Origin of the sequence: Bartonella sp. AA56HLJMS (genome assembly GCF_042197145.1) — a bacterium.
Taxonomy (GTDB): domain Bacteria; phylum Pseudomonadota; class Alphaproteobacteria; order Rhizobiales; family Rhizobiaceae; genus Bartonella.
Genome location: NZ_JBHIRL010000008.1, coordinates 1 through 57,671 on the forward strand (window position 1 = coordinate 1; position 57,671 = coordinate 57,671).

The following is a 57,671-nucleotide window of genomic DNA, read 5'->3' on the forward strand; positions in this document are numbered from 1 at the left end:
TTCGCAATAATTGAAGAAAATCATAAAAAGATTTGTTAGAATCAGAAGAAAATATTTCTTCTCTAATAGGACTTTTTTTGATGCTTACACCATTTGGTAAAACCTTACGCAAACTTCGCATTGATCATTCAGAACGCCTTTAGATATGGCTAAAAAATTAGACATATCTGTAGCATTTTTATCTTCTGTCGAGATTGGCAAAAAATCTGTTCCTGTAGGACTGGAGAAAAGGATCATAGAGCTTTATGGTTTAGATAAAGAGAAGGCTTCTCTCTTAAGGAAAGCAGCTTATGCTTGTCGCAAAAGTTTTACAATCAAGACTTCTGATCCGTTGAGGCGTGAAGCTGTTGGTGAGTTTGTTAGAAATTTAGAGAATTTTTCACAACAAACCTTAGCAGAATTAAAAGGCCTTCTTGAGAAAGTTTGCAAAAAAAGAGGCGTCCTATAGAGATAGGTTAAAAAATCCTATTCCCTAACTTTTATTTACGCGTCCCTCACTGTAAAAAATATATGGAAAATCAATAAATCATTTTGGATAAAAAAGAGCATGGTGCCCCCAGAGAGACTCGAACTCCCGACCCCCTGATTACAAATCAGGTGCTCTACCAACTGAGCTATAAGGGCGTAACCATGTAGGAGTTAGCACAAACTAACAAAAAGGAAAACAGAAAATTATTAAATTTTATGTATATTAAAAGAAAACTATATAAAAAATAACCAATTTATTTCCTTTTTCCACTTTTTACAGCAAGGTTGGAACTATCCTTATGTTGATATCTTATAGAATCTTTTATAAGAATGCACCGTTTTGCTATCGAATTACGAATCTGAAGACTTTGATTGATTAGCAAGGTAATTTTCTAGCCAGTGAATATTATAATTACCATCAGCAACATCTTGATTATTAATAAGATCGCGAAAAAGAGGTAGTGTAGTTTTTATCCCATCGACGACAAATTCATCTAAAGCACGCCGTAAACGCATCATACATTCTAAACGGGTACGTCCATGAACAATCAGCTTTCCAATCATGCTATCATAGTAAGGAGGAATACGATAACCTGAATAAGCGCCTGAATCAACACGAATCCCTAAACCTCCAGGTGTATGAAAATGTGTAATGGTTCCAGGTGATGGCGTAAAGTTAATGGGATCTTCTGCATTAATACGGCATTCAATGGCATGACCAGAAAAACAGACTTCATCTTGTGTTACTGAAAGTTTACAGCCTGATGCAATATGGATTTGTTCGTGGACTAAATCTATACCTGTAATTGCTTCAGTTACAGGATGCTCGACTTGTAAACGTGTATTCATTTCAATAAAATAAAATTCGCCATTTTCATAAAGAAATTCAATAGTACCAGCTCCACGATATCCAAGTTGGGCACAGGCATTTGCAACAATATTTCCAATTTTTTTCCGTTCAGTTTCATTAAGTGCAGGTGACGTAGCTTCTTCCCATACTTTTTGATGCCGTCGTTGAAGAGAACAATCGCGTTCTCCTAAATGAATAGCATTTCCCGCACCATCACCTATGACTTGAATTTCAATATGACGGGGTTTTTCTAAATATTTTTCTATGTAAACAGCGTCATCACCAAAAGCAGCTTTCGCTTCTGAACGCGTTGTTTTGAGAGCTATAGAAAATTCTTGTTCAGAATGAACGACTTTCATACCACGTCCGCCACCACCAGCAGAAGCTTTTATAATAACCGGATAACCAATTTCACGAGCAGTGCGTAAAGCATCTGATTCTTCAGTGACTGCTCCATCTGAACCTGGAACTACAGGAATACCAAGTTTTTTGGCGGTTTTCTTTGCTTCGATTTTATCGCCCATGATGCGGATATGAGTAGCTGTTGGACCGATGAATGTAATATCATGGGCTTCTAGAACATCTGCAAATTTTGCATTTTCAGAAAGAAAGCCATAACCTGGATGAACAGCATCCGCTCCTGTAATTTCACAAGCAGCAATAATTTGCTGAATACTCAAATAAGAATCACGAGCGGGAGGAGGGCCAATACAAACACTTTCGTCAGCAAGACGAACATGCATTGCATCTGCATCAGCGGTAGAGTGAACAGCCACGGTTTTTATGCCAAGTTCTTTACATGCACGTAAAACGCGAAGAGCAATTTCTCCTCGATTAGCAATGAGGATTTTTCGAATCATGGTTGCCCCTCGCTTTATTCAACAATAATAAGTGGTTCACCAAATTCAACAGGTTGACCATCTTTGACAAGAACAGTGGTTACCGTACCGGAGCGCGGTGATGAAATTTGATTCATTGTTTTCATGGCTTCAATAATAAGTAATGTTTCCCCTTCAGAAACATTTTGTCCTACTTCTACAAAAGGTTGTGCGCCTGGTGAGGGTGCAAGATAAGCTGTTCCAACCATTGGAGAGGTTATTGTGTTTTTTGATTTATCTTCTTGGATAGATTGTATAGGAGATTCAGCTGTTGGAACTGGAGAAGATGTTACAGAAAAAGTAGGAGTAGAAACAGGGGCATAGATTACTTGCTCAGAAGAAGTTAAGGTATTTTGGCGTGAGACACAAATACGAAGCTCCCCTTGTTCAACTTCAATGTTCGTTAAATTTGTATCATTCAAAATTTCAGCAAGATCACGAATAATTTTCGTATCAATTGCGGTTTTTGCCGAATCCATTTTTTTTGTTGCCATTTTATTTCTAACTCCTTGATCAATGAAGATCGTCATTATCTCATTTTATGACCGAATATCTCTAGATTAGGGATGACATCTTTTGAGGCTTTAAAGATTTTTATTTCCTTTAAATCATTATACTTTGCAATTTAAAACTTGTATCTGCTTTACGTAAAATTGCACTTATAAGCCTGTTATCAAAAAAGAGAAAGCATAAAATTACCTCATTTACAGTATTCTTCCTAAAACGGATCAGGTATTCACTGTGTATTATCTATCGCTTGTTTTAGAATATCTTGTCTGGCTGCGCCGATGAATATTTTATCACCAATGATGTAAGAAGGTGTTCCCGTAATATGAAGTGCAGAGGCAATTTGAATGTTTTCTTTAAAAGCGTTTTGCAGAGTGGGATCTTTTATTGCATTATGTAGTTTTTTTTCATCTGCTCCTAATGAAACAGCTATTTTTATAGCTTTAGCTTCATTTGCACGCCCTTGATGCATTAAAAGCTTTTTATGAAACTGAGGATATTTTTCTGGAAATTGTTTTCGAAATGCATAGGCAACGGTATGAGCCGCCATAGAATCAGATCCCAAAATCGGTAAATCCTTGATAATAACCCGTAGATCTGGATATTCTTTTATCAAGCTTTCTATATCTGAATAGGCACTTTTACAAAATCTGCAATTGTAATCAAAAAAATCAACAAGTATTTTTTTACCATTTGGATTCCCCAAAACAGCGTCATGAGGAGAGTGAAAAATTTCCTTTTCTAATGAATGAATGACAGAAGTTTGTTTTTGGTTTTCGTATTCATTCTGTTTTTCCAGCTTATCTTGAAGAATAAGCTGCATTTCAATCATAATTTCTGGATGAGTAAGAAGATACTCTCTGACGATTTGTTGAATATGATGAGAATCAGTATGTGGTATCATTTTTTCTTTAAGCTTAGATAAAAAGCTAGAATCTTCCAAAAGTTGTGATTTAAGCTTTTCTAAGCTTAAATCATTTGCTGTTTTTGAGTGTGATGTTGCGTTTGATAAAGAAGGTAAAAAGATTAAAATACTCGACATAACTATGACTAAAATTTTTGAAAAAAGTATTATTTTCGAGTTTTGAGAGTGATAATTCATTTGTATACCTTCACATTTTTTAGGGTGTCATTGAGTGAACTATATGAAAAGCGCTATCTATGTGCAATGAAGCATTTAGTTATAGTGTATCTTTAAGAATGAGAAAAAACATCAATTTTTCTCTAAAAAGATTTCATATGATAAACCTTGGCTTGGTAAGGATTATGTTTTGTAAAAGATAAAAAAATTCTCTTTAATTTGTCAAATGTTGTTTTGATGTATAAGGGTATCAAAAGCTTTTTGTGCGTGTTTATTTTAGGAAAAAGTACGTTGATAATACAATGAAGAACATTTGTATTATTTTTTCCTGTTGCTTTATTGAGTACTGAGAAACAAAATTAAATAATGAAAAGTGAAATTATGAAAACCACAACACATTATGATCTGTTTATCATTGGAGGAGGGATAAACGGCTGTGGATTGGCAAGAGATGCAGCAGGACGCGGATTTAAAGTGGGATTGGCTGAAATGAACGATCTTGCATCTGGGACCTCAAGTGCGTCAACAAAGCTTATTCATGGTGGGCTTCGTTATCTTGAACACTATGAGTTCAAACTTGTTCGTGAAGCATTGAAAGAACGCGAGATTATTTTACGTATGGCTCCACATATTGTGCGTCCTTTGCGTTTTCTCCTTCCTTATCATAAAGAATTGCGCCCTGCTTGGATGTTGCGTTTTGGACTTTTTATTTATGATTATTTAGGGAATTGGAATCAGAAATTGTGGCGCAGTAAAACGATTAATTTTTCACAAAAATTTTGCTCTACACTGAAGAAAGAATATCAGAGAGGTTTTGAATATTCTGATGCAAGAGTAGATGATGCGCGTTTAGTTATTGGCAATGCTCGTGATGCAGAAAAGTGGGGAGCTGATATAAAAGTACGAACAGAAGTTCTCTCTTTAAAAAAAGAAGACAATAAATGGCGTATCTTTCTTCAAGACAAGTTAAGTAGCAAAGAATATAGTGTCACTGCTTCTTATGTTGCGAATATGACAGGACCTTGGATTGATCATGTTTTGGCAAGCGTATTAGACTGTAAAGAACATACACCAATACGGCTTGTTAGAGGTTCTCATATTTTGGTTCCCAAACTTTATACTCATGATCGTGCTTATATTTTTCAAAATGGTGATGAGCGTATTATATTTGCTATTCCATATCAAGAAGAGTTTACCTTGCTTGGAACAACAGATTGTAATTATCAAGGAGATCCGGCTGACGTTCATATTACTGATACAGAAATTGATTATATTTGTGCAGCAGCCAGTGAATATTTCATACAACCAGTGTTGCCTGAAACGATTGTCTGGTCTTACTCTGGAGTTCGTCCACTCTATGATGATGGAGCTTCAAAAGCACAAGAAATTACGCGCGATTATGTTTTAAAAGAAATGGGAACAGGAACAACACCAAAGATTCTTAATCTTTATGGTGGAAAGATTACAACTTATCGTAAGTTGGCTGAAGATGCGATGAAATTTGTTGAAAAAGAGCTTGGTAAAAAGGGAGCATCATGGACGGCTAAGGCAGTACTTCCAGGGGGTGATTTTCCCTATAACAAATTAGATACAATCGAAAATAGGATTGCTCTTTTAATGCCAGATTTAGATGCTTTTACACATCGCAGGCTTGCACGCTCCTACGGTACGGAAGCATTGGTGATCTTTGCACATGGTAAGGCAAATAAAGGAAAAAATTTTGGACATGGGCTTTATGAAGTAGAAGTAAAATGGTTGATGGAAAAAGAATGGGCTAAAGTATGTGAAGATGTGTTATGGCGTCGTTCAAAACTGGGGCTCCTATTTAATGAACAAGAGGTTGATACTCTTTCTTCCTATATGCAAAGCCAACAAGAGATTGAACAACGTTTATGATCATTTCATTTTACAGATTGTATCTGCAATATTGTAAAATATTTTCCTTCGAGAGATACTGATATTAGTTATAGATATTAAAAAGGCAATGGTTGTCTATACCCTGATTTTAGTTTTTTTTTGCAAGAATCACAAAATGGCAAAATTAGATAGAATATTTAAGATGAAATTTGTCTATCTTATAAAGTGAAATCTAAGAATATTACCAAAAAGAACTCATTGATAAAAAATAATTTATAATTAGATTCGTGTGAAATAAGGTTTTTTTCTTCTTTAAGAGAAGATAAAAGCTACTTTCTGTATCGTTTATTTGCACAATGAGTTAAAAAAATCTAAAGAAAATTAAATCGATCATGAAAAATTCTATAATGTGTTAGTTTAGCATTTATTATCTTAAACGCTGTACTAAATCATGTAAGGGAAGAGGCTTGAAGAGCGTAATAAGAAGAACTTATAAATGAGTTTTTTATATTATAGTAAAAATCTTCTTTTTTCATGTTTATATACCTGAACACTAATCTATGAGAAATGCGATATTGTGTTGTGGCATGATTGATTGTAGTAAACCTTGATATCAATTGAAAATAATGAGCTGTTATTATACTCATGATAGTATAAGAGAATAAAATTTTCCGTAAACTAAAAGTAAGTATTTTTTTTATGTATAAAGAGAGAGCTATAGGGACATGAGAGTAATACCCTCATGATATTTTACAACCTTCCATCGCCTATAAAATTTGCAGTAGCACCAATGTTGGACTGGACAGACCGACATTGCAGATTTTTTTATCGTCTTTTAACGAAAAAAGCTCTCCTTTATACGGAAATGATGGTAGCAGATGCTGTCATTCATGGTGTTCGCGAACAATTGTTGGCTTTTAGCGACAAAGAATGTCCAGTTGCATTACAATTAGGGGGCGCAGATCCGAAAAAGTTAGCAGAAGCTGCACGAATTGCTGAGGATTTTGGCTACAACGAAATAAATCTCAATGTTGGTTGCCCATCAAATCGTGTTCAAGCAGGTGTCTTTGGAGCTTGTTTGATGCTACATCCAGACATTGTGGCAAATGCCGTAGAAGCAATGAAACGAGAGGTTACTATACCTGTAACTGTCAAATGTCGGATTGGAGTGGACGAACAAGATGAAGAGTTAGCGTTAGATCTTTTGGCTAATCAGGTTTGGAATGCTGGATGTGATGCGCTTTGGATACATGCACGCAAGGCATGGCTACAAGGATTGAGTCCGAAAGAAAATCGCAATATTCCGCCCCTTAATTATGAAAGGGTTTACAAATTAAAACGTCAATATCCTCATAAATTCATTGGGATAAATGGTGGAATTAAATCGATTGATGAGATCAAAGAACACTTAACTTTCTGTGATGCTGTCATGGTTGGTCGCCAAGTTTATCATGATCCAACTTTGTTAAAACATATTGATTTTGAACTCTATGGTGAGTCGCAGAATAGTCTAAGTGAGAGTGATCTTATTGAGGTTATGTGTGATTATGCGGCTCGACATATTGCATCGGGGGGGCGGCTTTCTCATGTGACGCGTCACATGATTGGTTTATTTCATGGGCGGGGTGGGGCACGTCGATGGCGGCAAATACTATCAAATGATGCGACAAAACCAAACGCAGATATATGTACTTTAAAAGAAGCTTTTTATGCTCTCATTTAATAACAGTCAGACAATTAACATATATTAAAGTTGAGATCCTTTGCGTTTGGATGTCTTTGCGATAATTTTGATCCTTTTAATTTTATAAGTTTTTGAAAGTTTATAACTTTTATTATGAATAAGAATGTTAGAATTTATATATTAAACGGCATGCTGATTATACCTATTAAATAAAAAATAACTTAAGGGTATCACTGTAAAGGTAGTCATAAGATATTAATAACATTTTGAATCTTGCACATTTGTTATTGGGGTAGAAAATAGAATATAGAAATTATTGCCTTCATAGTATTTAACTTTTTTAAAGCACTGTTAAAAAAACAATAAATTATTTATATCCTGTATATATGACGTGATTTTCATAAACATTGTAGATTTTAAAAGGTATCCTTATGATCGCTAGTCCATTTGATGATTTTCGTGCTTTGCTTACAAATTTACCTGTTGCTGATGAGTTTTCTATAATTTTGGCAAAAAAACGGCAAAAAAACTTAACAAAAGAGCAAGGAACATTGGGAAAACTAGGAGATATTGCTGTTTGGTATGCGGGGTGGAGGGGTACAGAAAAACCTATCGTAACGCGACCTTTGGTTGCTATTTTTTCTGGAAACCATGGTATTGTAGAGGAGAATATTACACCATTTCCACAATCTATGACACAAAAAATGGTAGAAAATTTTGCATCTGGTGGAGCTGCTATCAATCAAATTTGTATTGCTTATGATCTTGGATTAAAAATTTTTGATTTAGCATTGGAATATCCAACAATGAATATTACGAAGGATGCCGCAATGGATGAGCGGAGTGCGGCTGCTACAATGGCATTTGGAATGGAATCCATTGCGGGTGGAACAGATCTTTTATGTATTGGAGAAATGGGAATTGGAAACACAACAATAGCTTCAGCTTTATGCTTAGCATTGTTTGGAGGGGAAGTGGAAGAATGGACAGGAAATGGTATGGAATCAGAAGGTGATTTTTATCAGCGTAAAATTGCAGCGGTTAAGACAGCCATTTCTTTGCATAAGGATTATTTTAATGATCCTTTTGAGATAATGCGTCGCTTAGGAGGACGTGAGATTGCTGCTATGGTTGGTGCTATTTTAGCAGCAAGAATAGAAAAAATACCCGTTATTTTAGATGGTTTTGTGGCAACAGTAGCTGCAGCGGTTCTTTATAAAATGCATCCAAAAGCTCTTGATCATACCCTTGTTGGACATGTTTCTTCTGAGACAGCTCATCGTAAACTTTTAAAAAAAATTGGCAAAGAACCACTTCTAGATTTGGGGATGCGTCTTGGTGAAGGGACAGGAGCAGCTATGGCAGCTGGTATCGTCAAAGCCGCTGTTTTAACACATGCACAAATGGCAGTTTTGGAACAAGAAAGTTTGAATGCCTAAAAGATCATAAGACGGATATAAAAAATCTTAAGAGCTTTGTTCATGCGTCTTGTCGTGTAATTTAATATAATTCAGCGGAAGTTCCGTTGTATATTTAATCTGTTCCATTGCGAAAGAAGATGAGACATCACGGATATCAATTTTAGAAATTAATTTTTTATAAAAAAGATCATAAGCTTCAATGTTGGGCACAACAACACGCAATAAATAGTCAATATCTCCACTCATTCGATAAAATTCAATGACTTCACGGAATTCTTGCACAATTTTTGAAAAACGCTTAAACCATTCATGACTATGTGTATTTGTGCGAATAGACACAAAAACAGTGACGTGTGCGTTTACTTTTTCTGGAGAAAGAACAGCAACACGACGCTGAATGACGCCATCTTCTTCAAGTTTTTGAATTCTACGCCAGCAAGGAGTGGTCGAAAGTCCCACTTTTTTAGCAATATCAGCAACAGAAAGTGTCGCATTTTCTTGCAAAAGATGTAAAATTTTTCGGTCAAGACGATCCATATTTTTTCTCAATATTTTAATTTATAAAAATTTACGCACTAAACGACGCAGATATACAATAAGCTCATCGTTAAACCATGGGTTTTTCTGTAACCAAAAAGTATTTCGCCATGACGGATGAGGCAAAGGCATAACATTATAGCCTCGAGGTTGAGGAATGGAAAGAATATTTCTCCAATCACCAACAGTTGCAGAAACGGTTTTATGTTTTAATTCTGTAATGTGCCACTTTTGCGCATAACTGCCAATAGCAAGAACAAGCTTTATTTGAGGCATTGCCTGAAATATCTTTTCATGCCATATTTCTCGACATTCACGTCTTGGTGGTAAATCAGCTTTATTTTTGTCATAACCTGGAAAACAAAATCCCATAGGAACAATAGCAAAGAGAGATTTATTATAAAATTCTTCTTTCGTGACACCCAGCCAATTACGCAATTTTTCACCAGAGCGATCATTAAAAGGGATAGACGTTTCATGGACACGCAACCCTGGTGCTTGGCCTGCAATTGCAATCGAAGCAGTATCGGATAAATAAACGACAGGGTTTGGTTCATGAGGAAGAGGAGGAAAATAATGGGGTTGTTGGACGCAAACACGACAGGAATAGATCTCTTTTTCAAGTTTGATAATTGGGCTACATTGTTTCATTAGTAAATAAAATTAAAAAATATTTTTTTTATTCTGTGCGAGGATTTGCTTTGCGCCATTCTTTTGGTCGTTGAAAACTTGATGCCCATATTCCTTTCTTTTTCTTTCTAGCTTCTTGCTCTTCTTTGGGGTATTCATAATAATTTACAGCCCAACCATTATGTACAAGTGTTGCGTTGATATTGCTAACTTGTTTTGTTTTACATGTTGCAAGAATACGGCGATATTTATCTGTTTTTTGCCAGTGACATGTAACAGTTTGATTTTTTAATAATTGTTCTAAATATTTCTTTGCCTCAAGCCCACAAGGGTAGCGAGCTTCTTTTTTTCCACAAAATTGGTGGAGTTCAGGAGCATCAATTCCAGCTAGTCGAATCTTAATTGAAGAAATCATAATGGTATCGCCATCAATGATTAATGCATTTCCTTCAACAGAGTTTTGAGAAGAAAATTTTTCTTTTTGAGGCAACCGCTGAGTTTTCTTAAAATAAGTTGACATAATGATAAGAATGCTAGCAGCGACAAAAATACTGAAACCGATTACTTTTAGATTAAAGCTCCTTAGATTAAAATGAGAAAAAGATTTTTTCATGAAATAAAGAAACTGCTAACATTATTATAACTCTATTTTAGTATTGTTTATAATTCACCCGAGAAACTTTATTCATATGACGAAACAATGTCTCGTTTTAATGACAAAATTTTCGTTAGATATCACAATAATCAAATACTCATGCAGAATATATGTAAGCAACTTAAATAATAATTCAACTTATCCAAATCCGTACAAAAACAAATTTTAAAGTAAACTTTTTAAACTTAAGGAAATAAAAAACAGCCCTCAAAAAATAACTTTGAAGAGCAATACTCCCACATTTCTTTTGGAGTATAAAATCTATCAATTCAATGATAATTTTATTTATTTAATTTTTGTTTCTTTAAATTCAACGTGCTTTTTTACAACTGGATCATATTTACGCTTGCTCATTTTATCTGTCATTGTACGGCTGTTTTTCTTTGTTACATAGAAAAAACCAGTATCTGCAGTTGATAAAAGCTTGATCTTAATGGTTGCTGCTTTAGCCATAATGTAAATACCCTATTTATACTGAAAAAATATTATTTCTGTCAAAATTTATTTCCGACATCATCAGATTTTCCGGCAACACTACGGATGTTCTCAAAAAAGTCAAGAGCTGATTAATTTTCTCATAAGTTGGACAAACACCAAAATGACATATAAACCGAAAAAAACAGCCATAGCTATTGAAAAACCAAAAGGATTAAAAATATCCATGGATTTTCCAATAAAGGTTGGCCCGATGAGCATACCAATTCCATAGCAAAAAATAAAGGCAGAATTAGCAGCAGCAAGTTCTTGGCCCTTAAGACGTGCTCCTAGATGTGCCAGAGCAATTGTATAAAGGCTAGCTGATACACCACCAAGAAGGAACAGATCAAGCATTAGAACCCATGGATATTGAGTGATCCATGGTACCATAAAAGTTCCCACAAGACCTAGGATAGCACAACTTATTAGTGGATAACGTCGATCTTTGGCATAGTCGCTTATAATGCTGATAGGAATTAAGAGCAAAACATTCCCAAGTGCAAGCGTTGCCATAAAGTGTGCTGCTTCATGCTCATTATAGCCAATGGATAAACTAAAGGGTATTATAAGAGTTAATACGCCCATTTGAATGGCTCCGTAAACAAGGACCGCCATCATTGCACTTGGAACGTGAAAAAGATAACGAAAAAATGGCATATATTGATTTTTTTGAAATTCTGGACTTAATTTCCAAGCGGTAAGAATTGGTATAGTAGCAAGTATAATAAGGCTATATCCAACAGCAAAAGGAATAAATCCTTGTGTTCCCACTTTTGCTAGCAGCGTTAGACCTATTATAAACCCTAATCCTAAGACAATAGCATAAATAGAAAGGATCAAACCGCGTTTTTTTGGGGGAGCATAACTGTTGATCCAAAACTCTGACAGGATAAACATAACTGTCATGCTGAAATGTAATATAAACTTTAAAATAAACCAAACCCATATGGGATCAAAAAAATAGAATCCTAAAAAACTTAAAGATCCTATCGCCATCATAAGCAATATTGTTTGAGCGATTCCTAAGTATAAGGCAATTCGAGACGTAAAAATAGCTGCAATAATTGTGGCGATTCCACCAACTGTTCCACTATAGCCGATTGTACTGTTGGAAAGTCCTTTCTCTGCCATAAGAAGAGAGACAAGTTGTGTTCCCATTGCCAATGCTGTTCCAACAGTGCCAATGGTTGCAATAGCGGCAATAATTGCACGCAAAGAATTATTTTGAGAGTCAAAAGGTTTTTTTTTCATGAGAATGGCTTAAGGTACTCTTGTTTATTTAAACAATGAAAAGATGAGCTGAAATGAAAGGGAGTCAAAACTATCCTTTGCAGTTTCTCTCATTTTCTAAGTATAAAAAACTGCAAGATTTTTATATGGTTATTATAGACTTAACAATAAAATTTATCCTCTTGTATACTAAAGAAATAAGATTGTATATATAAATATTATATAATATAAGTCATTTCTTAAATTGAATTTATTATTCATATATATTCAATGGAGGGCAAGAAGATTAATTTTTTCTTTTCCCATAAAAAGTATACTTTTGTTTTTTTAATTTGTTTTTATGGTAGGATGTCGGTGAAAATTTTATTGGACGAGGTTTTGTTAACAGTTCAAAGCATAAAGCGCCAGCAAAAGGTTGTACCGTTATAAGTTTTACTTCTACAACATCACTGAGCTGATAGCCTTTATGGCTACGCTGTCCTACAAGAACATGTTGTGCTTCATCAAAATGATAATAATCATTTTTAAGTGTAGAAATATGGATAAAACCATCTGTATTGAGTTTATCAAGTGAGATAAAAAGACCTGCTTTTGTAACTCCGGAAATGCGGCCTGTAAAAATACGACCGATTTTATTCGTTAAATAGTGAGCAACAAGCCGATCAATCGTTTCTCTTTCAGCCATCATTGCACGGCGTTCGTATAAAGAAACTTGCGTAGCAATTTCTGCAAGATTTTGTTCTTGTGTATCTGTTAATTGATCATTTCCTAATTTGAGAGCTTTAATGAGTGCTCGATGAATAATGAGATCAGCATAACGACGGATTGGTGATGTAAAATGTGTATAGTTCTGCAAATTTAAACCAAAATGGCCACTATTTTTAGGGTTGTACTCTGCTTGTGATTGTGAACGCAAAATAACTTGATTGACTAGTTCTTGTTGTTGAGTATGAGCGACCTTTTCTAAAATTCTATTAAGGCGCGCTGAGGTAAGTTCGCTTCCGCGGGAGAGTGGTATCCCCAAACTTTGAAGAAAGCTCCGAAGTATTTCTTGCTTAGCAAGAGAAGGTTTTTCATGAATACGATAAATGAGCGGCTGGTGATGTTGTTTTAATGTTTCAGAAGCTGCAATATTAGCTTGTATCATAAACTCTTCAATTAAACGATGCGCTTCTAGTTGTGGTTCACTCACAACATCTTTTATGCATCCATTTTGATCAAGAATAATCTTTTTTTCTGCAATTTCTAATTCTAGTGGTTGGCGACGATTTCGCGCAGCTTTAAGGCATGCATAGGCTTCCCATAAGGGGTGCAAAATGCTCTCAAAAAGAGGGGTTATTTTTTCATTTATATTACCTTCAATTGCCAATTGTACTTCTTGATAAGAAAGTTTGGCTCTTACACGAATCATAGTACGATGAAAACTATGTTTTCGTTTATTACCGTTTGCATCAAAAATCATACGAACGGCTAAAGCTGGTCTTTCTTTTCCTTCACGCAGAGAACATAAATCATGAGAAAGGCGTTCAGGTAACATTGGCACAACGGTATCGGGAAAATAAACAGAATTTCCACGTTTCAATGCTTCTTTATCTAAAGCACTTCCTGTTTTGATATAATAAGAAACATCTGCAATGGCTACAATAATAATCCAACCATCATTATTTGCTGGATCCTTATCCTTGGTTGCATAAACTGCATCATCATGGTCTTTTGCATCTGGTGGATCAATTGTAATAAAGGGTAATTGTCGCCAATCTTCACGATTATCCATATTGGCAGCTTTGATATGTTTGGCTTGCTCAAGAACACTTTCAGGAAAAATATAAGGAATTCCTTTCGAAAGAAGCGCTATCCTTGAGAGTGTTTTCTCACTCTTAATGTGCCCTAAAACATTCTTTATTTTTGCGCTCTTTAATCCGTAACCAGTATTTTTTTTTATTTCGACTTCAACGAGATCACCAATTTGCATCTTCATTTCTGGAGACATTTCAACAATGAGTTCATTGGTTTTGCGGTCTATAGGATCAAGGCGCCATTGATTATTTTCCAATTTTCGTACAATAGCAAATGCGCTTTTGGGAGATACATCAATTTTACGAATAATTCGTCCCGTATAAGGATGGCTTGAGCTTTCAGAATTTTTATTTCGAAAAACTTTTACAAGAATATGATCTCCAACACCAATATTACTTCCTGTTATGTGATGAAAAGAGTGTATTTCAATATTGGGCTTTGGAGAATCTCCCCATTCAAGAGGTTGTGCAATAAAACTTCCATCTTTATCACGTCCGCTAATTTTTACTAAAGAAACAGGGGGTAATTTTCCTTTGTTTATTGCTCTTTTGTGGTGTTTAGATATAAGATTTTGATCCTTTAACGCACGTAATATATCTTTAAGCCAGATACGAGAATTACCTTTTAAGTTAAAAGCTTTGGCTATTTCTCGTTTATTTGATCGATCAGGATTCTCATTAATAAAGGAAATAATTTCTTCCTTATTGGGCAATTTTTCTCCCTTGAATGAGGAGAGATATTTGATGTTTTTTTCATCTTTAGCCAAAATTTATGTCTCTTTTGTCTTTGCTTTTGTCTTGGAAGAAGCTCTTTTTGAAGTTGTCTTTTTGCTCGATTCTTTGGCCAATATAAGTTCTAATGCCTCTGGAAGTGTTACACTAATGGGATCTTTCTCTTTTGGCAATGTTGCATTAATTTTACCCCAATTGACATAAGGACCGTAACGTCCATTGCGTACGGTGACTGTTCCGCCTTCTGGATGCTCTCCTAATGTTGCCAATGCTGCAGATGTTGCTCTGCTTTGCTTGGTTTTATTTTCTTGTTGTTCTGCCAATACTGTAACAGCGCGATTAATACCAATATCAAAAACTTCATCTGCATGAAGAAGGCGCGCAGATTTTCCGTTATGGCTAAGATAGGGACCATATCGTCCAATTGTCGCGGTAATCATTTTGCCAGTTTCAGGATGAAGGCCAATTTCACGGGGAAGGGATAGTAAAGCCAAGGCTTTTTCGAGGGTTATGTTTTCTGCCTGCCATTCCTTTGGTAGTCCTGCGCGCTTAACTTCTTTGCTTTCACCTCGTTGAATATAGGGACCAAAACGGCCATTGCGAAGAGAGATATCTTTTCCTGTTTCAGGATCAATCCCAAGTATAACAGGTTCGTCATTGTGCGCAACTTCATTATCTTCTTTTGTATCTGTACCAAGTTGGCGTGTGTATTTGCATTCAGGATAATTGGAACAGCCAACAAAAGCGCCATAACGGCCGAGTTTTAATGATAATTGACCATTTTTACAAAGAGGGCAGGAACGCACATCACTTCCATCTTCGCGTTCAGGAAAAGCAAGAGGCGCTAATGTTACATTTAAAACATCAAGGACATTGGTGATACGGAGTTCTTGGATATTGCTAATAGAGGCATTAAATCCATCCCAAAAATCGCGTAATACATCTTTCCAAGAAAGTTTGCCATCAGAGATAAGATCCAGTTTTTCTTCAAGATCTGCTGTAAAACTATATTCTACATAGCGATTAAAGAAATTTTCAAGAAAGGCTGTAACAATACGCCCCTTAGCATCAGGAATAAGTTTTCGCTTATCAATGATAATATATCCACGATCACACAATGTCGCCAATGTGGAGGCATAAGTTGAAGGACGACCAATTCCTAATTCTTCAAGCTTTTTAATTAATGAGGCTTCAGAATAACGGGGAGGGGGCTCTGTGGTATGTTGTACAGATTCAACTTTTTCTTTTGTAAGTGCTTCACCAGTGTTTATTTGTGGTAAACGTGTTGTTTCATTTTCTTCATTATTTTCTTCGTCTCGTTGATCCGTGTAGACGGAAATAAAGCCATCAAAGCGAATAACAGATCCTGTTGCCCGTAGATTTGCACAGTTTTCTCCTTGCTGTGCTTCAATTTCAACGGTTGTACGTTCAATGTCAGCAGAGCGCATTTGGCTGGCAATGGCACGCTTCCATATCAGATCATAGAGCTTTGCTTGATCGCTATCGAGAAAATTACGGACTTGACTAGGATTGCGTTGAAAATCTGTTGGGCGGATCGCTTCATGTGCTTCCTGTGCATTTTTTGCCTTTGTTGAATAAAAACGTGGCTTTTCAGGAATATAGTCTTTTCCGAAAGTTTCATGAATAACTTTTCTTGCTGAATCAATAGCCTCAGGTGCTATCTGCACACCATCGGTACGCATATAAGTAATAAGCCCTGCCGTTTCACCATTAATTTCAATGCCTTCATAAAGCTTTTGGGCAATTTGCATAGTGCGAGAAGCTGAAAATCCTAATTTTGAAGAAGCTGCTTGTTGTAGTGTAGAGGTTGTAAATGGAGGAAAAGGATTTCTCTTTGTAGGTTTTGCTTCAACACTGAGTGTATGATATTGAGCTTTCTCCAGCATAAAGCGAATTTGGTCTGCTTGTTCTTGAGATTGAATATCAAGCTTGCCTATTTTTCTTTGATTAAACATTGTCAATCTTGCTTGGAAACTATCATTTTGGATGGTTTTTAACTGTGTTGTAATGGACCAATAATCTTCTTTGATAAAATGTTCTATTTCTGATTCACGATCACAAATAATACGCAAAGCAACCGATTGAACGCGTCCTGCTGAACGCGCACCAGGGAGTTTACGCCATAAAACAGGTGAAAGTGTAAAACCAACGAGATAATCGAGAGCACGACGTGCAAGATAAGCATCGACAAGGGATGTATCAATATCACGTGGATTATTCATAGCATCAAGCACAGACTTTTTGGTGATGGCATTGAAGACAACTCTTTTAATAGGTTTATCTTTTAAAACTTTTTTTTGACGAAGAACATCCAGAATATGCCATGAAATAGCTTCCCCTTCACGATCAGGGTCTGTTGCTAATATAAGGCTATCAGCTTCTTTAACGGCTTTTGCTATTTCATTTAAACGTTTAGCGGCAGCAGAATCTATATCCCATTTCATAGAAAAATCTTGATCCGGTAAAACAGAACCATCTTTTGCAGGCAAATCACGAACATGTCCAAATGATGCGACAACTTTGTATTGAGACCCAAGATATTTATTAATTGTTTTTGCTTTTGCTGGAGATTCAACGATAACGATATTCATAATTTTACCCAAATATTGAAATAAAAATTTTTTTATAAACGCCTTTTACGCGAATAGCTAATGCCAATTGCTTAAGAGCACATAAAAAAATATTAGCCATATAAAAAACATGAATATTGTACAACTTATGATTGTCATTATTAGAGTACACCCTATATAGAATTACACGATTTATTTTCCACTGTTATTACAAAAACATACGGCGAAATACTAAGATAACGTCTATTGAGAGGTAGGAGGGGAAATGCTCAAGGATAGAGGATTATGTTTATAAATCATTTAAAAGTTATCCAATATATTACAGACATGTCAAAGCAAATGAATCAGATGGCGCGTCAGGCGCACAGTCCGCTTTTAGCATTGCTTTTGGATATGGTTGCCAAAGAAGGGCAAAGCATTATTAATAGTGCTGAGGCTCTTGGGGAAGATCAAGATTCGACAATGACACACAACCACCAGAGTGTCGAATAAGCTTTCCAGCAAGCTCGAGTTCTACCAACAAGAGGTAGAGAGTTGGGAGTGAAATACCTGAGTGGATACTGAGTGTGTCTAAGTCGATTGGCGTTGTTGAAAGAGCGGAGAGAACTGCTGCACGTGCTGCATCATCATCTGCTAAAGAGAGATCGCTGTTTTTTTCATCTGCTAAATTAAAATTCTCCTTTTCAAGTTGTAAGGAGGATGGTTCCTCAAAAAAATTGAGTTGCGAATTTGGAAGCGGTGAAATTAATGGCGTAAGTGTTTCTATAATGTCAGAAGGATGTGTGGTGAGTAGAGCACCGTCTTTGATAAGATTGTTTGTACCAACAGATCTTGGATCAAGTGGAGAACCGGGAATGGCAAAAATTAGCCGTCCCATTTCAGCTGCTTGACGTGCGGTAATTAAGGACCCTGAGCGCAGGGCTGCCTCTACAACCAAGAGACCAAGTGATAGAGCTGCAATAATACGGTTTCTTCTTGGAAAATCGATAGCACGCGGCTTCCAAGAAATGGGCATTTCGCTGATGATGGCTCCACCGTTAGCAATAATATCTTCATGCAACTTTTTATTTTCAGGAGGATAGATATGATCAATTCCTCCCGCCATGACTGCAACAGTTCCTGTTTTTAAACTTGCTTGATGCGCAACGCTATCAATTCCACGAGCGAGTCCAGAAATTGTTACAAAGTCTGCTTCTCCGAGAAAACGCGCAAATTGAGCCGTAAGCTTTTTTCCCGCAGCTGAAGCATTTCGAGAACCTATAATTCCAATAGAAGTTTTTTGAAAAATTGAAACATTACCTTTGATAGCAATAAGCGGCGGAGGGGCTTCTGTAACCTTAAGAAAAGCTGGATAATCTGGTTCTCCCATACCGATAAACCGAACACCTAATCTTTCAGCTTCTTGCATTTCTTTTTCTGCATCTTCTAAGCTTGCTATTTTAATAGATACAGAACCACCATCTTTTCTACTAAGCTCTGGCAGTGCTGCCAGAGCATTTTCTGCTGTTTTATAATGATCAATGAGATTGCGAAAACTAACAGCTCCAATATTTTCACTGCGCAATAACCGTAACCAGCTTAGACGTTGATGATCAGTAAGTAGGATTCCTTTATTTATCTCCGCTTTGCGTACCAATCTTATTTTCTTCCCCAATTAATAATCTACCGATATTTGTATAATGTTTTATGAACACAAATATGCTCATCGCAATCAGCATACAACAGAAATAAGAATCGGAAAAATAAAAAACAAATATCGGCGTGATCGTAACAGCAACGAGTGCGGATAATGAAGAATAGCGTGTGAGGAGAAAAATCGCACTCCATACAATAATAAAAATAATTGCTGCGGGCCAGTAGGTCCCTAAGCAGACCCCTAGATAGGTAGCAACACCTTTGCCACCTTTAAATTTAAGCCATACGGGGAAAAGATGTCCTAAGAAAACAAAAAAGCCTGCTAGAGAAACAAGGATACTATTGTCTAGCGGATCACTAAAAAACTTTATAACGAAAACAACGATAGTTCCTTTCAACATATCACAAAGAAGTGTTAGAGCAGCAAGCTTTTTATTTCCTGTTCGTAAAACATTTGTTGCTCCAATATTGCCGGAACCGATTGTTCTTATATCACCAATTTTGAACAATTTCGTAAAAAGAAGCCCAAATGGAATCGAGCCAATGAGATAAGATACGAGGAAAATAAACCATGGAGTGGATTGAAAAAATATTTCTGCTTCATTCATTAAGAATCTCATTAAGTTTGTTGATCAAGTTTAAAAACGTTTTTCCCTTTCACAAAAGTCTGGATCACGCGTCCTTGAAAACGTGCATTCTCAAAAGGGGTATTTTTTGAACGTGAATAGAGCTTCTCTTTCGAAACAATCCATGGTTCTTCAAGATCAACCACAATAAGGTCTGCATGAGCCCCTTTTTTGAGTGTTCCTGCATTGAGTCCAAAGAGCTTTGCAGGCGCCGTTGACAAAAGTTCCGTTATCCGTAGAAGAGATAGGCTCTCATCATGATAAAGGCGTAAAGCTGCGCTCAATAAGGTCTCCATACCAATAGCGCCAACTGCCGCGTCATTAAATGGTAAATGTTTTTTGTCGATACTCTGAGGATCATGAGAAGAGACAATAACATCTATAGTCCCATCCTTTATTGCTTCAATCATTGCTATACGGTCTTCTTCTGTACGCAATGGGGGCATTAAGCGAAAAGAGGTGCGATATTGTCCAATGTCATTTTCATTGAAAGATAAATGATTAATAGATACACCCGCTGAAATCTTCTCACTGCGTTTTTTACCTAAACGGAGTGCATCAACAGAGAGTGCTGTTGATATTTGAGCGGCGTGATAACGTGTTTGCGTTAATACTGCTAATCGCAGATCTTTTTCAAGTGGGATAACTTCTGCTTCGCGAGGGATGCCAGAAAGACCAAGCCAACTGGCAAGCAGTCCTTCATTCATCACACCTTGCCCTGTAAGATCTTTATCTTGCGTTTCATGTATCAATGGAACATCAAAATCACGTGCATAAGTCATTGCACGCCGTATAACAGATGAATTTTGAAGTGTTTTTTTTCCTTCACTAAAAGCAACGGCTCCTGCATCTTTGAGCAAACCAAATTCGGTTATTTCTTGTCCGTTGAAACCTTGTGTGATTGAAGCAACGGGATAAATATTAACCGATGATATTTCCTGTGCTGTATGCGTAATAAATTTAACGAGTGCTACATTATCAATAACTGGATGCGTGTTTGGCATCATAAGAAAAGAAGTAATACCACCTGCTGCGGCCGCGTAACTTTCTGATGCAATTGTTTCACAATGTTCATTCCCTAATTCTCCAACAAAAACGCGTGCATCAACAAGACCAGGGAGAATTGCTTTGTTTTGTGCGTTAATAATTTCTGCTTCTTCAGGAGCTCCCTGATTCAGAGCTTCTTTTCCAGCGGCTATAATTCGTCCATTTTTAACAATAACTGTACCAATTTCATCGATTGCGCGCGAAGGATCAATAATACGAGCATTCTGAAAAACAATTGGTTTTATCATTTTTTTTCTCCACTGATCTTTGCGCGTGAATCTAATAAAGCCTCCATGACAGCCATACGCACTGCAATTCCCATTTCTACTTGTGTCTGAATCATACTTTGTGGTCCATCTGCTATATCGGATGCAATCTCTACGCCACGGTTTATTGGTCCAGGGTGCAGAATAATAGAATCATTTTTGGCATAGGCTAAATTTTCTTTATGTAAGCCAAAATAATGGAAATATTCACGCGTAGAAGGAATAAAAGAGCCTGTCATCCGTTCATGCTGTAAGCGCAACATCATGATAACGTCAGCATTTTTAAGACCCTCTTTCATCGTGTTAAAAACCTCAACACTCATATGAGCGATTTCTGCGGGTAAGAGTGTTGAGGGAGCAACAGCACGAACACGAGCACCCAAAGCATTGAGACACAGGATATTGGAACGGGCAACACGTGAGTGTAAGATATCTCCGCAAATCGCAACAGTTAATCCTTCAATACGACCTTTTGCCCTTTTAATGGTTAGAGCATCTAATAAAGCTTGGGTTGGATGTTCATGAGCACCATCACCTGCATTAATAACACAACAATCAACTTTTTGTGCTAATAAAGCCGCTGCTCCCGCACTGTTATGGCGAAAAACCAGTATATCTGGCTTCATCGCATTGAGAGTTATAGCTGTATCAAGTAATGTTTCTCCTTTTTTTACAGATGAGTTGCCGATCGCAAGACTCATCACGTGTGCACCTAGCCTTTTACCCGCTAATTCAAAAGAAGATTGTGTTCGCGTAGAGGCTTCAAAAAAGAGATTAATTTGAGTCCGTCCATGCAAAGTAGATTTTATTTTATCAATTTTGTTAGAAAGGATAACATTTGCTTCTGCACGATCAAGCAATGTATTAAGATCTTGTACACTTAGATCTTTAATAGCTAAAAGATGTTGATGAGGGAAAAGTGGAAAAAAATTATCTTGCATCATAGCATTCTTCTTTATCTCTCTCTAAACAGGTTAAACAAGCATTTGTTTGAATATGATAAATGTTTCTTAACTCTAAAAAGACAAATAGTCTATGATATGAATGATTTGAATGTAGGAATATACCTATGAGTGCTGTATCTGCGCAAAATACTCGTCGAAAAAATACTTTTCTTAGCGATACGCTTATGTTTCGTATTGCTTCTACTTTGCCTAAGTTTTTGTTAGCAAGTTTTGAAGAAATAGGGGATTTTGCCGCGAGTCGAGAAGCATGGAAACTTTCTTGCTTAGCGAATCATTATAAGCCTTTACTATGCTATAATGATGAATGGGGGCAACCAACAGAAAGATTAGAGATCCATTCTTCCTATCAAGCTCTTCAACAATATTCTAGACAAGCAGGTTTGGTTACCTCGCTTTGGGAAAATACGAGCTCAGAAAATGGAGTACGCTATCAAGCGCGTGCGATTCGTTTAGCTTTATCTGCTGGTTTAGAAACAGGACATTTGAATGAAGTTATCATAACGAGTGCAGCTATTGCTGTTTTAATTAGTGATATTGAGCTCTTCAAAAAATGGCAAAATGTACTTTTATCACGCCAATATGATTCCTCATCACAGCCTATTCATCATAAAAAGGCTGCTTCTCTAACTTGTGCATTTGACGATATTGAAAAATACGCTTTCAATTTTCCAAGTGTTAAGAAAATTTCTTTCGATGAAAGTATGGAACGTGATCTATATCGTTTAAATGTTGTAAAAACCAACGTTATTAATCCTACCGCTGACGGATATCTTGTTAGTGCAGATTTAGATGGTCATTTAAGTTGTTTTTTTATTCCACGCATACAAGAAAATGGCGCATTAAATGGATCTATATCGATTCGTCATTTAATTCAGCGTTCTGGAGAACTGTTAACGCCAGAAGGGGTTGTTGATTTTCAAGGCAGTTATGGCTGGCTTTTGGGAAATGCTGGAGAAGGGCTTAAAGTTATTAAAGATATCGAGACAATGATGCGTTTTGATCAATCTGTCATATCGGCAGGTGTTTTGCGAGCGGCTCTTCAATTTGGTATGGATTTTTTCCGGAAAAAAATGCCCAATCAGCCTTTACCACCACTGACAGAACGTATTTTTGCAGATATTGCATTAGATATAGCTGCCTCACAAGCATTGGTTTTGCGTTTAGCAAGAGCATTTGACAATGCAGCAAATGACCGTTCTGAAGCAGCTTTTGCCCGCATTATGACACCTATTATTGCTTATCATGTAAGTCAATTGGTTGTGCCTATTATTGGTGAAATTATTGCACAACTTGGTATTGAAAGTTTTATAGAGAATAATCCATTATCACAAATGTTGCATAATGGGCCTGCGCGGATTGTGAGAAATAGTTTTGCTAATCAGTTGGTAAAGGATGCCATTCTTATTGCTGAAAAAGCTCCGGGATTGTTTCAGAAATTGTTGGAAAAAATTGCTCTTGATATTGGACCAGCAGGACCCCGAGCAATTGAAATTATTAAGTCAGCAGGTGATATGGCATCAGCAAATGAGGGAGCAGGAAGGTTTTTTGTTGAACAGGTAGCCTATGCAGCAGCTGCAGCAGCATTACGTTCTACAGACATAGAACATGTTGCAAATGCCTATATGGAAAGCCGCCTTGGAGGGCAATGGAGATCTTCCTACGGGATGCTTATTGCACGATATAATGCAGGGCATTTGCTCAATGTCCTCTATCCTTCCATGTGATTAAAGTTTTGAATTCTATTGAGAGCACCTTGCAATATAAAAGCGGCGGCTGCCGAATCAATACGGCTTGCTCTTTTAGCACGCGATACATTCATTTCTAAAAGAGACCGTTCTGCCGCAATTGTTGATAAACGTTCGTCCCAAAAAACAAATGGAATTTTTGTATAAGCTTTCATATTGCTCACAAAAGCTCTGGTTGCTTGAACACGAGAGCCACTGCTTCCATTCATGTTAAGAGGTAAGCCAATGATAATAACGCCTACATTTTCACGGTCAAAAATTTTAATAAGTCTGTAAGCATCTTCTGTAAATTTTTTTCGCTGTAGTACAGGACGCGGATTTGAGACAGTCAGCCCCCTATCAGAAATCGCAATTCCGATAGTTTTTGTCCCTAAATCTAAGCCTGCTATTGTTTGTCTAGGCAAAAGATGTTTTATAACTTCATCTATATTAATAACAGTCATAAAGGTATAATACGTTTTTTAATGTTTCAGATCTATAGTTATATTCTTTATTCATGTTATCTAATATTCTTGCACTTACAAGTGCAGCCTTGTATAGCCAGAATAAAGATCAAATAAATAAACAAAAAAGCAGAAAGGCGTAAAGAGTATGTCTGTTGATCAAGAGACAGTCAAGCGGATAGCACATTTAGCAAGGATTGCCCTCCACGATGATGAGATAGAACCTGTGACAAAAAAATTCAATGCTATTTTAGGTTTTGTAGAGCAATTGAATGAAGTTGATGTCAGTGGAGTTGAGCCATTAACATCTGTGATGCCGATGACTCTACGAATGCGTGAAGATACTGTTACAGATGGCGATAAAGCAGAAGATATTGTAGCCAATGCCCCTGTTACAGAAGAAAATTTTTTTCTTGTCTCAAAAATTGTTGAGTAACTTTTTATATTTTTGAAATTTGAGAACCAATATGACTGATTTAACAACTCTCACAATTGCGCAAGCTCGTGATGCTTTAATAAAGAAAAATCTCAAAGCAACAGAATTAACGGAAGCTTATTTACAAGCAATAGAATCAGCTAATCCAGTTTTGAATGCTTATGTAACAATAACAGCAGAACAGGCAATGAAAATGGCTGCTGAATCAGACAGTCGCTTAGCGAAAGGGCAGGGAGGGCTTTTGGAAGGAATTCCCTTGGGGATTAAAGATCTTTTTGCAACCTATGGTGTTCATACTCAAGCCTGTTCAAATATCCTTGATGGTTTTAAACCGCACTATGAATCAACTGTCACGGCTAATTTATGGCAAGATGGTGCTGTGATGTTAGGAAAACTTAATATGGATGAGTTTGCTATGGGCTCATCCAACGAAACATCATATTATGGTCCCGTTATTAGTCCATGGAGAAAAAAAGGCTCAAATGAAAAACTCGTACCCGGTGGTTCTTCGGGAGGATCCGCAGCCGCTGTTGCTGCACAAATTTGTGCTGGTGCAACTGCAACCGATACAGGTGGCTCAATACGTCAACCAGCAGCTTTTACTGGAACTGTGGGAATAAAGCCAACTTATGGACGTTGTTCGCGATGGGGCGTTGTCGCGTTTGCTTCATCTCTTGATCAAGCTGGACCTGTTGCTAGAGATGTTCGTGATTGTGCTATCTTACTCAGATCAATGGCCTCTTTTGATGAAAAAGATTCTACTTCCGTCAATTTACCAGTTCCTGATTATGAAAGTTATCTTGGTCAATCAATCAAAGGAATGAAAATCGGTATTCCAAAAGAATATCATGTGGATGGAATGTCTCCAGAAATTATTGAGCTTTGGCAAAAAGGAATAAATTGGTTAAAAGAAGCAGGTGCTGAGATTAAAGATATTTCTTTGCCCCATACAAAATATGCTCTACCTTCTTATTACATTATAGCTCCTGCAGAAGCCTCTTCTAATTTAGCGCGTTATGATGGTGTGCGTTTTGGTTTGCGCATGCCTGGGAAAGACATCATTGAGATGTATGAAAATACGCGTTCTGTTGGTTTTGGTGATGAAGTCAAGCGGCGTATTTTGGTGGGAACTTATGTCCTTTCATCTGGTTATTATGATGCCTGTTATCTAAGAGCTCAAAAAGTAAGAACACTCGTAAAACGTGATTTTGATCAATGTTTTGCTTCAGGCATTGATGCTATTTTGACACCAGCAACACCAACACCTGCTTTTGGTATTGCTGATGAAAAAATAAAAACTGATGCTGTAGCAATGTATCTTAATGATATTTTTACGGTACCAGTCAATATGGCTGGTTTACCAGGAATTTCTGTTCCTGCTGGTCTGTCATCAAATGGTTTACCTCTAGGATTGCAATTGATTGGTAAACCTTTTTCTGAAGAAGTCATTTTTCAGATAGCGCATATTATTGAACAAGAAGCAGGAATATTCAGTGCAGAAAAATGGTGGATGTAATAGTCAAAATTCACAAAGGAGCATTTCTCATCCTTAATGAGAAATGCTTTTTTTAAAGGTGGAGGGAATGAGCTCTATTTCCTTAATTCGTAGTCTTTATCCACCAAGATAGGCTTCTTTAACACGCGAATCAGAGAGCATAGTTTTTCCTTCACCGTGAAATAAAATATGTCCTACCTCTAAAATATAAGCATAGTCAGCTATGGAAAGTGCAGCAAATGCATTTTGTTCAATAAGAAGAACAGTTTTTCCCATATCATTAATTTTTCGAATAATAGAAAAAATTTCTCGAACGAGAAGTGGTGCTAACCCCAACGAGGGTTCATCTAATATGACCATATCAGGATTGCTCATGAGTGCACGGCCCACAGCAACCATCTGTTGTTCACCACCTGACATTGTTCCTCCCAACTGTTTTGCTCTTTCACGTAGGCGCGGAAAAAGGTCAAATATCCATTCAATATCACGGGAAATTCCCTGCTTATCGTGACGAATATAAGCACCTAGATGAAGATTCTCTAAAACAGTGAGATGGGGCATGATACGTCGTCCTTCAGGGCTTAGAGCAATCCCTAATCGCAAAATCTCTTCTGGTGATTTTTTTATAATAGATTTGCCATTATAGGTAATTTCTCCATAAACAGAGCGATTAAGCCCTGTAATAGAACGTACAATACTGCTTTTTCCTGCACCATTGGCTCCAATTAAAGTGACAATACTGCCCCGCTTTATGGACATAGAAAGATTTTGGACAGCTTTAATGGCGCCATAATGAACATAAAGATTTTTTATTTTAAGAATATCCATAAACATCTCCGCCAAGATAAGCTTCAATAACTTTAGGGTTATTACGAATTTCATCTGGTGTACCACTGGCAATGCAACAGCCATATTCCATAACCAAAATATGTTGGCAAAGCCCCATAACCACTTTCATATCGTGCTCAATAAGAAGAATTGTAAGATCAAAGTCTTTTTGCACTTTTGCTATGAATTTTCTAAGATCTTCACTTTCTTGTGGATTCATGCCAGCAACAGGTTCATCAAGAAGAAGCAATTTGGGCTTTGTGGCTAACGCACGCGCAATTTCTAGACGTCGTTGCACACCATAAGGTAAAGCTGTTGCCGATTGATTGGCAAGATGATCAAGTTGTAGCTGTTCAAGGAGCTCCAAGGAATTTTTATAAACTTCCTTCTTTTCTTTTATTGCTTTTGGAAAAAAGAGAGCTGAAGAAAACCAAGGATATTTTTGTCGAACATGCGCTCCTACCATAACATTCTGCAAAACCGTTAACCCTGAGAAAAGACGAATATTTTGAAATGTTCTGGCAATATGGCTTCTACAGATAATATAAGGAGACGCTCCAGAAATTTTTTTCTCATCAAAAAGAATGATGCCGCTTGTAGGAGCATAAAATCCAGAAATCATATTGAAAACTGTTGTTTTTCCAGCACCATTGGGACCAATTAATCCAGTAATACTTCCTCGTTTAATTGCCATATTAACATTATTTACAGCAACTAATCCGCCAAAACGCATTACAATATTATTGAGTGAAAGGATATTGTCGTTCATAGCTTTCCCTCAGTATTAGAAAGCTTTTTGCGTGTCAAAAAGCTATAAATTCCATTCCATGAAAATTCTCGTTGTCCCATTAACCCTTTTCTCCAAAACAAGATAATTACCAGCAATAAAAGAGAAAAAACAACCATACGAAGCCCTGGGGTTTCTGGAATATGTATAAAACCTAAGTCAAATGGACTTTCAATAATACGAAGCCATTCAAGCATGACTGTAATAATAATGCTGCCAATAATACTCCCTGTAATTGAACCGAGACCACCAGCAACAACAATCATTAAAATATTAAAAGTCAGAAGAAAATTAAACATTTTGGGATCAATGGTTGAAATAAGAGCCGCCATTAATGCGCCACCTATACCTGCAAAAAATGCTCCAACAGTAAAGGAAAAACTACGGTAGAAAAAAGCATTTATTCCCATAGTTTTCGCAGCTATTTCATCATCACGAATAGCACGTAATACGTTACCAGTATTACTTTGCAGTAAGAGGACAATAAAGAGAACTGTAAATGCTAGCCAACCATAGTTCCACCATAATGTTGCATTTTGAGGTATTCCTTTGATTCCCAAAGAGCCATTTGTGAGCGATGTTGCGTTCGTAATGACAATGCGAATAATTTCCGCAAAACCTAATGTTGCAATTCCAAGATAATCGCCACCAAGACGCAATATTGGTAAAGCAATTAATAAACCTACAACAGCAGCACACAAACCACTTACAACAACAGCGATAAAAAAAGGTAACTGTAAATGATATAATGGTTCAGCAATAGGCTCAAGAATCCACATCATTTCTTTTTGTTCAGGGGAAAGAAGTAAAATTGCGCAAACATAAGCACCAATAGCCATAAATCCAGCATGTCCAAGAGAAAACATACCTGTGAAACCATAAATCAAATTAAGCGAAATTGCCAATATCGCATTAATAGCAATCAGATTGATGATACGAAGCGTATAGTCATTAAAATGGCTATCAGCATAAAATAAAAAACCTATGAGAACTAAAACACTTATACACGATAAAACAGTTGTCGCTGACTTTGCCATTAGATTTTCTCCTGATTTCTTTTACCCATTAATCCTGTGGGCAATATCAATAGAATCAGAATCAATAAAATGAAAGCGAAGGCATCTCGATATCCAGATAGCGCGGGGAAAAATGCGATAATCATAATTTCAATAAACCCTAATAATAATCCTCCCAACATTGCACCTGGTATCGAACCAATACCTCCGATAACAGCAGCGATAAATGCTTTAAGACCAGGAAGAACACCCATATAAGGCTGAATTTGAGGATAACGTAAAGACCACATAATGCCAGCTATGGCGGCAAGAGCTGAGCCTATTCCAAATGTAAGCGCAATAACTTTATTGACAGACACACCCATCAAACGTGTTGTTTCAATATCATGGGAGATTGCGCGCATAGCAAGACCCGGTTTTGTTTTATGGATAATCCATAACAGTAATAAAATAAGAATTAATGACACAAAGGGAACGATCAGAGACATGGGAGCAATTCTGATGATACCATCTGCTCCTGATCCTAGATGCCATAAAAATGGTGTTACAAGAAAGTCTGGCTGTTGTACACCTTTCGGAACACCACTAAAGAGTACAGTAGCAAGATTTTCAATAAAAAAAGAAACACCAATTGCACCGATAAGTGCCGAAATACGCGGAGCATGGCGTAGAGGTTTATAAGCAAATTGATCAACAGCAACACCCACAGCACTTGTAATAAAAATGGAAAAACAAAGAGCTAAAACCCAAATCGGTGTAAAGTCTTGCGGGGAAATTTTAAAATAATAAACAAATCCTAGCGCAAGAATTAAAAAAGCAGCAATCCAATAAATTGGAGGACGCCTTTTAAAGCCTATAAAGACCGAATAATAAACAAGAGCAGCAAGGAACAAAAGAAGAAAAGCTGCCCACGCAGGCATAAAGCCAATTGTGGAAAAGAAAACAAAGTATGCTCCCAGCATAAAGATATCACCGTGAGCAAAATTAATGAGTCTCAGTATACCGTAGACCATGGTGTAGCCAATAGCAATAAGCCCATAAAGAGATCCCAATGCCAGTGCATTAAAAAAGTACTGGATGAACATTTCAGTGCTCATCTCTCATCCTTCCACATTTGTTAATTTACATAGGACAATAAGAAATTTCTAAGTTTTTGGTTGAGAAAAAAATCCTCAACCAATTCTTGCATTTTAGTAAGTAAAACTTTTTAATTAAAAAGCAGGTTTAACTTCTTCTAAATAAACACGTTTTCCATCCTGTATTTTAATGATACCAATAGGAATTTTAGGATTATGATTTTCATCCATTGACATATCCCCAAAGGGGGTAGGAAAATCTTTTAATTGGCTAAGTGCGATAGTAATTTTTTCACGATCAGTGCTACCAGCATTTTCAATAGCCTTCATGAACATCATATAACTCGTGTATCCCAAAACAGAATTGATATTTGGCTCTTTGTCTGGGTAAGCTTTTTTCCATTCTTTTGTGAATTCTTGCGCAGCTACTGACATATTTGGCATATCCTCACTATAGGGAAGTGTCGTATGTAAGAAACCTTCTGCAGCTTTTCCTGCAATCGTAATGGTTTCTGGATTATCCATAGCATCTCCACCCATAATTTGAAACTTCGCCCCTAATTCTCGTGCTTGTTTCATGATGATAGCACCTTCAGAAAAGTAAGATGGAATGAATAAGATATCAGGTTTCTGGGCGATAATTTGCGTGAGAACAGCTGAAAAGTCCTGATCTCCAGAATTATAATTTAAATTTGAGATAACTTCACCACCTAATTTTTTGAAAGCACGCGTAAAATAACTTGCAAGACCAATGGCATAATCGCTTGAAATATCTTTAAGGATAGCAGCCTTTTTTGCGTGTAAAGTTTGGCTTACATAAGTTGCGATTCCTACTCCTTGATAGGAATCAATAAAGCAAGCACGAAAGTAATATTTTTTACCCTGTGTAACAAGGGGACTTGTTGAGGACGTTGCAATGGTTGGAGTCTTTGCCTTTTCAGATATTTCACCACCTGCTAACGAAAGTGAAGAACCATAGCTACCAATGATTCCACTCACTTTTTCACTTGCTGTTAAACGCATAACAGCATTAGCCGCTTCTACTTTATCAGATTTATTATCAATAATAACAAGTTCCACTTTACGTCCTAAAATTTCTGGAACTTTTTTATGGGCTAATTCTATACCTCTAATTTCAAGCTGCCCTCCAAATGCATTTTGACCACTTAATGGAAGATAAACACCAATCTTAATAGGTTCACTCGCATAAACATTTGCTGTAAATGCCATAAATGCTGTGATTATCGTAAGGATTTTCTTCAATTGCATTGCGCATTTTCCTTAATTGAATTGTCGTTTTTTCACCTTATATTGAACTTCTTCATCATGCAAGTTACACATTAATCAAAATATCATTATGTAAAAAAACTTTGTATATGACCTCTTTTGTAGGGCACTCCTTGTAAGGTATGTAAAGTGTACAATCAAATAGTTTTATAAATATTCATGTTGATATTCTCTGACATTAACATAGAAGATACGACAATGTGGGGAAATCTTATCTTGGGGCTTGCGTGTTGATACAAGAGCAATGTTTACTTAAACCTAGAGAATCAATATCGTACAATTTATAAGCTACAGGATCACGTTATTATGACGAGTAAGGATGCATTAAAGGATTGTTCCCCATCTGAGGATAGTATAGGTGCTTGTGGGGAGATTATCGAAATCAGTGGTGTCATTAAGTGGTTTGATGGTAGTAAGGGGTATGGATTTATTGTACCTGATTTACCTCATTTTCCAGATATATTATTGCATGTTACGGTAATGCGAAGGGATGGTTTTCAAACAGCTTTAGAGGGAGCTAAAGTCATTTGTGCTGTGGAAAAAACTGAACGAGGGTTAAAGTGCGTTCAGGTGAAATCCATAGATTGTTCTTCAGCAATTCATCCATCAGAAGTTCCTGCCCGTACCCATGTTGTTGTTACTCCAGAAAGTGGACTAGAACGAGCAATTGTTAAATGGTTTAATCGTGACAAAGGATACGGTTTTCTTAGCCGAGGGCAAGGAACAGAAGATATTTTTATTCATATGGAAACATTGCGCCGTTTTGGTTTAGCAGAGCTTCGTTCCGGCCAAGTTGTTCTTGTACGTTTTGGTAAAGGAGAAAAAGGTTTAATGACAGCAGAGATTTATCCGGACATAGGCATTCCTTTAGCTACGCATTGAATTTCACGAGTGAAATCAGTGTGTTTTCTATATTTTTAAAGATGGTTATTCCGTAAATTGCTATAGAGGTAGATTTTTAAAGAAAATATGGCTCTCGTTAATCCATAAACCAAATGAAGAAAATTTCGCATATTACGTTGAAAAAAACTAGAAAATAACAAGGAAGCAATCCTCTTGTTTTTTGACTTTTAAACTCTGGTACTTTTTATTTTAGAAACAAAATTTAAAATTTTTCTGTGGTGGAGACAAGAATGTTAAAGCCTTTTAAAAAGGGGCATATTGTTTTATTGGTGATGCTTTTTATGTTAGATATGCGTGTTGTTGTAGCAAAGGAGCCCATAGAGATTCCTGTGCATCCGGTTCCTTTAGAAATACATACAAAGCAAGGTCCGGTTTTTTATAAGGTAGAGATTGCTTTTACGCCATCTCAAGCAGCAGCTGGTTTAATGTATCGAACTGATTTTCCACGCGATCGTGCAATGCTCTTTAAGCAGCTAAAAAGTTCTCGATCGGGAGATGAGCAGAAAATTTTTATGTGGATGGCAAATACGCCTTTACCTTTAGATATGATTTTCTTAAACTCTGAGGGAATTATTGTATCGATTATTGAAAATACTTCTCCACTTTCAACAAATACCATTTCATCAGAAGTTCCTGCAGCTTTTGCACTTGAAATTAACGCTGGTGAAGTTTCTAAAAAAAAGATACAAAAAGGACAACGTGTTATTCATCCTGTACTTTGTGGAAAGTGCAATAAAAAATGACCGCTGAAGATATTCGTTTTTTTGAATATAATGGTTTGCGATTTGCTTATCGAGAAGAAGGGCAGGGCGCGCCTATTTTGTTGATCCATGGTTTTGGATCTTCTGCACGGGTGAATTGGTATGCAACGGGTTGGTTTCGTATTCTCACTGAAGCAGGATATCGTGTTATTGCTCTTGATAATCGCGGTCACGGAGATTCAGTTAAAAGTTATGATCCTATCTTTTATACACCTCAAGCTATGGCTGGCGACGCAGTAAAGTTACTGCAGCATTTAGAGTTATCTAAAGCCCATGTTATGGGATATTCTATGGGGGCTCGTATTAGTGCTTTCATGGCTCTTTTGCATCCAACATATGTACACAGTGTTATTTTTGGTGGTTTAGGTATTGGTATGGTGACGGGAGCAGGAAATTGGGAGCCTGTTGCTGAGGCCCTTTTAGCAGAAGATATTTCCACTATTACCAATACGCGCGGTTTAATGTTCCGTAAATTTGCAGATCAAACGAAAAGCGATAGGCGTGCTCTTGCTGCTTGTATCATTACATCAAAACAGGAGTTAACGGCGTCTGAAGTTTACAAAATCAAACAACCAGCACTTGTTGCCGTTGGTTCATTAGATGAAATTGGCGGTGATGCAGAGCCATTGGCAGCCTTGTTGCCTTGTGGTGAAGCTTTATCAATTCCTGATCGAGATCATATGCTTGCTGTAGGCGATAAAGTTTATAAAAAAGGCGTTATCGATTTTCTTTCTCGTTATCCTATAAAATAAGAACTCTTCATAGCTTTTAGAATTTACAGAAATACCCAATATTTTTATTTCGTATAAATTGAAAAAAGCTTATTAAAAAATCTTTCTGTTATGACGTAAGTTTTTATAAAAAATGAAAAGAAAAATAAACTCTTATTAGCTTATTTTGTATATTTTCCAGAGAGGTAATTCTTCTAAGATTAGATAATTATACTTTAAAGGTTATTAAAAAGAATTATTTTCGAATGATGTAATAAATATTTTTATTTGTATTTTTTATAAAATAAACAAACTTATAAATTATTGATCAATTTATTCTTACGAATATGCATTTTAAATACAGATGCTAAAATTGGAGATAAAGTAAAATTATTAAAAATATACAGTTTTTTTGCCATTTTTTAATCTATACGGGTATATTTAATAATGATAGACTCCTTTTGTAAACGTTCTTTATGAATGTATAAAGAACGTTGTGAATATATGTAATATTAAGTAAATATTCAGATTATGCTTTTTTACTGACTTTACAGAATCATAAGAGTGTCTTATTTGCACGACACGCAATTATTTTAATCGTTTCAAAAAAACAGGAGAGCATAGTGAATGCTGATGAAATAAAAAAACTTGATAATTATTTTAAAAATATATTCCAAAACTCAGCATTGCAAGTCAGAGCACGGCCTAAAAAGAGTGATTCTTGTGAGGTTTATATGGGAGATGAGTTTTTAGGCATTATCTATCGAGATGAAGATGAAGATGAGCTCTCCTATAATTTCTCAATGGCTATATTAGATATTGATTTAGAAAATTGATTCGTTATTCATAGTTGAATGAAGTCTTTTTTATCCCATAAGATTTATATAAGTTTTAACGCTTTAAAACTCGTATGGTTATTTCGTGCAATAATAAGATGGTCATGGATAATAATGCCTAATGCATTTGCTGCATCTTTTAATCTATATGTCATTGTTATATCTGCATTAGAGGGGGTGGAATCGCCAGAAGGGTGATTGTGGACTAAGATAAGTCCTGATGCGGATAACTCTAAAGCTCGAGAAATAACTTCACGAGGATAAACAGGGGTATGATCAATGGTTCCAGTTTGTTGCACCTCATCAGCAAGTAAGCCGTTTTTTTTATCAAGAAACAAAATACGAAACTGTTCACGTGTTTCGTGAGCCATAACAGCTTTACAATACGCTAACACTTTATCCCATGATGAAAAAATATCGCGCTTAAACAATTGCGCACGAGCAAGACGTCCAGCAACATCTGAAATAATTTTTAAATCAACTGCAGTGGCGGGACCACATCCTGGAATTTCTTGAAGTCGGTGAATATCCGCTCCCAACACATCAGCTAATGAACCAAAACGCGCTATCAAATTTTTAGCTATGGGTTTTGTGTTTGCACGGGGTATTGTGCGAAAAAGCAATAATTCAAGATATTCATAATCTTCAATTGCATTTCCTTTTGACTTTAAATAGCGCTTCCGAAGACGTTCACGATGGCCTTGATAATGTTTATGAAGCTGTGCGTTTTTCTGAGGCTCTTCACTTTTTCTTTCTGATACTGGGGTGAGTGGAGAACTCGATGTTAATGCAAAGTGATTACTTTGAGTATCTTCCTTTTGATTTAATTTTTTAGCCATAACATCTCTACATTGCGTTAGGTATGGGAATTTGGAATATAAAAAATATTTTTAGGAGATTGTGTAAATATTTCATACCCTTCATTTGTAACACCAATTGTATGTTCATATTGTGCTGTCAGAGAGCGGTCACGGGTAACAGCAGTCCAACCGTCAGATAAAATCTTAACTTGTGGTTTACCAAGGTTAATCATAGGCTCAATTGTAAACATCATACCTTGTTTTAATTCAACTCCTTCTCCAGGATTTCCATAATGGAGAATATTGGGAGCATCATGAAAAAGCTGGCCGATACCATGTCCGCAGAAATCTCTCACAATTGAACAGCGTTCAGATTCTGCATACTGTTGAATGGCTGCCCCAATATCACCTGTCGTTGCTCCAGGCTTAACGACAGCGATTCCTTGCATAAGACTTTCATAGGTTATTTTTAGCAAGCGTTCTGCTGCACGCCTAATTTTTCCAACAGGATACATTCGGCTTGAATCCCCATGCCAACCATCAAGGATAAAGGTTACATCAACATTTACAATATCACCTTCTTGCAAAGGTCTTTTATTGGGAATGCCATGGCAGACAACGTGATTGATAGATGTACAGCATGAATGGCTGTATCCATGATAATTTAGATCAGCAGGAAGTGCTCCTCGCTTAGCTCCAAAAATAAATACAAAATCATCTATTTCTTGCGTAGTAACGCCCGGCTTAATAATATCTGTAAGCGCATCAAGGCATTCTGCAGCAATACGACCAACTTCACGCATTTTAGCAAAAGCATAATCATCGAAAATGCGGATTTTTCCATTAAATTTTAAAGGGATTTTATTATATTCGATATACTCAGTCATTGTTTCTTCTATTTTCTATTTTTACTCTCTGAATCGGAAAAATGCCTTCTACACTTACATGACACTTTACAGCATAACATTCTACTCCTGATTTTAATGCTAAATCAAACTTACGTCCATAGAGTGGATCAAGATCATGACAAATTGTAAAAGCTGAGCAATCTTCTCGTTGAATAATATAAAGCATAGCAGCTCGTTTTCCTTGTTGTACAACTTCTATGAGCTCATCAAGGTGACGTGCACCACGTTTTGTTTCGCTATCAGGAAATTCTGCTAATCCTTTCTGACGAATAAAATGAACATTTTTGACTTCTAGGTAACAATCAGGAAGAATGTCATCACGTAAAAGAAAGTCAATTCGTGATTGTGTCCCATAGCGTTGTTCTTTTAAAATTGTTTTATATCCATTTAATTCTGGTAGTAATCCGTTTTGAATTGCTTCTAACGCAAGTTTATTGGGTAAAGACGTATTAATGCCAACCAAAGTATTATCGGCTTCAATAATTTCTAATTGATAGGCATATTTTCGTTTGATGTTGTTATGATAAGAAAGCCAAATATTGGTGTTGAAAGCTGTTAATCCAAGCATTGATCCTGTATTAGGTACAGACACGGTGAGGACATGCTGATCATCTTGTTGAACATCCGCAAGGAAACGTTTATAACGACGGATAAGCTTTGCAGGAAAAAGTTTGGGAATAAAGTGCATATCCCTTTTTTAGGATTTATGATTTCATAATTCAACTGAGATTATGATTTATAGGGGCTGTTCCCTATTAAAAAAGGTAAAATTGATGTAAAAAACGCTACGATATCTTATATAAATTGTTATAAATTCCATCGTTTACTTTAATGGCTTTTAAAATTTATTATTAGGTTTAGAAACTATTATCTTTGAATGAAAAGATAGATTATCTATAATTTATTATTAAACAGCATTAGAGTATTGTGAAAAAGGTTTCGTAAAAATAGTGGAGAGGGAGATAGTTTAAGTGAAACTAGGTAAAATTGATGGCAGGAACGAATAGGAATCGTGAAAATTTAACAAATGGTCCCATTATTATTTTAGTTGAACCGCAGCTTCCTGAAAACATTGGTATGGTCGCAAGGGCAATGGCAAATTTTGGGCTTTCTAAGCTTCGATTAGTCAATCCTCGAGAAATGTTTCCAAATGAAAAAGCTAGAGCTGCTGCAAGTAAAGCTGATCATGTCATTAACAATGCTGTGATTTTTAACACATTGCGTGATTCAATTGCAGATTTACACTATGTTTTTGCCACAACAGCACGTGAAAGATGTGGATTTAAAACTGTAAAAAGTGCTGTCGAAGCAGCAAGCGTATTACGTCAGCGTGAAAGTATCGGACATAAGACCGGGATTGTCTTTGGAAGAGAGAGATGGGGACTAGAAAATGATGAAATCAGCCTTGTTGATGAAATTATTACTTTTCCAGTTAATCCTGCTTTTGCGTCACTTAATATTGCGCAAGCGGTTCTTTTAATGTCTTACGAATGGATGAAAACTGGTTTAGAGAATGTCAGCGATACGGCATTTCGTGCCGCAGAGATGGAACCTGCAAATAAAATAATATTCCATGGTTTTTTATCTCAGTTAGAAGAGGCTTTGAATATCCGTGGGTATTTTAGACCACCAGAACGTAAAGAAGTAATGCTTGCAAATTTGCGCTCTGTTTTTACGCGCGCTAACTTTAGTGAACCTGAGGTTCGTTTATTGCGAGGCATTATATCTTCTTTGGATCATTTTTCGCCACAATATCCACGAGGGAGTAGAGCACCGGAAGAGCGTGATCGTAAAAAAATTAAAAATAAGTGTGAAAACTAATGGATGAACGACCTGTTCTTTTTTTTGATAGCGGTATTGGTGGTTTAACAGTATTCAGGGAAGCGCGTATTCTTATCCCTGACATGCAATTTATCTATGTTGCTGATGATGCAGGATTTCCTTATGGAAATTGGAAAGAAAATATTTTGAAAGAGCGTATTTTGAAGATTTTTAAAAATCTTTTAACACGTTACAATCCAGCTTTATGTGTGATTGCTTGCAACACTGTTTCTACACTGATGATAGCAGATTTACGACAAAATTTTCCTCATGTCCCTTTTGTAGGAACGGTTCCTGCAATTAAATCAGCTGCTGAACAAACAAAATCTGGTTTTATTTCCGTATTAGCGACTCCTGGAACAGTTAAACGTGCTTATACAAATGAATTAATTAACTCTTTTGCTGGACAGTGTCATGTTCAGCTTGTGGGAAGTAAAAAGCTAGCTGGACTTGCTGAAGATTATTTACGGGGAAAATCTATCGATTCAGAAGAGTTAAGAAAAGAAATCCTGCCATGTTTTGTGGAAAAAAATGGACAATATACGGATGTTATTGTTTTAGCCTGCACACATTATCCTTTTTTGATTAATTTCTTTCGTGATCATGCTTTATGGTCCGTTGAGTGGATTGATCCGGCGAAAGCGATCGCCAAACATATCAGATCTTTATTACCATTGTCGGGAAAGATACACCATCAATATATAAAGAAATATCAAGATTTTGCGTTATTGACATCGAAAAATATCACTTCTTTAACGGAGAATTTGTTTAAAGGATTTGGCTTAAAACTCATGAAAGGAGTTGACTTTGGGTTACGAGACCAATAATGATGATCTAGCTATTTTTTCAAGAAAATAGCATTAATTGACGTGTCCCGTGGATAACTTTGCATATTGATATGTTAAGGTATTCTGTCAGTCTTTAGTATTTAAAGGCAGAGGAGGGCGCGTTTCCTTGGGGTCTTAAGATCTCGTGTTTTATTTTATAAGGAAATGCGATGAGTAAACGCGAAACAACAAAGTATAAAATTGACCGTCGTATGGGAGAAAATATTTGGGGGCGTCCAAAATCTCCTGTCAATCGTCGTGATTATGGTCCAGGTCAGCATGGACAGCGTCGTAAAGGAAAACTTTCTGACTATGGGGTTCAGTTGCGCGCTAAACAGAAATTGAAAGGGTTTTATGGAGATATTTCAGAAAAACAATTTCATAAAACCTACGAAGAGGCAGCTCGTCGACGGGGCGATACTGGCGAAAATCTTATCGGTCTGTTAGAATCACGTTTGGATGCTGTTGTTTATCGTGCAAAATTCGTACCTACGATTTTTGCTTCTCGCCAATTTATCAATCACGGTCATGTTAATGTCAATGGGCGGCGTACAAACATTCAATCTTATCGTTGTAAACCAGGTGATGTTATTGAGGTTCGGGAAAAATCGAAACAACTTGTTTTAGTGTTAGAATCAGTGCAATTGGCAGAACGTGATGTCCCTGATTATATTGAAGCAGATCATAAACAGATGAAAGCAACCTTTACACGTATTCCTGCTTTTGCAGATGTTCCTTATGCTGTGCAAATGGAACCTAATCTGGTTGTTGAATTTTATTCTCGATAATTTTTCTGTAAGAGAAATTGTTTCTCTCTTCTATTATGATAACTTCAAAATATTGTGTTATTCTTACAATATTTGAAGTTAATAAGTTCTTTTTGTAAATGGTTCTATATTAAGTTTATTGCTATGTTTTATAGTCATAAATTTGTATAGTTCCATTTCTTTTTTGTGTATCTAATTTATAAATTCAAAAAACATAAATGTAAGCTTGCTTTAATATTTGTTTTTATCTTTGCAAAACGAGCCGTTTATTGTGCAGGATATGGTATTATGAATGATGTTTCAGTTGAATATCAGGCAATAGAAGAAAACAAAGGGAGAGATGATCCTTTAATAAGCGAAGCAGATAATTGTCATCCAATGTTTCGTGTTGCTCCTTCAAGCGTAGAATTTAATAAATTGCGCAAACGACTTTTACGTCATATGCGACAAGCTTTGGATGATTTTTCTATGCTCTCTACAGGGAAAAAATGGCTTGTTGCTTTATCGGGTGGAAAAGACTCTTATGGTTTATTAGCGCTTCTTTTAGACTTAAAGTGGCGAGGTCTTTTATCCGTTGAAATTCTAGCCTGTAATCTTGATCAAGGGCAACCAGGATTTCCTAAGCATATTCTTCCAGACTTTTTAAGTTCTTATAAAATTCCATATCGTATTGAATATCAGGATACTTATTCCATTGTTACAGATAAATTGGCAGAGTCGCAGACATATTGTTCACTTTGTTCTCGATTACGACGTGGTAATCTCTATCGTATTGCACGTGAAGAGGGATGTTCTGCATTAGTTTTAGGTCATCATCGTGATGATGTTTTAGAAACATTTTTTATGAATTTGTTTCACGGTGGCCGATTAGCTGCCATGCCTGGAAAACTTAAAAATGATGAAGGAGATCTTTTTGTATTACGTCCTCTTGTTTATGCTGCTGAGGAAGATATGGAAAAATTTTCTCAAGAAATGCAATTTCCAATTATTCCTTGTAATCTTTGCGGTAGTCAAGATGGATTACAACGTAATGCAATGAAAGAAATGCTGAAAAATATAGAAAGACAAATGCCAGGACGTAAAGATACGATGATTCGCGCTTTAACAAATGTACGCCCAAGTCATTTGCTTGATAAGAAATTCTTTGATTTTAAAACGTGTTAATAAAAATTAGATATTTTAAAAATAAGTTTAAAGAGTTTAAGATAAGAGACTTATTTATAATGATAATTTATTTTTTTCATTTAAATATCGTCAGATTGTTTTGTTTCAAATTCTCTTATATTGCAACCATAAAAAACATCCGTTTGCATATCACAAAGGAAGTTCTTGTGTGCATAAAACACTCTTGAAAAAAGTTTCCTTTCACTAACCAATGACTGTCGTAATATGAAAAATGGGAAAATAGTACGGTTGTCGATTTGCTCTTTTGTTAATTAAAAATGGTGAGCCTTGTGGATTTTATTCTTTTGCGCCGCCGTCACCGCCATTTAAAGCTCATTTTAAGGCATTAAATTAAGAGAATATATAACTGCTTGGTATTTTGGGAGTGTATAGCAAACATTCAGAGTAAGGATTGCTCATAAATTCTCATGAAGTAAGTCACATGATCGGTTCTTGTTATGAAAAGTCGCTTTTTTATAAACTAATGCTGATAGAAATCTTCATCATTGAGGACAGGGAAGGAGTTAAATTTTTAAACGGCTATACCATAAAGGTCATAGGCATCCGATTGTTCGATTTTAACGGTGACAAATTCACCAACACGCAGTGGGCGTCGTGATGATATATGGACAACACCATCTATTTCTGGAGCATCGTACTGACTACGTCCTTTGGCAACTTTTCCTTGACTTTCATCGATAAGCACTCGGAGTCTTTTTCCAATTTTTTTCTTTAAAAGATGTGTAGAAATTTGTTGTTGTTTTGCCATAAAACGATGCCAGCGGTTTTCTTTCACCTCTTCAGGAATATTTTCTAATCCCAAATCATTTGCGGCAGCTCCTTTTACTTCTTCATATTTAAAGCACCCCGCGCGTTCAATTTTTGCTTCTTCTAGCCATTCTAGAAGTATATTAAAATCTTCATTCGTTTCACCAGGAAAACCAACGATAAATGTTGATCGCAAAGTAAGATCTGGACATATTTTCCGCCATTTTTCAATTCTACGGTTTGTTTTTTCCATAAGTGCGGGACGCTTCATGTGACGCAAAACAGTTGGTGATGCATGCTGAAAAGGTATATCCAGATAAGGAAGAATTTTTTTTGCAGCCATAAGTTCGATAACTTCATCAACATGGGGATAAGGATAAACGTAATGCATACGTACCCAAATACCCATATCGCCTAGTTCGCGACAAAGATCAAAGAATTTAGTTTTGATTGTACGATCTTTCCAAGAATTTTCGAGATATTTAAGATCAACACCATAAGCACTCGTATCCTGTGAAATAACCAAAAGTTCTTTTACACCCGCTTGCACGAGTTTTTCAGCTTCACGAAGAACATCGCTGATGGGACGTGAAGTGAGATCACCACGCAGTGTAGGGATGATACAAAAACTACACCGATTAGAGCATCCTTCAGAAATCTTTAAGTAGGCGTAATGGCGAGGTGTTAAACGAATACCTTGGGGAGGAACTAAATCAAGAAAAGGATCATGAACAGGAGGAATTGCTGTATGAACAGCTTCTATAACGCTTTCATAAGCTTGCGGTTTTGTAATAGCCAATACATTAGGATATGTTTGGCGAATAGCATCAGGATCAGCACCAAGACACCCTGTTACAATAACTTTTCCATTTTTTTTAAGAGCTTCATCAATATTGGCTAACGATTCTCTCCTTGCCGAGTCAAGAAAACCACAGGTATTCACAATAACGACATCAGCTCCTTGATGTTGACGTGAAATCTCATACCCTTCAGAGCGAAGGCGTGTAATAATTCGCTCAGAATCTACGAGTGCTTTTGGGCATCCGAGGGAGACAAAACTAATACGAGGTGCTACCATGATGATCCTACAATTACTATGAATGATTGAGTTACGCTTTTATTAATTTAAAAATAATGTTCTTTGTTTTTATACCTATGCAATACAATCTGTTACAAAGTTATTTGATTTTTTTCTACAAAATTTTATGTGTTTGTATGCATGCATACAATTTTGTCTTATTATATCGTAAAATTCCGTTATTGAGGATGATGATATAAGAAAGCTTCCTTCAAAGCATTTAAGTTCTTTTCAAAGTACGTGGTGAATATTTTAAAACTTACTTGTCAAGCCTTGCATTAAGTGAAGAACATGGAGGGAAGGGAAAATTAAACCCGCTCGATAAGGATCTGGATTGTTTATAAACCGAATTGGGGGCATCCTTTGGCTGTGGAGAAGAAGTCAATTGCGTGTGGCACAATAAAAAAATACTCAACAGCTTCTTACTGCGATATCTATCGCGTACTATAAGGTTTATTTTTTAATATTTGCGAATAAGTCCGGTAAGTTTTCCTTGTATTTCTATACGCTCGGATTCGTATGTCCGTACTTCATAATGAGGATTTGCGGCTTCTAATGCAATAGAAGCTCCTTTGCGTCGATAACGTTTTAATGTGGCTTCTTTTTTATCAATAAACGCAACAATAATTTCACCAGTTATTGCTGTATTTTGACGTTTCACAATGATCGTATCTTTATCAAGGATACCAGCCTCCATCATAGAATCATCTTTAACTTCTAATGCGTAGTGCTCACCTGTATTAACCATATCAAGTGGAAGAGAAAGGCTGTTTATTTGTTGCAGTATAGCAGAGGCGGGTACGCTCGCAGAAATACGTCCCATAATAGGAATGGTGATATTTTTTTTTTCTTCTTCATCAAAGGGACTCAAGCTTTTTGATATTTCCCTTTTCTTTCTTTCTATCATACTGGGAGAAATTTTACGTGCTAAAGAAAGGCTAAATGTTATTTTCTCAGGAAGTCGAATCACCTCCACAGCACGAGCACGATTGGGCAAGCGACGTATAAAACCTCGTTGTTCTAAGGCTATAATGAGCTTATGAATACCAGACTTTGAAGAAAGTTCTAATGCATTTTTCATTTCTTCAAAAGAAGGAGGAACACCAGTTTCTTTTATATGGTTATGAATAAATAAGAGTAGCTCATACTGTTTACATGTTAGCATTCAACATTCCAATCAAAATAATAAAAATTAGTAAAGTAAAAATACATGTATATATAACACTTTTACAATTTTTTATCGCCAAATCAAAATTATTTTATTTGTTTTTGATATTATCGTTTAATAAATAAATATGTTTATTTATAGATATATTTAAATTATTATTTATATACTGTATATATACATTAATATTAAATAATGTATAAATATACTTTATAGTTCTGACTGAATTATCCAACACTAAATTTTGTGACTAGTATTATCCTTTTCTTCTAAAAATATATCTACGTATTTTATAATTTTTGATATAAAAAAGTTAACTAGAAGGCATTCTATATATTCAAAACACTTAAAATAATTTTGCATACTGCATATTATTTCTGCTTTTTTATTCTTAGTAAAATTATCTACAGCTCTAATAGTGAGCATAATTTATAGTCATTCGGGATATTTTCAATGAGACTAAATTTTTGCTTCATATCTACTTGATTCTATAGGATAAATTGGCTTTCGTTATATATTCATTATACATGAATAAAAATCATACTCTCAAAGCCATTGTTGCTCATTGTTCCATTTTCAAGTCTAACGTGTCAACCGCTATATACTATTTCCATGAACCCTAATGTTGCGATAATTTTTGGTTATTGAAAGGAAGCATAAAAGGTATTTTCATTTCTTTTTTATAGTTTTATTCTCTCGCTTATATCGGTCAAGAAAATGCTTTTTATTGTTTCAATATAAAAAAGATTTGAAATGAGAAAAACTTACAGTATTTGAGAATTTTCACTCAAGTAAAAAGTAATAAATTATTATAAATCAATATATTATCTTATAAAGCTGTATTCATATTTGAGAATTGAACACTAAAATATAAAGATATAAAAATAATATTATAATAAAAGGTATTTTTTCTTCTCTACCCATTATGCTCAACAACCCATGTGAGGGGAAGGGGGTATTTCTCATAATTTTAACGCTTCGAATCTATGCAATATTTTGCAGTGAAATTTTTCCTTTATTGAAACTTCAAAAAGAAGATTAAAGAGTACTTATACAATGATGAAGTAAAGGGGCGAAAACGGAAAATTATTGATAACTGAAGAAAATAATAATATTTTTTTCCAAAAGGTGTTGACCAAATGGAAAGTCAACCGTATGTTCCCTTCACTTTCTACAAATTAGATAGTGTGCAAACTAGATAGCTTGTGTGAGAGCGCGTAGCTCAGCTGGTAGAGCAACTGACTTTTAATCAGTAGGTCCAGGGTTCGAATCCCTGCGCGCTCACCAAATTTAAGTAATATCAATAGGCTATAAAAAATTTAAGAATCTTTTTTGTTTTGATTCTTTTTCAAGTTTTTATTGATTCTATAGCCTGTCATTTTCTATCAGCTGTTTTGGAATAGAGCGGTGCTATGCTGTCTCTTGTCCAACAAAAAAGAGCTTTAAGATTACGATAGGATTGTACCTGCGTTGGCAGCACATGTGGTTTCTAATTTTCTCAATCTATAGGTTGATTTTTTAATACCCACTGCATTACATGATTCGCAAAACAGTTGCTAAAATCACCACTTATTCACACTTAATATTATGAAATGAATTTTCTATAAGATGTTGATTTATTTAATTTTTACTCTTTTTAACATCTACTATAGTACATTTATTTCTTATGAAGATCATAAAAAGGTTAACAATACGTTAATTTCTTGATAGAAGGGGCCAATTCAAGAGTGGTATATGCGCGAGGGGAATCATTTAAAAACGTAAATTCTTCCGTTGCGTACAAAAAGCGTGACGTGGTTTTTACAGTAGTACTTAACAGAAATAAGTGGACTGAATAGATGCCTTCAAATAGAAAAAAGAAATTTACTTTTATGATTAAACCAACACTTCAATTGTTTTCTATGATCGTCATTTCTCAGTCACTGGTATCTTGTTGCGCAAGCCAAACTATGAATTTTTCAATAAAAGATTCCTATCATAATAAACCAATTAACGTAAACACTTCTGTACTACCTCAACAAGTATCCAATAAGAAGAATCAATCGGAAGAAAAAAAGCGTGGACGAGCGATTGTTGGTAAACCTTATCAAATAAAAGGAAAGTGGTATTATCCTCAAAGTGATCCAACTTATAAACGTGTTGGCGAAGCATCATGGTATGGTTCAGATTTTCATGGACGTTTAACTGCCAACGGTGAAATTTATGACATGAATCTTTTGACTGCTGCTCATCCTACAATGCCTTTACCTAGTTATGCTCGTGTTACTAATTTGAAAAATGGATCTTCAATCGTTGTTAGAGTGAATGATCGCGGACCTTTTATGAAAGACAGAATCATTGATTTATCAAGGCAAGCTGCGGCAATATTGGGGTATGTAGATAGGGGGGTCGCAGATGTTAAAGTAGAATATATTGCTGAAGCACCTGTTGGCTATTATGATGCTGCATATTTAATGTCCTCTTATACTCCTGGAAATGCTGCCCCATATTCATTAGCGTCAGAAAATGTTGCGAAAAAAAGAGAAACTGTTTTGTTAAAAGAGCAGCGCAATACAAGAAACAAAAAAGAATTAGCTAAAGCAGCTGCTGTTGAACACGAACAACGTAATAAAACTGTTGTAGTTAAATTGCCAGAAATTGGTCCTATCATGGTTGATAAGCCGATACCATTCGATCAAGTTGCTTCTATAAATAAGCTAAACAAAAAAACAAAGGTTAATTGGCTACAACTGTTTTAAGAAAAAATGCATTGATTTTTTATCTATATAATTTTCTAGTAAAAAAGGTAAGAAATTACGGATTTAGTGTAGGATTTTTATCTTAAAGCGCTTTGTCCTTTTCAAAAAGCTTGGTTGGGTTCTATTATTATAAATTCAGTACGGCCTTTCCACTCCATTGCTGGTCTATTCGTCGTTTTATGATATTGCTTGCTTAATAAAGCGTGTACTTTTCTTGCTGTAATAGCTTTTGCTAGACGAAGGTAAATTATTGTGTCAGTCTGTTTGTGTAATCTCTAAAACAACTTGTACAATCGATTTGAGATGAATAAAAAGCTTAACAAGTAAAAAAATATTTTCTTTTGATTCGGCCTTGCATCTTTCTAAAGTATCTACGGTAATATCTTATGAAAAGATTATGCATTATCTTATGCTTTTGTTTATCATGTTCTTTAATGGAGTAAGTTCCCTCACGAAAAACAGAGCGTCTCAAACAAAATACACTTACATTGCCAATTCATGGACTTATTTAAAAGAGACATACTTTAACACGCTACAAGCCTATTTTGCGACAGCGCCTGTGAATGGTATAACTGTTAACGCCTTTAGACATCAGCATCTTTACTCTTATGAAGATATAAATCGACACCATCATACACTTTGCAAGTCCCCAATGTTTTGTGCGATAATTCTTAACACTTGAGAGGTTTATAAGAAGTATTTTTACTCTCTTTTTTAATAATTTTTATCCATATACGAACCCTACTTATGACCCGTAAGTAAGCGATTTTTAATGAATTCAATATGAGAAGAGGGGATGAGAGAATCTTACAGTATTTTGAGTTAGCTTCAATTTTAAAATGATAATTTATCATAACAAATCAAAATACTATCAATAAAAATAGGAAAAAATCTTTTGTCTCTCATACATTTAAAATGTTAAACTGAACCTACATGGAAGATAAAAAACGTGTCATATTATTTTTTCTAAAGCTAAATGAAAATAAAATCTTTTTATGAGTTGTAAATAATTCCTCAATTTTCAGAAATCAAAAAGTTTTTTCCTATATAAGATTCTTTATGTTGATCTTTGGGATGGGAGGAGCAGCTATGTATACAGCATTAAGGATCTTATTGATATTATGGGGAGTATTGGCATTTGATACGTGGGGGAGAGCACAAGATTTTCAAACTCCCGCATCACAACTGTTATTACTCGATGATGATACAGAGACAATACTTTATGAAAAACAAAGTGATATTCCTTTTTTTCCTGCTTCATTAGTAAAATTGATGACAGCAGAAGTTGTATTTCATCAATTAAAAAAAGGATTATTAAAAAGTACGCAGAAATTCAAGGTCAGTGAAAATGCTTGGCGCAAAGGTGGAGCACCTTCCGGTACAACCACTATGTTTGCAAAGATAAAGACAGAAATCAGTGTTTCTGATCTTTTACGTGGTTTAATTATTGTGAATGGAAATGATGCTGCTATTATTCTTGCTGAAGGAATATCAGGACATGAAGATCATTTTGTAAAACTGATGAATCAGCGCGCAAAAATAATCGGATTATCTCAGAGTCATTTTGTTAATGCTACAGGGCTACCGGAAGAGGGACAATTTGTAACTGTGCGTGATATGATTATATTAGCACGTCATATTGTTCAGGAATATCCGGATTATTATGCACTTTATTGTGAGCCTCATTTTACATGGAATAATATTTTTCAACGTAATAAAAACCCTCTTATTTCTAAGGAAATTGGTGTAGAAGGATTTGGTTTTGGCTACAGTGAAAAAGAAGGTTTTTCAATGGTTGCCACCATTTCTAAAAATCATCGACGGCTTTTTTTAGCAATCAATGGTTTGCAAGATGGTAAAAAATATACAAAAGAAATAGAACGCATTCTTCAATGGGGGATGACGGCATTTGATCTCAAAACAATTTTCACAAAAGAAGAAACGGTTGGTCGTGCTTCTGTTTACGGTGGTAAGAAAAATTTTGTTCCACTCATTGTTAAAACACCAATAAGTTTTATGCTTTCGAATGAAAAAAAAGTAAATGTTAAAACAAAAATTAAATATCATGGTCCATTGAAAGCCCCCATCGTTTCTGGGCAATCAGTTGGTGTTATTCAAATTTTAGAAGATAAAAAGGTTCTTCTGGAAAAACCAGTTTTTGCCGGAATGAATATTCAGGAAGGAAGTTTCTTTGCAAAAGTAAAAAATGCATTCTATGAAATAACAATTGGATGGTTACGGAAATATTTGTAGTTACGCGCTAATAAGGTTAAGGTCATACGTGTCAGGTTATTTTATTACATTCGAAGGAGGGGAGGGGGTAGGAAAAACGGTGCAGATTTCTTTACTTGCTGAGTCTCTCTCTCACCAAGGTTATGATGTTGTTACAACACGAGAACCAGGAGGAACGCCAGGAGCAGAAGCAATCCGGCATATTTTGTTGTCGGGGCAGGCGCGACAGTATGGACCGTTGATTGAAGCTGTTTTGTTTACAGCTGCACGTGTCGACCATTTTCATGAAGTTATTGCACCTTCTTTGCAAAAAGGTAAAATCGTTTTATGTGACCGCTTTATTGATTCTACACGCGTTTATCAAGGACTCAATAATAGAGTCAGTTCTTCTCTTCTTTCTGTTTTAGAGTGTATTGCGCTCAATGGTATTTTGCCTCATTTAACATTTTTATTAGATATGCCAGCAATGTGTAGTATGAAGCGTGCAAATTTGCGAAGAAAAAAAACAGAAGAAATTGATTATTTTGAAAAAGATCAGTTGGAAATTCAAGAACAAAGACGTCAGGCTTTTCTTCAATTGGCCAAACAAGAACCCCATAGATTTCGAGTCATTGATGCCACTGGCTCAGTGGAAGCTATTGCTCATCAAATAAAAAATATTTGTCATCAGGTATTGTTGGATCAGCTTTCATGAGTAATTTAAATACCTTACGCCAATATGATGATATTGATACAATTTTATCACCATCCCAGAACAATGTTATCTTTGGTCATGAGGATGTGCGTCATTTTTTGACACAAATGCTTAAAGAAGAGCGTTTGCATCATGCATTATTATTTGAAGGAGAATACGGGATTGGAAAGGCTACATTAGCCTTTCATCTTGCTTGGAACATTTTAAGTTTTCAACAGAGTTCTTTCTTCAAACCCGATCCTTATTCTACCCCATGGCGCCAAATTACACAAGGAAGTCACCCTGGTCTTTTGTATATTTCACGTCGATTTGATGTGAAAACGCAAAAGTTTAAAACAGGAATACTCGTTGATGATATCCGTGATATTATGCATTTTTTAAGTCGAACATCGCAAGATAATGGATGGCGTATTGTTATTATTGATTCTGCAGATGATATGAATAGAAATGCAGCAAATGCAATTCTCAAAATACTTGAAGAACCACCTACAAAAACGTTATTTGTTATTATCGCACATTCTTCAGGCAAATTGCTTCCAACAATCCATTCACGGTGTCAAAAAATTTCTTTTCGTCCGTTGAATAACGATGAAATGAAAAAAGTTATTATACATATTTTCGCCGATCAGGATTTACCTGATGAAAAAACAATTGAAATGATTATTAAAAAATCTAAAGGAAGCCCTCGAAAAGCCGCTTTACTTATTTGCCATGGCGGTCTTGAAATTATTAAAACAATTGATGCTCTCCTAGAGAAACCTGTTTGTAACGCAACAATTGTACATACTCTTGCACAAACATTTTCATCTGCTTCTTCTACATTCCAATTTCAACAATTTTGTGATGAAATTCTTAATAAAATTCAAAAAAAAGCTATCATGCTCGTTGAAAAGGGAGACTTATTTCTCTCAAAAAAATATGCGGAAAAATGGCAGGAGATTCATCAAGAAATAGAGGAAATACAACTGTTTAATCTCGATAAAAAGCAGTTTGTTATTAACTTATTTTTTAAAGTTCATAAGATCATTCATGAGAATTAGTTTTTCCGTGACAATGCGATGAACAAGCGTTATGTCATAATATCTTCTATTTATAGCGTTTTACAACGAGTATGACATGCGTGACACATATTACATAACAACTCCCATTTTTTATCCTAATGGTGCTCCACATATTGGACATGCTTATAGTGCCATTGCAAGTGATGTTTTAGCCCGCTTTCAACGGTTAAACGGAAAAAATGTATTTTTTCTTTCTGGTACAGATGAGCATGGTCTCAAGATGCAACAAACCGCAGCTGCATTAGGCATGACACCTCAGCAACTTGCAGATCGTAATAGTGCAGTGTTTCAAAAAATGCTTGCAGTATTAAATTGTTCTAACGATGATTTTATCCGTACGACAGAAGAACGCCATTATCAAGCTTGTCAAGAAATTTGGAAAAAGATGGAAGCAAATGGCGATATTTATCTCGGTCGTTATACGGGGTGGTATTCGGTTCGCCAAGAAGCCTATTATGAAGAAAAAGATACGGAAATTGGAGCAGACAACATCCGTCGTGAGAAAGAATTAGGCTCTCCAGTTGAATGGAATGAAGAAGAAAGTTATTTTTTTAGACTTTCTCATTATGAAAAGGCTCTTCTTGAATATTATGAAAAACATCCTGATTTTATTGCTCCATTTGAGCGGCGTAATGAAATTATAAGTTTTATCAAATCAGGTTTAAAAGATATCTCTATTTCACGCGCAAGTTTTAACTGGGGAATTGCTGTTCCTGAGAATCCAAAGCACGTGATGTATGTCTGGGTTGATGCGCTTACAAATTATCTATCAGCAATAGGTTTTTTCAATGAAAATTCAAAAAAACGTGATTTTTGGCCTGCAAATACGCATATTATTGGTAAGGATATTATTCGTTTTCATGCAGTCTATTGGCCGGCATTTTTAATGTCTGCTGGAATTGAATTGCCTAAAAATATTTTTGCCCATGGTTTTTTACTTAATCGTGGTGCAAAAATGTCAAAATCTATTGGAAATGTCGTTGATCCTTTTGAAATGGTTGATCATTATGGTCTTGATCAGGTCCGTTATTTCCTTCTCCGTGAAGTGCCATTCGGACAAGATGGTAGTTATAGTCATGAAAGCCTTGTGAACCGTATTAATGCTGATCTTGCTAACGATCTTGGTAATTTAGCACAGCGCTGTTTGTCTATGATTGCCAAAAATTGTAATGCACAAGTCCCGAAACCAGCTTCATTTTTAGTTCAAGATAAACAGCTTTTAGAACAATCTCTTCAAGTACTTGAAACTGTACACCAAGCTATGTCTTCTTATAGTATGCATTTAGCACTTTCAGCTATTTTTTCAATTGTAGCAGATGCCAATCGCTATTTTGCCAACGAACAACCTTGGAGTTTACGTAAAAACGATCGAGAACGATTTTCTACAGTTCTTTATATAACTGTAGAAATCTTGCGGAGAATGGGAATTATGCTTTTGCCTTTCATACCCCAATCAGCAGCGAAACTTCTTGATAGCCTTGCGGTTGCTGAAGATGATCGGTTATTGTATCATATAAGTCATTCAAAAATTCAAGAAGGGCTTGATCTTCCACCACCAGAACCAATTTTTCCTCGTTATATCTTGAAGAAAGAAGATACTCATCATGTTGATTGATACACATTGTCATCTTGATTTTGAAGATTTTTCACAAGATTTGGATAATGTTATCCAACGGGCTTTAGATGCTGACGTTAAACGTATGATAACAATTTCAACCCATGTTTATAAGTTAGATAAGCTGTTAGCCATTGCGCAAAGCTATGATCAAGTCTTTTGTTCCGTTGGAACACACCCCAATCATGCGCATGAAGAACAAAATATTACAGCGGAAGAGCTTATACAGCTCTCGAATCACCCTAAAATTGTTGCGTTTGGGGAAGGGGGGCTTGATTATCATTATGATTATTCTACTCCAGAAGAGCAAAAGAAAGTTTTTCATGAACATATCATTGCTTCTCGAGAAACACAGATTCCTCTTGTTATACATTCACGCAATGCCGATATCGATATGGAGAAAATATTACGTGAACAGACAAAAGAAGGAGCTTTTCCCTTTATCCTTCATTGTTATTCGTCTGGAATGCAACTTGCTCGTGCTGGAATTGAACTTGGTGGTTATATTTCTTTTTCGGGTATTCTTACTTTTAAAAACGCACTTGAAATCCGTGAAATAGCAAAAATTGTGCCCCATGAGCATTTGTTAGTGGAAACAGATGCTCCATTTTTAGCACCTAGTCCCCATCGGGGCAAAACAAATGAACCATCTTTTGTATGTTATACAGCAGCTGTTTTGGCTGAAACAATTGGCTTAAGCATTGAAGAAACAGCTCAAATAACAACGCGTAATGCTTTTCGTTTATTTAGCAAAATGAAATAAGGCAAAAGATATGTGTGATCAATACCGATTTACAATATTAGGTTGTGGTCCTTCTCCAGGAGTGCCAAGACCTAATGGTGATTGGGGAACATGTGATCCGAATAACCCTAAAAATAAACGCTACAGAAGTTCTTTATTAGTTGAACGTATTAAACCTTCAGGAGGCAAAACAACGATCGTTATTGATACAGGTCCAGATTTTCGCTCACAAATGATCGATGCGCGTGTAAGCCATCTTGATGCTGCTCTTTACACGCATTCTCATGCAGACCATATCCACGGTATTGATGATTTACGCAGCTATGCACTTGCACAAAAATGTTTAATAGATATCTATGCCGACAGATTTACACTAGAGCATCTCAAAAGTGCTTTCGGATATTGTTTTCAAACTCCAAAAGATTCATCTTATTCTCCCATTTTAAAAGAGCATCTTATCAATGAAGATAGCCAATTTATTATTCAGGGGCAGGGCGGAGAAATAAGCGTCAATACACATTTACAACACCACGGAAACATTCATTCCTTAGGTTTTCGGATTGGGAATGTTGCCTATTGTACGGATGTTAGTGAATTTCCTGAAAAAACTTTATCCAAATTAATGGATTTGGAAGTGCTTATCATTGAAGCTCTTCAATTTAAATCTCACCCGAGTCATTTTTCTGTTGATCAAGCATTACAGTGGATAGAATATTTAAAGCCAAAACAAGCAATACTCACACATATGGACAGATCGCTGGATTACAATAAGGTTATAAATTACGTTCCATCCTATGTAAAACCTGCATATCAAGGTCTTACTTTTGAAACAGATGCATAAGCTTATTATGCGCAATATTTAAGTTAAATAAAATACTTTTAAATTTATCCTTTATTTTATTTCATTTTTGACATATTTAGTGTTTTTTATGTCAAAAATGAGGCTTTTATGTATAAGAATTTTAAGCGGGGTGTATGTATTGTGGTTTTAGCGGTTTCCTTAACAGCATGTGGGGGGCGTTTAGAAAAAAATATTGCAACGACAACATTACATGACGGATCAATGAGTTGTGCCGATATTCAACGGGAGTTTTTTGCTAATAAACGTCAGATTAATGATACAATTGCAGAGCGTTCTAAAGCAAGAAATAAGAACGTGGCTTTAGCAGCAGCAAGTGTTGTATTTGTACCTGCTTTGTTTTTTATGGATACTAAATCCAGTGAAAGTAATGAAATTTCAGCTTTAAATAACCGTAATGCTGTTTTGAGTGATCTTGCACGTATGAAACGTTGTAAAATAATGCAATAATTTTCCTTATTTTATTATAGGTAATTTCGTTATCACTATTTTTGGTCTTTAAGGAATATACCTTAAAGACCAGAGTTTATTTTAAAAGTAAATTGTATGATATAAATATTATGATGATGTTTTAAAGTAGGGTTTTCTTTTTGGATAAAGGATTTATCTTCTGCATCATATTATCGCATAATATATATTATGGAACTTTATGGAAAAGTATAGCTAGCATCAGCGTTTTGAGGAACGAAGCTTTAAAATGAGCTACTTAAGTTAGCTAAGATCGAAAATCGAGCCTGTTATTCTGGCTCGAAAATTTCAATTACAATGTTTTTTTATTTTTTACTCTTTTAAAAAAAATAATTACAATTTGTAGTACTATAAAAGCTAAAAACAATATTCCATGAAATAATGGTACAAATGGCTGATAAATAAAATCGGAATAATATATTGTTATTACTTCAATCAACGCTGCAATACACCACACAATGATACCCCATAGTGAATACATCCAAAGTCCAACTAAGGCAATAGGATAGAGAATGGCCAATATAGCTGATGCAAATTGCCACTGCCAAGGCATAAGATCAAAACGCCATAGAATACCTGGAAAAACCCCAACAAGGCGTATCCAATAACAAATACCTAGAACTAAGCAAATAAATGCTAAAAACCGTAAGTAACAGTTATAGATTAAATTGATTTTTGAAATCTGTTTGTGAGAATTATTTTTCACAATAATAACTCTTGTTCAACAGGTTGGAAGTAAGAATCTACCATTTCATCTGTCACATTTGAAAGTTTATCTGGTTGCCATTGAGGTCTTTTATCCTTATCGATTAACATAGCACGTATACCTTCATAAAAATCATGTGAATGAATCATATGATACGCTATGCGGTTTTCAATTTTCATACAATTTTCCAACGTTTGAGATGAACTTTGTTTCATTTGTTTCCAGATAACTTTTAAACTTGTCGGAGAACGTGACTGCAAAATATCATAACATTCTTTAGCAAATAAAACATCTTCATTGCTTTTTTTATGTAGCAACTCGAGACATTCTTCTAAGGTATGGGCACTAAAACAAGTGTTAATAATACAACGTATTTCATGACTTGTTTCATAATCTTTTGTAATTGCTCGCTCGTTTAAAGCTAAAGTAGGATCTCCTTGCTCAATAACAGCTTTTCTAATCATATCGAATTCAGTTTCAGCAACGGCGTGTGTTGCTAATCCTAAATTTAAGCAATCTCCCCACTTTATACGTGCACCCGTTAATGCAAGATAGATACCAAAATGATTGGGAAGAGATGGTAAGAAAAAACTTGCACCTACATCTGGGAAAAATCCAATCGCACCTTCTGGCATAGCAAAAACTGTATTTTCTGTAACAATTCGATGCGAGCCATAGAGAGAAATACCTACCCCTCCTCCCATCCAAATACCGTTTAAGAAAGAAATATAGGGCTTTGAAAAATGTTTGATATAAGCATTTAAACTATATTCATTTCTAAAGTATTGACAAGCAGCAGCACTTTTCCCCATATGATAGATTTCTACAACATCTCCACCAGCACAAAAAGCACGCCCTTCCCCTTCAATTAAGACACAAGAAACATTATCATCTGTTTCCCATGTTCTGAGAGCTTTTTTTAAAGCTGAAACCATTCGTTGATTAAGAGCGTTTAATGCTGAAGGACGTGTGAGCTTTATAATACCAGCACGCCCTTCTTTCGTAAAAGAAATATCATCATCTGCTCCAAAATTAATTTGCATCTCACACCCTTCTTAAAACAATTATTTCATTGTTTTTTTATACTTTTTGCCCCAAGTTTAGGAAATATTTGCATGATTGCGCCAATACAATATATATAAATTCCTGTTACCGAAATTCCTATTTTAACCCAATAGGGAGCCTCTAGTTGATAAAAGAAGGCAGAAACACCAAAAAAACACCATAAGAGAAAAATGGGAAAATTAATTCTACGCAAACGAAGGACTCTTACTGGATGAATAAAATAAATTGGCAAAAAAGATATAATCGCCGATAGAACAATAATGATAAAAGTAATCCACTCTCCTGGTCTGACGACAAAAAGCGTAAAAATCATCATATTCCAAACAACAGGAAATCCTTTAAAAAAGTTTTCTTTGGTTTTCATACTAGTATCTGCATAATAAATAGCAGATGAAATAACAATAATTGCACTCAATGAAAATGATAACCCTACCCCCATGAAACCACTTTGATAGAGTGCAAAGGCAGGAATTAAGACATAAGTCACGTAATCAATAATATTATCTAACAGCTCTCCAGACCATGTTGGAAGAACGTATTTAACATCAAGTTTGCGTGCAATTGGTCCATCTATACCATCAACGAGAAGAGCAAGCCCAAGCCAACAGAACATAGCTGTCCATTCTTTTTGAGAGGCTGATATAAGAGAAAGAAACGCTAAAAATGATCCCGAAGCTGTTAGTAAATGAACGGAAAAGGCCTTTGCTTGTGGCATTGTTACTTTTTTATGGCGTAATAATTTAGCATTTGTTTTGATTTTCTTTGTTAATTTACGTTTCAAGGTTTTCTTATCCTCGTTTTTAAAGTCTTCAACCATCTATCAATACGCCATTTTTTAACGATGATATAACTCAGCATTTAAAAAAATCATAAAAAGGTTACTTTTTTATATCGCATTATTTATTACATACTATAATAATAGAAGAGCTTCATATAATAAAAAGAGAGAGATCATTTGGAAATGTTAAAATATTTTCTCAATGAATAAAGGTTCAAATCGTTGTGATATTTGAAAAGGAAGAGCATAAAGATATTGCTGTTATTGGTGCAGGTCCTGTCGGAATGTTAGCCGCGCTGAGTCTTGCACAGAAGGGGCTTTCTGTTTTTCTTGTTGGGCCCCCTGCTCATACAGATGAGTTACGGACAACGGCTCTTATGCTGCCCGCAATACGCACACTTCAAAAACTCAATATTTGGGATAATCTTCAAAAGCATGCAGCTGCTTTATCGTCCATGAGAATTATAGATATAACTTCTAGAATTGTGCATGCTCCTACGGTGCATTTTTCTTCTACTGAAATTGGCGAAAAAGCTTTTGGCTATAATATACCTAATGTAAAATTGAACAGTGCTTTAGTCGACGCTGTTACACATACGCCCAATATTACAAGATTTGTTTCTGCAGCCAAATCTGTTCATCACACAAAAAAACATGTATGCATTACTCTTGCTGATCATGGAATTATTCAAGCACCACTTGTTGTTGCAGCTGATGGACGTCACTCTCTTACACGTGCCGCAGCAGGGATAAGTGTCAAACAGTGGAATTATCCACAAAAAGCACTTGTTCTCAACTTTTCTCATGAGTTTTCTCATCAAAATACATCAACTGAATTTCATACAGAACACGGTCCATTTACACAGGTTCCACTACCAGGACGAAGATCTAGTCTTGTATGGGTTGTTCATCCTTCCCGCGCTGAGGAATTATTAAATATAGAACCAAAAACAATTGCAAAAATGATCGAAAACCAAATGCAATCAATGCTTGGAAAGCTAAGCTTAGAAACATCAATTCAAGCATGGCCGATTTTCGGACTTCTTTCTCATCATTTTGCTGCTAATCGAACAATTTTAGTGGGTGAAGCCGCTCATGTTTTTCCCCCTATTGGAGCACAGGGATTGAATTTAGGATTCCGTGATGTCCAAACTTTAAT

Annotated in this window: 51 protein-coding genes, 2 tRNA genes and 3 pseudogenes (1 of these 56 running past the window's edge); 26 read left to right on the forward strand and 30 right to left on the reverse strand. The window is 35.8% G+C overall.

Annotated elements, in window-relative coordinates:
- The first annotated feature begins 80 nt into the window (after positions 1–80).
- A pseudogene (locus tag ACFINI_RS05385) lies at positions 81–448 on the forward strand (XRE family transcriptional regulator).
- A gap of 100 nt (positions 449–548) precedes the next feature.
- Here ACFINI_RS05385 and ACFINI_RS05390 read toward each other — a convergent pair.
- The 4 genes from ACFINI_RS05390 to ACFINI_RS05405 all read right to left on the reverse strand — a co-directional run bounded on the left by ACFINI_RS05390 (position 549) and on the right by ACFINI_RS05405 (position 3,805).
- Positions 549–624 (reverse strand) — tRNA-Thr (locus tag ACFINI_RS05390).
- A 195-nt stretch (positions 625–819) separates the two neighbouring features.
- Entirely contained in the window at positions 820–2,178 is a 1,359-nt protein-coding gene (gene accC, locus ACFINI_RS05395) for an acetyl-CoA carboxylase biotin carboxylase subunit (RefSeq protein ID WP_375646590.1), read from the reverse strand.
- Positions 2,179–2,192: 14 nt separating this feature from the next.
- The gene (gene accB / locus ACFINI_RS05400; protein WP_375646594.1) at positions 2,193–2,690 is read right to left on the reverse strand and encodes an acetyl-CoA carboxylase biotin carboxyl carrier protein; all 498 of its coding nucleotides are present in this window, start codon (positions 2,688–2,690) and stop codon (positions 2,193–2,195) included.
- A 242-nt stretch (positions 2,691–2,932) separates the two neighbouring features.
- Positions 2,933–3,805, reverse strand: coding sequence for a DsbA family protein (locus ACFINI_RS05405; protein ID WP_375646598.1), 873 nt, complete (start codon positions 3,803–3,805; stop codon positions 2,933–2,935).
- 345 nt (positions 3,806–4,150) lie between these two features.
- Between ACFINI_RS05405 and glpD the strand changes: the two genes are divergently transcribed.
- From glpD to cobT, 3 genes are all read left to right on the forward strand, one after another.
- Positions 4,151–5,680, forward strand: coding sequence for a glycerol-3-phosphate dehydrogenase (gene glpD / locus ACFINI_RS05410; RefSeq protein ID WP_375646603.1), 1,530 nt, complete (start codon positions 4,151–4,153; stop codon positions 5,678–5,680).
- 703 nt (positions 5,681–6,383) lie between these two features.
- Positions 6,384–7,364, forward strand: coding sequence for a tRNA dihydrouridine(20/20a) synthase DusA (gene dusA, locus ACFINI_RS05415; protein WP_375629884.1), 981 nt, complete (start codon positions 6,384–6,386; stop codon positions 7,362–7,364).
- 392 nt (positions 7,365–7,756) lie between these two features.
- A complete protein-coding gene (gene cobT / locus ACFINI_RS05420) occupies positions 7,757–8,764 on the forward strand; it encodes a nicotinate-nucleotide--dimethylbenzimidazole phosphoribosyltransferase (RefSeq protein WP_375621284.1) in 1,008 nt (335 codons plus the stop codon).
- 27 nt (positions 8,765–8,791) lie between these two features.
- Here cobT and ACFINI_RS05425 read toward each other — a convergent pair whose 3' ends face one another.
- From ACFINI_RS05425 to topA, 7 genes are all read right to left on the reverse strand, one after another.
- Positions 8,792–9,283: an Lrp/AsnC family transcriptional regulator gene (locus ACFINI_RS05425; protein ID WP_375608344.1), complete on the reverse strand. Its 492-nt coding sequence runs from the start codon at positions 9,281–9,283 to the stop codon at positions 8,792–8,794.
- Between the two features lie 21 nt (positions 9,284–9,304).
- Positions 9,305–9,934 (reverse strand): uracil-DNA glycosylase family protein, encoded by a 630-nt coding sequence (locus ACFINI_RS05430; RefSeq protein ID WP_375640809.1) that lies wholly within the window; start codon positions 9,932–9,934, stop codon positions 9,305–9,307.
- A gap of 28 nt (positions 9,935–9,962) precedes the next feature.
- The gene (locus ACFINI_RS05435) at positions 9,963–10,526 is read right to left on the reverse strand and encodes a thermonuclease family protein (RefSeq protein WP_375646609.1); all 564 of its coding nucleotides are present in this window, start codon (positions 10,524–10,526) and stop codon (positions 9,963–9,965) included.
- Between the two features lie 327 nt (positions 10,527–10,853).
- A complete protein-coding gene (rpmG, locus tag ACFINI_RS05440) occupies positions 10,854–11,021 on the reverse strand; it encodes a 50S ribosomal protein L33 (RefSeq protein ID WP_004864083.1) in 168 nt (55 codons plus the stop codon).
- A 102-nt stretch (positions 11,022–11,123) separates the two neighbouring features.
- On the reverse strand, positions 11,124–12,296 hold the full coding sequence (locus tag ACFINI_RS05445; RefSeq protein WP_375646612.1) for an MFS transporter: 1,173 nt from the start codon (positions 12,294–12,296) through the stop codon (positions 11,124–11,126).
- A gap of 265 nt (positions 12,297–12,561) precedes the next feature.
- Positions 12,562–14,838 (reverse strand): ribonuclease R, encoded by a 2,277-nt coding sequence (rnr, locus tag ACFINI_RS05450; protein ID WP_375646616.1) that lies wholly within the window; start codon positions 14,836–14,838, stop codon positions 12,562–12,564.
- 3 nt (positions 14,839–14,841) lie between these two features.
- On the reverse strand, positions 14,842–17,415 hold the full coding sequence (topA, locus tag ACFINI_RS05455) for a type I DNA topoisomerase (RefSeq protein ID WP_375646619.1): 2,574 nt from the start codon (positions 17,413–17,415) through the stop codon (positions 14,842–14,844).
- Between the two features lie 264 nt (positions 17,416–17,679).
- Between topA and ACFINI_RS05460 the strand changes: the two genes are divergently transcribed.
- A complete protein-coding gene (locus ACFINI_RS05460; protein ID WP_005773510.1) occupies positions 17,680–17,886 on the forward strand; it encodes a hypothetical protein in 207 nt (68 codons plus the stop codon).
- Here the strand turns inward: ACFINI_RS05460 and dprA are convergent.
- The 4 genes from dprA to ACFINI_RS05480 are packed head-to-tail and all read right to left on the reverse strand — an operon-like array spanning position 17,816 to position 21,912.
- Entirely contained in the window at positions 17,816–19,048 is a 1,233-nt protein-coding gene (dprA, locus tag ACFINI_RS05465; protein WP_375646623.1) for a DNA-processing protein DprA, read from the reverse strand. The two genes, ACFINI_RS05460 and dprA, sit on opposite strands and share 71 nt — an antisense overlap.
- The gene (plsY, locus tag ACFINI_RS05470) at positions 19,005–19,637 is read right to left on the reverse strand and encodes a glycerol-3-phosphate 1-O-acyltransferase PlsY (RefSeq protein WP_375646627.1); all 633 of its coding nucleotides are present in this window, start codon (positions 19,635–19,637) and stop codon (positions 19,005–19,007) included. The genes dprA and plsY overlap by 44 nt, the downstream gene beginning before the upstream one ends.
- Before the next feature lie 11 nt (positions 19,638–19,648).
- Positions 19,649–20,950: a dihydroorotase gene (locus ACFINI_RS05475; protein WP_375646632.1), complete on the reverse strand. Its 1,302-nt coding sequence runs from the start codon at positions 20,948–20,950 to the stop codon at positions 19,649–19,651.
- Positions 20,947–21,912, reverse strand: a complete 966-nt coding sequence (locus ACFINI_RS05480) for an aspartate carbamoyltransferase catalytic subunit (RefSeq protein ID WP_375623149.1) — start codon at positions 21,910–21,912, stop codon at positions 20,947–20,949. The genes ACFINI_RS05475 and ACFINI_RS05480 overlap by 4 nt, the downstream gene beginning before the upstream one ends.
- Positions 21,913–22,037: 125 nt before the next feature.
- Between ACFINI_RS05480 and ACFINI_RS05485 the strand changes: the two genes are divergently transcribed.
- Positions 22,038–23,657, forward strand: coding sequence for an acyl-CoA dehydrogenase family protein (locus ACFINI_RS05485; RefSeq protein ID WP_375646639.1), 1,620 nt, complete (start codon positions 22,038–22,040; stop codon positions 23,655–23,657).
- On the opposite strand, the gene ruvX is transcribed toward ACFINI_RS05485, so the two are convergent.
- On the reverse strand, positions 23,642–24,121 hold the full coding sequence (ruvX, locus tag ACFINI_RS05490) for a Holliday junction resolvase RuvX (protein WP_375646643.1): 480 nt from the start codon (positions 24,119–24,121) through the stop codon (positions 23,642–23,644). The two genes, ACFINI_RS05485 and ruvX, sit on opposite strands and share 16 nt — an antisense overlap.
- A gap of 148 nt (positions 24,122–24,269) precedes the next feature.
- On the opposite strand from ruvX, the gene gatC reads away from it, so the two are divergent.
- Both gatC and gatA read left to right on the forward strand, forming a co-directional pair.
- The gene (gene gatC, locus ACFINI_RS05495; RefSeq protein WP_375621275.1) at positions 24,270–24,557 is read left to right on the forward strand and encodes an Asp-tRNA(Asn)/Glu-tRNA(Gln) amidotransferase subunit GatC; all 288 of its coding nucleotides are present in this window, start codon (positions 24,270–24,272) and stop codon (positions 24,555–24,557) included.
- A 31-nt stretch (positions 24,558–24,588) separates the two neighbouring features.
- On the forward strand, positions 24,589–26,073 hold the full coding sequence (gene gatA, locus ACFINI_RS05500) for an Asp-tRNA(Asn)/Glu-tRNA(Gln) amidotransferase subunit GatA (RefSeq protein WP_375629868.1): 1,485 nt from the start codon (positions 24,589–24,591) through the stop codon (positions 26,071–26,073).
- Positions 26,074–26,169: 96 nt separating this feature from the next.
- Here gatA and ACFINI_RS05505 read toward each other — a convergent pair whose 3' ends face one another.
- The 5 genes from ACFINI_RS05505 to ACFINI_RS05525 all read right to left on the reverse strand — a co-directional run bounded on the left by ACFINI_RS05505 (position 26,170) and on the right by ACFINI_RS05525 (position 31,028).
- Positions 26,170–26,880, reverse strand: a complete 711-nt coding sequence (locus ACFINI_RS05505) for an ABC transporter ATP-binding protein (RefSeq protein ID WP_273791026.1) — start codon at positions 26,878–26,880, stop codon at positions 26,170–26,172.
- Complete coding sequence (locus ACFINI_RS05510) at positions 26,867–27,649, reverse strand: ABC transporter ATP-binding protein (RefSeq protein WP_375646647.1); 783 nt, start codon at positions 27,647–27,649, stop codon at positions 26,867–26,869. The genes ACFINI_RS05505 and ACFINI_RS05510 overlap by 14 nt, the downstream gene beginning before the upstream one ends.
- A complete protein-coding gene (locus ACFINI_RS05515; protein WP_375613416.1) occupies positions 27,646–28,704 on the reverse strand; it encodes a branched-chain amino acid ABC transporter permease in 1,059 nt (352 codons plus the stop codon). Before ACFINI_RS05515 ends, ACFINI_RS05510 begins: the two co-directional genes overlap by 4 nt.
- Complete coding sequence (locus ACFINI_RS05520) at positions 28,704–29,780, reverse strand: branched-chain amino acid ABC transporter permease (RefSeq protein ID WP_375621271.1); 1,077 nt, start codon at positions 29,778–29,780, stop codon at positions 28,704–28,706. The genes ACFINI_RS05515 and ACFINI_RS05520 overlap by 1 nt, the downstream gene beginning before the upstream one ends.
- Positions 29,781–29,894: 114 nt before the next feature.
- A complete protein-coding gene (locus ACFINI_RS05525) occupies positions 29,895–31,028 on the reverse strand; it encodes an ABC transporter substrate-binding protein (protein ID WP_375621270.1) in 1,134 nt (377 codons plus the stop codon).
- Between the two features lie 324 nt (positions 31,029–31,352).
- Here ACFINI_RS05525 and ACFINI_RS05530 point away from each other — a divergent pair, with 324 nt between their 5' ends.
- The 4 genes from ACFINI_RS05530 (at position 31,353) to ACFINI_RS05545 (ending at position 34,256) form a co-directional block, all read left to right on the forward strand.
- Positions 31,353–31,928 (forward strand): cold-shock protein, encoded by a 576-nt coding sequence (locus ACFINI_RS05530; RefSeq protein WP_273791031.1) that lies wholly within the window; start codon positions 31,353–31,355, stop codon positions 31,926–31,928.
- 251 nt (positions 31,929–32,179) lie between these two features.
- Complete coding sequence (locus ACFINI_RS05535; RefSeq protein ID WP_375621269.1) at positions 32,180–32,692, forward strand: DUF192 domain-containing protein; 513 nt, start codon at positions 32,180–32,182, stop codon at positions 32,690–32,692.
- Positions 32,689–33,462: an alpha/beta fold hydrolase gene (locus ACFINI_RS05540; protein WP_375611926.1), complete on the forward strand. Its 774-nt coding sequence runs from the start codon at positions 32,689–32,691 to the stop codon at positions 33,460–33,462. The genes ACFINI_RS05535 and ACFINI_RS05540 overlap by 4 nt, the downstream gene beginning before the upstream one ends.
- A 581-nt stretch (positions 33,463–34,043) precedes the next feature.
- Complete coding sequence (locus ACFINI_RS05545) at positions 34,044–34,256, forward strand: DUF3126 family protein (RefSeq protein ID WP_375621268.1); 213 nt, start codon at positions 34,044–34,046, stop codon at positions 34,254–34,256.
- 44 nt (positions 34,257–34,300) lie between these two features.
- Here the strand turns inward: ACFINI_RS05545 and radC are convergent, their stop codons facing one another.
- From radC to sfsA, 3 genes are read right to left on the reverse strand one after another with little or no spacing between them, the layout of a single operon-like run.
- Entirely contained in the window at positions 34,301–35,095 is a 795-nt protein-coding gene (radC, locus tag ACFINI_RS05550; RefSeq protein WP_375613419.1) for a DNA repair protein RadC, read from the reverse strand.
- Between the two features lie 17 nt (positions 35,096–35,112).
- Positions 35,113–35,943, reverse strand: coding sequence for a type I methionyl aminopeptidase (gene map, locus ACFINI_RS05555; protein WP_375611923.1), 831 nt, complete (start codon positions 35,941–35,943; stop codon positions 35,113–35,115).
- Complete coding sequence (sfsA, locus tag ACFINI_RS05560; protein WP_375646651.1) at positions 35,936–36,652, reverse strand: DNA/RNA nuclease SfsA; 717 nt, start codon at positions 36,650–36,652, stop codon at positions 35,936–35,938. The genes map and sfsA overlap by 8 nt, the downstream gene beginning before the upstream one ends.
- Before the next feature lie 302 nt (positions 36,653–36,954).
- Here sfsA and ACFINI_RS05565 point away from each other — a divergent pair.
- From ACFINI_RS05565 to ttcA, 4 genes and pseudogenes are all read left to right on the forward strand, one after another.
- Positions 36,955–37,792: pseudogene (locus tag ACFINI_RS05565) on the forward strand (RNA methyltransferase).
- Complete coding sequence (murI, locus tag ACFINI_RS05570) at positions 37,785–38,612, forward strand: glutamate racemase (RefSeq protein WP_375629857.1); 828 nt, start codon at positions 37,785–37,787, stop codon at positions 38,610–38,612. The pseudogene ACFINI_RS05565 and the gene murI overlap by 8 nt, the downstream one beginning before the upstream one ends.
- A gap of 170 nt (positions 38,613–38,782) precedes the next feature.
- Positions 38,783–39,400: a 30S ribosomal protein S4 gene (gene rpsD / locus ACFINI_RS05575; RefSeq protein WP_273722651.1), complete on the forward strand. Its 618-nt coding sequence runs from the start codon at positions 38,783–38,785 to the stop codon at positions 39,398–39,400.
- A gap of 267 nt (positions 39,401–39,667) precedes the next feature.
- Positions 39,668–40,543: a tRNA 2-thiocytidine(32) synthetase TtcA gene (ttcA, locus tag ACFINI_RS05580; RefSeq protein WP_375634106.1), complete on the forward strand. Its 876-nt coding sequence runs from the start codon at positions 39,668–39,670 to the stop codon at positions 40,541–40,543.
- A 532-nt stretch (positions 40,544–41,075) separates the two neighbouring features.
- Here the strand turns inward: ttcA and rimO are convergent.
- Together rimO and lexA are read right to left on the reverse strand one after the other, a co-directional pair.
- Positions 41,076–42,389, reverse strand: coding sequence for a 30S ribosomal protein S12 methylthiotransferase RimO (rimO, locus tag ACFINI_RS05585; protein WP_375629851.1), 1,314 nt, complete (start codon positions 42,387–42,389; stop codon positions 41,076–41,078).
- A 460-nt stretch (positions 42,390–42,849) separates the two neighbouring features.
- Positions 42,850–43,554, reverse strand: a complete 705-nt coding sequence (lexA, locus tag ACFINI_RS05590; RefSeq protein WP_375646655.1) for a transcriptional repressor LexA — start codon at positions 43,552–43,554, stop codon at positions 42,850–42,852.
- A 1,211-nt stretch (positions 43,555–44,765) separates the two neighbouring features.
- Between lexA and ACFINI_RS05595 the strand changes: the two genes are divergently transcribed.
- Positions 44,766–44,841 (forward strand) — tRNA-Lys (locus ACFINI_RS05595).
- Positions 44,842–44,929: 88 nt separating this feature from the next.
- Here the strand turns inward: ACFINI_RS05595 and ACFINI_RS05600 are convergent.
- A pseudogene (locus tag ACFINI_RS05600) lies at positions 44,930–45,107 on the reverse strand (integrase); the annotation flags it as partial.
- Positions 45,108–45,392: 285 nt separating this feature from the next.
- Between ACFINI_RS05600 and ACFINI_RS05605 the strand changes: the two are divergent.
- The 8 genes from ACFINI_RS05605 to ACFINI_RS05640 all read left to right on the forward strand — a co-directional run bounded on the left by ACFINI_RS05605 (position 45,393) and on the right by ACFINI_RS05640 (position 53,945).
- Positions 45,393–46,292 (forward strand): septal ring lytic transglycosylase RlpA family protein, encoded by a 900-nt coding sequence (locus ACFINI_RS05605; RefSeq protein ID WP_375646658.1) that lies wholly within the window; start codon positions 45,393–45,395, stop codon positions 46,290–46,292.
- Positions 46,293–47,381: 1,089 nt separating this feature from the next.
- Positions 47,382–48,545, forward strand: a complete 1,164-nt coding sequence (locus ACFINI_RS05610) for a D-alanyl-D-alanine carboxypeptidase family protein (protein WP_375646660.1) — start codon at positions 47,382–47,384, stop codon at positions 48,543–48,545.
- A 28-nt stretch (positions 48,546–48,573) separates the two neighbouring features.
- Entirely contained in the window at positions 48,574–49,218 is a 645-nt protein-coding gene (tmk, locus tag ACFINI_RS05615; protein ID WP_375629841.1) for a dTMP kinase, read from the forward strand.
- Positions 49,215–50,258, forward strand: coding sequence for a DNA polymerase III subunit delta' (locus ACFINI_RS05620; protein WP_375646662.1), 1,044 nt, complete (start codon positions 49,215–49,217; stop codon positions 50,256–50,258). Before tmk ends, ACFINI_RS05620 begins: the two co-directional genes overlap by 4 nt.
- Positions 50,259–50,334: 76 nt before the next feature.
- Positions 50,335–51,894, forward strand: a complete 1,560-nt coding sequence (metG, locus tag ACFINI_RS05625) for a methionine--tRNA ligase (RefSeq protein ID WP_375646665.1) — start codon at positions 50,335–50,337, stop codon at positions 51,892–51,894.
- On the forward strand, positions 51,884–52,657 hold the full coding sequence (locus ACFINI_RS05630; RefSeq protein ID WP_375646670.1) for a TatD family hydrolase: 774 nt from the start codon (positions 51,884–51,886) through the stop codon (positions 52,655–52,657). The genes metG and ACFINI_RS05630 overlap by 11 nt, the downstream gene beginning before the upstream one ends.
- A gap of 10 nt (positions 52,658–52,667) precedes the next feature.
- Entirely contained in the window at positions 52,668–53,477 is an 810-nt protein-coding gene (locus tag ACFINI_RS05635; protein ID WP_375646674.1) for an MBL fold metallo-hydrolase, read from the forward strand.
- A gap of 108 nt (positions 53,478–53,585) precedes the next feature.
- A complete protein-coding gene (locus ACFINI_RS05640; protein WP_375613428.1) occupies positions 53,586–53,945 on the forward strand; it encodes a hypothetical protein in 360 nt (119 codons plus the stop codon).
- 310 nt (positions 53,946–54,255) lie between these two features.
- On the opposite strand, the gene ACFINI_RS05645 is transcribed toward ACFINI_RS05640, so the two are convergent.
- The 3 genes from ACFINI_RS05645 to pcsA are packed head-to-tail and all read right to left on the reverse strand — an operon-like array spanning position 54,256 to position 56,551.
- The gene (locus ACFINI_RS05645) at positions 54,256–54,669 is read right to left on the reverse strand and encodes a DUF6163 family protein (RefSeq protein WP_375629832.1); all 414 of its coding nucleotides are present in this window, start codon (positions 54,667–54,669) and stop codon (positions 54,256–54,258) included.
- Positions 54,666–55,712: an enoyl-CoA hydratase/isomerase family protein gene (locus ACFINI_RS05650; RefSeq protein WP_375646677.1), complete on the reverse strand. Its 1,047-nt coding sequence runs from the start codon at positions 55,710–55,712 to the stop codon at positions 54,666–54,668. Before ACFINI_RS05650 ends, ACFINI_RS05645 begins: the two co-directional genes overlap by 4 nt.
- Positions 55,713–55,738: 26 nt before the next feature.
- Positions 55,739–56,551, reverse strand: coding sequence for a phosphatidylcholine synthase (gene pcsA / locus ACFINI_RS05655; protein WP_375621252.1), 813 nt, complete (start codon positions 56,549–56,551; stop codon positions 55,739–55,741).
- Between the two features lie 185 nt (positions 56,552–56,736).
- Between pcsA and ACFINI_RS05660 the strand changes: the two genes are divergently transcribed.
- Positions 56,737–57,671, forward strand: the 5' portion of a protein-coding gene (locus ACFINI_RS05660; RefSeq protein ID WP_375646681.1) for a UbiH/UbiF family hydroxylase. 292 nt of this gene lie beyond the right edge of the window; only the first 935 of its 1,227 coding nucleotides appear in the window; it begins with the start codon at positions 56,737–56,739; its stop codon lies beyond the right edge, outside the window.

Excerpts from the sequence above, each read along its gene's own strand:
- accC (WP_375646590.1), bottom strand. The coding sequence starts at position 2,178 with ATGATTCGAAAAATCCTCATTGCTAATCGAGGAGAAATTGCTCTTCGC.
- accB (WP_375646594.1), bottom strand. The coding sequence starts at position 2,690 with ATGGCAACAAAAAAAATGGATTCGGCAAAAACCGCAATTGATACGAAA.
- ACFINI_RS05405 (WP_375646598.1), bottom strand. The coding sequence starts at position 3,805 with ATGAATTATCACTCTCAAAACTCGAAAATAATACTTTTTTCAAAAATT.
- glpD (WP_375646603.1), top strand. The coding sequence starts at position 4,151 with ATGAAAAGTGAAATTATGAAAACCACAACACATTATGATCTGTTTATC.
- dusA (WP_375629884.1), top strand. The coding sequence starts at position 6,384 with ATGATATTTTACAACCTTCCATCGCCTATAAAATTTGCAGTAGCACCA.
- cobT (WP_375621284.1), top strand. The coding sequence starts at position 7,757 with ATGATCGCTAGTCCATTTGATGATTTTCGTGCTTTGCTTACAAATTTA.
- ACFINI_RS05425 (WP_375608344.1), bottom strand. The coding sequence starts at position 9,283 with ATGGATCGTCTTGACCGAAAAATTTTACATCTTTTGCAAGAAAATGCG.
- ACFINI_RS05430 (WP_375640809.1), bottom strand. The coding sequence starts at position 9,934 with ATGAAACAATGTAGCCCAATTATCAAACTTGAAAAAGAGATCTATTCC.
- ACFINI_RS05435 (WP_375646609.1), bottom strand. The coding sequence starts at position 10,526 with ATGAAAAAATCTTTTTCTCATTTTAATCTAAGGAGCTTTAATCTAAAA.
- rpmG (WP_004864083.1), bottom strand. The coding sequence starts at position 11,021 with ATGGCTAAAGCAGCAACCATTAAGATCAAGCTTTTATCAACTGCAGAT.
- ACFINI_RS05445 (WP_375646612.1), bottom strand. The coding sequence starts at position 12,296 with ATGAAAAAAAAACCTTTTGACTCTCAAAATAATTCTTTGCGTGCAATT.
- topA (WP_375646619.1), bottom strand. The coding sequence starts at position 17,415 with ATGAATATCGTTATCGTTGAATCTCCAGCAAAAGCAAAAACAATTAAT.
- ACFINI_RS05460 (WP_005773510.1), top strand. The coding sequence starts at position 17,680 with ATGTTTATAAATCATTTAAAAGTTATCCAATATATTACAGACATGTCA.
- plsY (WP_375646627.1), bottom strand. The coding sequence starts at position 19,637 with ATGAATGAAGCAGAAATATTTTTTCAATCCACTCCATGGTTTATTTTC.
- ACFINI_RS05475 (WP_375646632.1), bottom strand. The coding sequence starts at position 20,950 with ATGATAAAACCAATTGTTTTTCAGAATGCTCGTATTATTGATCCTTCG.
- ACFINI_RS05480 (WP_375623149.1), bottom strand. The coding sequence starts at position 21,912 with ATGATGCAAGATAATTTTTTTCCACTTTTCCCTCATCAACATCTTTTA.
- ACFINI_RS05485 (WP_375646639.1), top strand. The coding sequence starts at position 22,038 with ATGAGTGCTGTATCTGCGCAAAATACTCGTCGAAAAAATACTTTTCTT.
- ruvX (WP_375646643.1), bottom strand. The coding sequence starts at position 24,121 with ATGACTGTTATTAATATAGATGAAGTTATAAAACATCTTTTGCCTAGA.
- gatC (WP_375621275.1), top strand. The coding sequence starts at position 24,270 with ATGTCTGTTGATCAAGAGACAGTCAAGCGGATAGCACATTTAGCAAGG.
- gatA (WP_375629868.1), top strand. The coding sequence starts at position 24,589 with ATGACTGATTTAACAACTCTCACAATTGCGCAAGCTCGTGATGCTTTA.
- ACFINI_RS05505 (WP_273791026.1), bottom strand. The coding sequence starts at position 26,880 with ATGGATATTCTTAAAATAAAAAATCTTTATGTTCATTATGGCGCCATT.
- ACFINI_RS05510 (WP_375646647.1), bottom strand. The coding sequence starts at position 27,649 with ATGAACGACAATATCCTTTCACTCAATAATATTGTAATGCGTTTTGGC.
- ACFINI_RS05515 (WP_375613416.1), bottom strand. The coding sequence starts at position 28,704 with ATGGCAAAGTCAGCGACAACTGTTTTATCGTGTATAAGTGTTTTAGTT.
- ACFINI_RS05520 (WP_375621271.1), bottom strand. The coding sequence starts at position 29,780 with ATGAGCACTGAAATGTTCATCCAGTACTTTTTTAATGCACTGGCATTG.
- ACFINI_RS05525 (WP_375621270.1), bottom strand. The coding sequence starts at position 31,028 with ATGCAATTGAAGAAAATCCTTACGATAATCACAGCATTTATGGCATTT.
- ACFINI_RS05530 (WP_273791031.1), top strand. The coding sequence starts at position 31,353 with ATGACGAGTAAGGATGCATTAAAGGATTGTTCCCCATCTGAGGATAGT.
- ACFINI_RS05535 (WP_375621269.1), top strand. The coding sequence starts at position 32,180 with ATGTTAAAGCCTTTTAAAAAGGGGCATATTGTTTTATTGGTGATGCTT.
- ACFINI_RS05540 (WP_375611926.1), top strand. The coding sequence starts at position 32,689 with ATGACCGCTGAAGATATTCGTTTTTTTGAATATAATGGTTTGCGATTT.
- radC (WP_375613419.1), bottom strand. The coding sequence starts at position 35,095 with ATGGCTAAAAAATTAAATCAAAAGGAAGATACTCAAAGTAATCACTTT.
- map (WP_375611923.1), bottom strand. The coding sequence starts at position 35,943 with ATGACTGAGTATATCGAATATAATAAAATCCCTTTAAAATTTAATGGA.
- sfsA (WP_375646651.1), bottom strand. The coding sequence starts at position 36,652 with ATGCACTTTATTCCCAAACTTTTTCCTGCAAAGCTTATCCGTCGTTAT.
- murI (WP_375629857.1), top strand. The coding sequence starts at position 37,785 with ATGGATGAACGACCTGTTCTTTTTTTTGATAGCGGTATTGGTGGTTTA.
- rpsD (WP_273722651.1), top strand. The coding sequence starts at position 38,783 with ATGAGTAAACGCGAAACAACAAAGTATAAAATTGACCGTCGTATGGGA.
- ttcA (WP_375634106.1), top strand. The coding sequence starts at position 39,668 with ATGAATGATGTTTCAGTTGAATATCAGGCAATAGAAGAAAACAAAGGG.
- rimO (WP_375629851.1), bottom strand. The coding sequence starts at position 42,389 with ATGGTAGCACCTCGTATTAGTTTTGTCTCCCTCGGATGCCCAAAAGCA.
- lexA (WP_375646655.1), bottom strand. The coding sequence starts at position 43,554 with ATGCTAACATGTAAACAGTATGAGCTACTCTTATTTATTCATAACCAT.
- ACFINI_RS05605 (WP_375646658.1), top strand. The coding sequence starts at position 45,393 with ATGCCTTCAAATAGAAAAAAGAAATTTACTTTTATGATTAAACCAACA.
- ACFINI_RS05610 (WP_375646660.1), top strand. The coding sequence starts at position 47,382 with ATGTATACAGCATTAAGGATCTTATTGATATTATGGGGAGTATTGGCA.
- ACFINI_RS05620 (WP_375646662.1), top strand. The coding sequence starts at position 49,215 with ATGAGTAATTTAAATACCTTACGCCAATATGATGATATTGATACAATT.
- metG (WP_375646665.1), top strand. The coding sequence starts at position 50,335 with ATGCGTGACACATATTACATAACAACTCCCATTTTTTATCCTAATGGT.
- ACFINI_RS05630 (WP_375646670.1), top strand. The coding sequence starts at position 51,884 with ATGTTGATTGATACACATTGTCATCTTGATTTTGAAGATTTTTCACAA.
- ACFINI_RS05635 (WP_375646674.1), top strand. The coding sequence starts at position 52,668 with ATGTGTGATCAATACCGATTTACAATATTAGGTTGTGGTCCTTCTCCA.
- ACFINI_RS05640 (WP_375613428.1), top strand. The coding sequence starts at position 53,586 with ATGTATAAGAATTTTAAGCGGGGTGTATGTATTGTGGTTTTAGCGGTT.
- ACFINI_RS05650 (WP_375646677.1), bottom strand. The coding sequence starts at position 55,712 with ATGCAAATTAATTTTGGAGCAGATGATGATATTTCTTTTACGAAAGAA.
- pcsA (WP_375621252.1), bottom strand. The coding sequence starts at position 56,551 with ATGGTTGAAGACTTTAAAAACGAGGATAAGAAAACCTTGAAACGTAAA.